55 protein-coding genes (2 of these 55 cut by a window edge) are annotated in these 54,944 nt (G+C 73.5%); 41 read left to right on the top strand and 14 right to left on the bottom strand.

Going from position 1 to position 54,944, the window contains the following annotated elements:
* The 5 genes in view from ACYVKZ_RS16385 to ACYVKZ_RS16365 are tightly spaced (at most 48 nt apart) and all read left to right on the top strand, a layout consistent with a single transcriptional unit that may run on beyond the window.
* A protein-coding gene (locus tag ACYVKZ_RS16385; RefSeq protein ID WP_460993325.1) for a M50 family metallopeptidase crosses the window boundary here: on the top strand, window positions 1–1,091 show its 3' portion. It extends 244 nt beyond the left edge of the window; 1,091 of the gene's 1,335 nt are visible here — the last part of the coding sequence; the start codon falls outside the window, past its left edge; its stop codon occupies window positions 1,089–1,091.
* A 40-nt stretch (window positions 1,092–1,131) separates the two neighbouring features.
* Complete coding sequence (locus ACYVKZ_RS16380; protein ID WP_460993323.1) at window positions 1,132–1,434, top strand: YciI family protein; 303 nt, start codon at window positions 1,132–1,134, stop codon at window positions 1,432–1,434.
* A 48-nt stretch (window positions 1,435–1,482) separates the two neighbouring features.
* Window positions 1,483–2,649 carry a flavodoxin-dependent (E)-4-hydroxy-3-methylbut-2-enyl-diphosphate synthase gene (ispG, locus tag ACYVKZ_RS16375; protein ID WP_066497205.1) on the top strand — a complete coding sequence of 389 codons (1,167 nt, stop codon included), beginning with the start codon at window positions 1,483–1,485 and terminating at the stop codon, window positions 2,647–2,649.
* The gene (locus ACYVKZ_RS16370) at window positions 2,612–3,490 is read left to right on the top strand and encodes a GNAT family N-acetyltransferase (RefSeq protein ID WP_460993524.1); all 879 of its coding nucleotides are present in this window, start codon (window positions 2,612–2,614) and stop codon (window positions 3,488–3,490) included. The genes ispG and ACYVKZ_RS16370 overlap by 38 nt, the downstream gene beginning before the upstream one ends.
* 31 nt (window positions 3,491–3,521) lie before the next feature.
* On the top strand, window positions 3,522–4,277 hold the full coding sequence (locus tag ACYVKZ_RS16365) for a hypothetical protein (protein ID WP_460993321.1): 756 nt from the start codon (window positions 3,522–3,524) through the stop codon (window positions 4,275–4,277).
* Here ACYVKZ_RS16365 and ACYVKZ_RS16360 read toward each other — a convergent pair.
* The 4 genes from ACYVKZ_RS16360 to ACYVKZ_RS16345 form a co-directional block, all read right to left on the bottom strand.
* On the bottom strand, window positions 4,274–4,894 hold the full coding sequence (locus tag ACYVKZ_RS16360; RefSeq protein ID WP_460993319.1) for a TetR/AcrR family transcriptional regulator: 621 nt from the start codon (window positions 4,892–4,894) through the stop codon (window positions 4,274–4,276). The two genes, ACYVKZ_RS16365 and ACYVKZ_RS16360, sit on opposite strands and share 4 nt — an antisense overlap.
* On the bottom strand, window positions 4,891–5,646 hold the full coding sequence (locus ACYVKZ_RS16355; protein WP_460993317.1) for an ABC transporter permease: 756 nt from the start codon (window positions 5,644–5,646) through the stop codon (window positions 4,891–4,893). Before ACYVKZ_RS16355 ends, ACYVKZ_RS16360 begins: the two co-directional genes overlap by 4 nt.
* Window positions 5,643–6,431, bottom strand: a complete 789-nt coding sequence (locus ACYVKZ_RS16350) for an ABC transporter ATP-binding protein (protein WP_460993315.1) — start codon at window positions 6,429–6,431, stop codon at window positions 5,643–5,645. The genes ACYVKZ_RS16355 and ACYVKZ_RS16350 overlap by 4 nt, the downstream gene beginning before the upstream one ends.
* 85 nt (window positions 6,432–6,516) lie before the next feature.
* Window positions 6,517–6,822 carry a DUF2249 domain-containing protein gene (locus tag ACYVKZ_RS16345; protein ID WP_460993313.1) on the bottom strand — a complete coding sequence of 102 codons (306 nt, stop codon included), beginning with the start codon at window positions 6,820–6,822 and terminating at the stop codon, window positions 6,517–6,519.
* Between the two features lie 53 nt (window positions 6,823–6,875).
* Here ACYVKZ_RS16345 and ACYVKZ_RS16340 point away from each other — a divergent pair, with 53 nt between their 5' ends.
* The 6 genes from ACYVKZ_RS16340 to ACYVKZ_RS16315 all read left to right on the top strand — a co-directional run bounded on the left by ACYVKZ_RS16340 (window position 6,876) and on the right by ACYVKZ_RS16315 (window position 15,904).
* Window positions 6,876–7,586 (top strand): helix-turn-helix domain-containing protein, encoded by a 711-nt coding sequence (locus ACYVKZ_RS16340; RefSeq protein ID WP_460993311.1) that lies wholly within the window; start codon window positions 6,876–6,878, stop codon window positions 7,584–7,586.
* Window positions 7,583–8,830: a hypothetical protein gene (locus tag ACYVKZ_RS16335; RefSeq protein ID WP_460993309.1), complete on the top strand. Its 1,248-nt coding sequence runs from the start codon at window positions 7,583–7,585 to the stop codon at window positions 8,828–8,830. The genes ACYVKZ_RS16340 and ACYVKZ_RS16335 overlap by 4 nt, the downstream gene beginning before the upstream one ends.
* A complete protein-coding gene (locus ACYVKZ_RS16330) occupies window positions 8,827–11,538 on the top strand; it encodes a multicopper oxidase domain-containing protein (RefSeq protein ID WP_460993307.1) in 2,712 nt (903 codons plus the stop codon). Before ACYVKZ_RS16335 ends, ACYVKZ_RS16330 begins: the two co-directional genes overlap by 4 nt.
* A gap of 308 nt (window positions 11,539–11,846) precedes the next feature.
* Window positions 11,847–13,649: a proline--tRNA ligase gene (locus ACYVKZ_RS16325; protein WP_460993305.1), complete on the top strand. Its 1,803-nt coding sequence runs from the start codon at window positions 11,847–11,849 to the stop codon at window positions 13,647–13,649.
* 10 nt (window positions 13,650–13,659) lie between these two features.
* On the top strand, window positions 13,660–14,454 hold the full coding sequence (locus tag ACYVKZ_RS16320) for a sulfite exporter TauE/SafE family protein (protein WP_460993303.1): 795 nt from the start codon (window positions 13,660–13,662) through the stop codon (window positions 14,452–14,454).
* A gap of 52 nt (window positions 14,455–14,506) precedes the next feature.
* The gene (locus ACYVKZ_RS16315; RefSeq protein WP_460993301.1) at window positions 14,507–15,904 is read left to right on the top strand and encodes a pyridoxal phosphate-dependent decarboxylase family protein; all 1,398 of its coding nucleotides are present in this window, start codon (window positions 14,507–14,509) and stop codon (window positions 15,902–15,904) included.
* A 1-nt stretch (window position 15,905) separates the two neighbouring features.
* On the opposite strand, the gene ACYVKZ_RS16310 is transcribed toward ACYVKZ_RS16315, so the two are convergent.
* The 3 genes from ACYVKZ_RS16310 to ACYVKZ_RS16300 are packed head-to-tail and all read right to left on the bottom strand — an operon-like array spanning window position 15,906 to window position 18,953.
* Window positions 15,906–16,913, bottom strand: a complete 1,008-nt coding sequence (locus tag ACYVKZ_RS16310; RefSeq protein ID WP_460993299.1) for an aminoglycoside phosphotransferase family protein — start codon at window positions 16,911–16,913, stop codon at window positions 15,906–15,908.
* Window positions 16,910–17,629, bottom strand: a complete 720-nt coding sequence (locus tag ACYVKZ_RS16305) for a VIT1/CCC1 transporter family protein (RefSeq protein WP_460993298.1) — start codon at window positions 17,627–17,629, stop codon at window positions 16,910–16,912. The genes ACYVKZ_RS16310 and ACYVKZ_RS16305 overlap by 4 nt, the downstream gene beginning before the upstream one ends.
* A 52-nt stretch (window positions 17,630–17,681) precedes the next feature.
* Window positions 17,682–18,953, bottom strand: coding sequence for a DUF4439 domain-containing protein (locus tag ACYVKZ_RS16300; RefSeq protein WP_460993297.1), 1,272 nt, complete (start codon window positions 18,951–18,953; stop codon window positions 17,682–17,684).
* Window positions 18,954–19,048: 95 nt separating this feature from the next.
* Between ACYVKZ_RS16300 and ACYVKZ_RS16295 the strand changes: the two genes are divergently transcribed.
* From ACYVKZ_RS16295 to ACYVKZ_RS16240, 12 genes are all read left to right on the top strand, one after another.
* Window positions 19,049–19,678 carry a ribosome maturation factor RimP gene (locus ACYVKZ_RS16295; RefSeq protein WP_460993295.1) on the top strand — a complete coding sequence of 210 codons (630 nt, stop codon included), beginning with the start codon at window positions 19,049–19,051 and terminating at the stop codon, window positions 19,676–19,678.
* Window positions 19,678–20,646 (top strand): transcription termination factor NusA, encoded by a 969-nt coding sequence (gene nusA / locus ACYVKZ_RS16290; RefSeq protein WP_307005952.1) that lies wholly within the window; start codon window positions 19,678–19,680, stop codon window positions 20,644–20,646. The genes ACYVKZ_RS16295 and nusA overlap by 1 nt, the downstream gene beginning before the upstream one ends.
* Before the next feature lie 137 nt (window positions 20,647–20,783).
* Window positions 20,784–21,104 (top strand): YlxR family protein, encoded by a 321-nt coding sequence (locus ACYVKZ_RS16285; protein ID WP_460993292.1) that lies wholly within the window; start codon window positions 20,784–20,786, stop codon window positions 21,102–21,104.
* A 156-nt stretch (window positions 21,105–21,260) separates the two neighbouring features.
* Complete coding sequence (gene infB, locus ACYVKZ_RS16280) at window positions 21,261–24,104, top strand: translation initiation factor IF-2 (RefSeq protein ID WP_460993290.1); 2,844 nt, start codon at window positions 21,261–21,263, stop codon at window positions 24,102–24,104.
* Between the two features lie 120 nt (window positions 24,105–24,224).
* Complete coding sequence (gene rbfA / locus ACYVKZ_RS16275) at window positions 24,225–24,701, top strand: 30S ribosome-binding factor RbfA (RefSeq protein WP_307005949.1); 477 nt, start codon at window positions 24,225–24,227, stop codon at window positions 24,699–24,701.
* 126 nt (window positions 24,702–24,827) lie between these two features.
* Window positions 24,828–25,715 carry a tRNA pseudouridine(55) synthase TruB gene (gene truB, locus ACYVKZ_RS16270; protein WP_460993287.1) on the top strand — a complete coding sequence of 296 codons (888 nt, stop codon included), beginning with the start codon at window positions 24,828–24,830 and terminating at the stop codon, window positions 25,713–25,715.
* A gap of 1 nt (window position 25,716) precedes the next feature.
* A complete protein-coding gene (locus ACYVKZ_RS16265; protein WP_307005946.1) occupies window positions 25,717–26,085 on the top strand; it encodes a hypothetical protein in 369 nt (122 codons plus the stop codon).
* Window positions 26,082–26,561, top strand: coding sequence for a hypothetical protein (locus ACYVKZ_RS16260; RefSeq protein ID WP_460993285.1), 480 nt, complete (start codon window positions 26,082–26,084; stop codon window positions 26,559–26,561). The genes ACYVKZ_RS16265 and ACYVKZ_RS16260 overlap by 4 nt, the downstream gene beginning before the upstream one ends.
* Before the next feature lie 37 nt (window positions 26,562–26,598).
* On the top strand, window positions 26,599–27,639 hold the full coding sequence (locus ACYVKZ_RS16255; RefSeq protein ID WP_460993283.1) for a bifunctional riboflavin kinase/FAD synthetase: 1,041 nt from the start codon (window positions 26,599–26,601) through the stop codon (window positions 27,637–27,639).
* A 171-nt stretch (window positions 27,640–27,810) separates the two neighbouring features.
* The gene (rpsO, locus tag ACYVKZ_RS16250; RefSeq protein ID WP_066497233.1) at window positions 27,811–28,080 is read left to right on the top strand and encodes a 30S ribosomal protein S15; all 270 of its coding nucleotides are present in this window, start codon (window positions 27,811–27,813) and stop codon (window positions 28,078–28,080) included.
* A gap of 230 nt (window positions 28,081–28,310) precedes the next feature.
* Window positions 28,311–30,551 (top strand): polyribonucleotide nucleotidyltransferase, encoded by a 2,241-nt coding sequence (locus ACYVKZ_RS16245; RefSeq protein ID WP_460993281.1) that lies wholly within the window; start codon window positions 28,311–28,313, stop codon window positions 30,549–30,551.
* Window positions 30,552–30,555: 4 nt separating this feature from the next.
* Complete coding sequence (locus tag ACYVKZ_RS16240; protein ID WP_460993279.1) at window positions 30,556–31,917, top strand: M16 family metallopeptidase; 1,362 nt, start codon at window positions 30,556–30,558, stop codon at window positions 31,915–31,917.
* Between the two features lie 129 nt (window positions 31,918–32,046).
* Here ACYVKZ_RS16240 and ACYVKZ_RS16235 read toward each other — a convergent pair whose 3' ends face one another.
* The 5 genes from ACYVKZ_RS16235 to moaA form a co-directional block, all read right to left on the bottom strand.
* Window positions 32,047–32,913: an ABC transporter permease gene (locus ACYVKZ_RS16235; protein ID WP_460993277.1), complete on the bottom strand. Its 867-nt coding sequence runs from the start codon at window positions 32,911–32,913 to the stop codon at window positions 32,047–32,049.
* Entirely contained in the window at window positions 32,900–33,967 is a 1,068-nt protein-coding gene (locus ACYVKZ_RS16230) for an ABC transporter ATP-binding protein (RefSeq protein WP_460993275.1), read from the bottom strand. The genes ACYVKZ_RS16235 and ACYVKZ_RS16230 overlap by 14 nt, the downstream gene beginning before the upstream one ends.
* A complete protein-coding gene (locus tag ACYVKZ_RS16225) occupies window positions 33,964–35,034 on the bottom strand; it encodes a LolA family protein (RefSeq protein ID WP_460993273.1) in 1,071 nt (356 codons plus the stop codon). Before ACYVKZ_RS16225 ends, ACYVKZ_RS16230 begins: the two co-directional genes overlap by 4 nt.
* Window positions 35,035–35,124: 90 nt before the next feature.
* A complete protein-coding gene (locus ACYVKZ_RS16220) occupies window positions 35,125–35,397 on the bottom strand; it encodes a MoaD/ThiS family protein (RefSeq protein WP_460993523.1) in 273 nt (90 codons plus the stop codon).
* 38 nt (window positions 35,398–35,435) lie between these two features.
* The gene (gene moaA / locus ACYVKZ_RS16215) at window positions 35,436–36,539 is read right to left on the bottom strand and encodes a GTP 3',8-cyclase MoaA (RefSeq protein ID WP_460993271.1); all 1,104 of its coding nucleotides are present in this window, start codon (window positions 36,537–36,539) and stop codon (window positions 35,436–35,438) included.
* A 66-nt stretch (window positions 36,540–36,605) separates the two neighbouring features.
* Here moaA and ACYVKZ_RS16210 point away from each other — a divergent pair, with 66 nt between their 5' ends.
* The 7 genes from ACYVKZ_RS16210 to ACYVKZ_RS16180 all read left to right on the top strand — a co-directional run bounded on the left by ACYVKZ_RS16210 (window position 36,606) and on the right by ACYVKZ_RS16180 (window position 42,377).
* Entirely contained in the window at window positions 36,606–38,189 is a 1,584-nt protein-coding gene (locus tag ACYVKZ_RS16210) for a molybdopterin-dependent oxidoreductase (RefSeq protein ID WP_460993269.1), read from the top strand.
* Complete coding sequence (locus ACYVKZ_RS16205) at window positions 38,186–39,526, top strand: molybdopterin molybdotransferase MoeA (protein WP_460993267.1); 1,341 nt, start codon at window positions 38,186–38,188, stop codon at window positions 39,524–39,526. Before ACYVKZ_RS16210 ends, ACYVKZ_RS16205 begins: the two co-directional genes overlap by 4 nt.
* Window positions 39,514–40,035: a cyclic pyranopterin monophosphate synthase MoaC gene (gene moaC, locus ACYVKZ_RS16200; RefSeq protein ID WP_460993265.1), complete on the top strand. Its 522-nt coding sequence runs from the start codon at window positions 39,514–39,516 to the stop codon at window positions 40,033–40,035. The genes ACYVKZ_RS16205 and moaC overlap by 13 nt, the downstream gene beginning before the upstream one ends.
* On the top strand, window positions 40,032–40,556 hold the full coding sequence (locus ACYVKZ_RS16195) for a MogA/MoaB family molybdenum cofactor biosynthesis protein (RefSeq protein WP_460993263.1): 525 nt from the start codon (window positions 40,032–40,034) through the stop codon (window positions 40,554–40,556). Before moaC ends, ACYVKZ_RS16195 begins: the two co-directional genes overlap by 4 nt.
* On the top strand, window positions 40,543–41,022 hold the full coding sequence (locus ACYVKZ_RS16190; protein ID WP_460993261.1) for a molybdenum cofactor biosynthesis protein MoaE: 480 nt from the start codon (window positions 40,543–40,545) through the stop codon (window positions 41,020–41,022). Before ACYVKZ_RS16195 ends, ACYVKZ_RS16190 begins: the two co-directional genes overlap by 14 nt.
* A 60-nt stretch (window positions 41,023–41,082) precedes the next feature.
* Window positions 41,083–41,841 (top strand): 4-hydroxy-tetrahydrodipicolinate reductase, encoded by a 759-nt coding sequence (gene dapB, locus ACYVKZ_RS16185; RefSeq protein WP_460993259.1) that lies wholly within the window; start codon window positions 41,083–41,085, stop codon window positions 41,839–41,841.
* 89 nt (window positions 41,842–41,930) lie between these two features.
* Complete coding sequence (locus tag ACYVKZ_RS16180) at window positions 41,931–42,377, top strand: hypothetical protein (protein ID WP_307005926.1); 447 nt, start codon at window positions 41,931–41,933, stop codon at window positions 42,375–42,377.
* Window positions 42,378–42,426: 49 nt separating this feature from the next.
* Here the strand turns inward: ACYVKZ_RS16180 and ACYVKZ_RS16175 are convergent, their stop codons facing one another.
* The gene (locus ACYVKZ_RS16175; protein WP_460993257.1) at window positions 42,427–43,686 is read right to left on the bottom strand and encodes a heparan-alpha-glucosaminide N-acetyltransferase domain-containing protein; all 1,260 of its coding nucleotides are present in this window, start codon (window positions 43,684–43,686) and stop codon (window positions 42,427–42,429) included.
* 102 nt (window positions 43,687–43,788) lie between these two features.
* Between ACYVKZ_RS16175 and ACYVKZ_RS16170 the strand changes: the two genes are divergently transcribed.
* The 7 genes from ACYVKZ_RS16170 to ACYVKZ_RS16140 all read left to right on the top strand — a co-directional run bounded on the left by ACYVKZ_RS16170 (window position 43,789) and on the right by ACYVKZ_RS16140 (window position 51,886).
* Entirely contained in the window at window positions 43,789–44,544 is a 756-nt protein-coding gene (locus tag ACYVKZ_RS16170) for a carbon-nitrogen hydrolase family protein (RefSeq protein ID WP_460993255.1), read from the top strand.
* 42 nt (window positions 44,545–44,586) lie between these two features.
* Complete coding sequence (dapA, locus tag ACYVKZ_RS16165; protein ID WP_460993253.1) at window positions 44,587–45,495, top strand: 4-hydroxy-tetrahydrodipicolinate synthase; 909 nt, start codon at window positions 44,587–44,589, stop codon at window positions 45,493–45,495.
* Window positions 45,496–45,507: 12 nt separating this feature from the next.
* Window positions 45,508–47,199: a ribonuclease J gene (locus tag ACYVKZ_RS16160; protein WP_460993251.1), complete on the top strand. Its 1,692-nt coding sequence runs from the start codon at window positions 45,508–45,510 to the stop codon at window positions 47,197–47,199.
* Window positions 47,200–47,282: 83 nt separating this feature from the next.
* Entirely contained in the window at window positions 47,283–50,177 is a 2,895-nt protein-coding gene (locus tag ACYVKZ_RS16155) for an FtsK/SpoIIIE family DNA translocase (protein WP_460993249.1), read from the top strand.
* 9 nt (window positions 50,178–50,186) lie between these two features.
* A complete protein-coding gene (gene pgsA / locus ACYVKZ_RS16150) occupies window positions 50,187–50,780 on the top strand; it encodes a CDP-diacylglycerol--glycerol-3-phosphate 3-phosphatidyltransferase (protein ID WP_460993248.1) in 594 nt (197 codons plus the stop codon).
* Window positions 50,781–50,784: 4 nt separating this feature from the next.
* Window positions 50,785–51,312, top strand: a complete 528-nt coding sequence (locus ACYVKZ_RS16145; RefSeq protein ID WP_460993247.1) for a CinA family protein — start codon at window positions 50,785–50,787, stop codon at window positions 51,310–51,312.
* 148 nt (window positions 51,313–51,460) lie between these two features.
* A complete protein-coding gene (locus ACYVKZ_RS16140) occupies window positions 51,461–51,886 on the top strand; it encodes a helix-turn-helix domain-containing protein (RefSeq protein ID WP_066497267.1) in 426 nt (141 codons plus the stop codon).
* Between the two features lie 79 nt (window positions 51,887–51,965).
* Here the strand turns inward: ACYVKZ_RS16140 and ACYVKZ_RS16135 are convergent, their stop codons facing one another.
* Window positions 51,966–52,430, bottom strand: a complete 465-nt coding sequence (locus tag ACYVKZ_RS16135) for a MarR family winged helix-turn-helix transcriptional regulator (protein WP_460993246.1) — start codon at window positions 52,428–52,430, stop codon at window positions 51,966–51,968.
* 69 nt (window positions 52,431–52,499) lie between these two features.
* On the opposite strand from ACYVKZ_RS16135, the gene ACYVKZ_RS16130 reads away from it, so the two are divergent.
* The 4 genes from ACYVKZ_RS16130 to ACYVKZ_RS16115 all read left to right on the top strand — a co-directional run.
* On the top strand, window positions 52,500–52,721 hold the full coding sequence (locus ACYVKZ_RS16130) for a DUF3046 domain-containing protein (RefSeq protein WP_460993245.1): 222 nt from the start codon (window positions 52,500–52,502) through the stop codon (window positions 52,719–52,721).
* A 215-nt stretch (window positions 52,722–52,936) separates the two neighbouring features.
* Window positions 52,937–53,989: a recombinase RecA gene (recA, locus tag ACYVKZ_RS16125; RefSeq protein WP_066497272.1), complete on the top strand. Its 1,053-nt coding sequence runs from the start codon at window positions 52,937–52,939 to the stop codon at window positions 53,987–53,989.
* Between the two features lie 4 nt (window positions 53,990–53,993).
* Window positions 53,994–54,536, top strand: a complete 543-nt coding sequence (locus ACYVKZ_RS16120) for a regulatory protein RecX (protein WP_460993244.1) — start codon at window positions 53,994–53,996, stop codon at window positions 54,534–54,536.
* 138 nt (window positions 54,537–54,674) lie between these two features.
* Window positions 54,675–54,944, top strand: partial view of an aggregation-promoting factor C-terminal-like domain-containing protein gene (locus ACYVKZ_RS16115; protein WP_460993243.1) — the 5' end (the start) only. Its footprint extends 1,071 nt past the window's final position; 270 of the gene's 1,341 nt are visible here — the first part of the coding sequence; its start codon is at window positions 54,675–54,677; the stop codon falls past the right edge of the window.

The raw sequence follows: 54,944 nt of genomic DNA, 5'->3' as shown, positions 1-54,944 counted from the left end.
CGACGGACGGCTCGGTGCGGCAGTCGAGCACCGGCATGTTCCAGAGCCTCGCGGAGGCGGCCCGCGACCAGGCGCACGAGGAGGTCCGGCCCGAGGACCACGGGCGGCTGTTCTACCAGCTGCCCGTCTGGAAGAAGGCCGTGATCATGCTCGGCGGCCCCGCGATGAACATCATCCTCGGGATCCTGTGCACCGCGATCCTGCTCATGGGGTTCGGGACGCCGCAGCCCACCACCCAGATCGCCAGCGTCTCCGCGTGCATGGTCACCCCGGGCAGCGGGGGCCAGAACACGGATCCGGCCACGTGCACCAAGACGCCGGCCGCGGCGGCCGGGTTCCAGCCGGGGGACACCATCGTGGCGTTCGACGGCAGGCCCGTGACCGGCTGGGACCAGCTCACCGGGTGGATCCGGGCCTCCGCCGGACACGAGGTCCAGATGACGGTCAAGCGCGGCGACGCCGAGGTGACCACGAAGGTCACCCCGGTGCTGAGCCAGCGGCCGGTCCTCGCCGCCGACGGCCAGCCGGTGAAGAACGCGGACGGCACCTACCAGACCACCCAGGCAGGCTTCCTCGGCATCGGGCCGCGCCAGGGCCTCGTGCCCCAGCCCGCCTCGAGCGTCCTCCCCGCGGTGGGCGAGAACATCGCCCAGGTGACCGGCGTCGTCGTCAACCTGCCCGCCCGGGTCGTCGCGGTGGGGCAGGCGGCGTTCAGCAGCGCCCCCCGCGACCCGAACGGCCCCATCAGCGTCGTCGGCGTCGGCCGGGTCGCCGGAGAGGTCGCCTCGATGGAGGACGTCCCGGTCCAGGCGCGGATCGCGACGCTCGTGGGCATCCTCGCCGGCGTCAACCTCGCCCTCGCAGTCTTCAACCTCGTCCCGCTCCTGCCGCTCGACGGCGGGCACGTGGCCGGTGCGCTCTACGAGGGCGTCCGACGCCGCGTGGCGGCCTGGCGCCGGCGCCCGGACCCCGGTCCGTTCGACATCGCCAAGCTCCTGCCGCTGACCTACGTGGTGGCCAGCGTCCTGCTCGTCATGAGCGCGCTGCTGATCTATGCGGACATCGTCAAGCCCGTCAACCTCTTCGGATGACGTTCAGCGGCACCGGCCGCGAGGGGGATAGTCTGGACCCATGACTGTCTTCGCCGTCGAATACCGCTATGTGTCCGCGCCGGAGGGGGCTGCCCGCCTCGACGAGGTGCGCCCCGACCACCGCGCGTGGCTGCGCGAGCGGGCCGAGTCCGGCGACCTCCTCGCGAGCGGCCCCTACGAGGGCGGCGCGAAGGCCCTGCTCATCTTCCAGGCCGAGGACCGCGCCGCCCTGGACGCCGTGCTCGCCGACGACCCGTTCGCCCAGGCATCCCTCATCGCGGAAACGGTCGCCACGCCGTGGAACCCGATCATCGGCCGCCTCGCCGACGCCGCAACGGTCTGACCGGCCGCCGCCCCTGAAACCACCCAGCAGTACCCCAAAGGAGCACCAGTGACCTCGGTCAGCCTCGGAATGCCAGCAGCCCCGCCGCCAGTCCTCGCGCCCCGGCGCAAGACCCGGCAGATCAGGGTGGGCTCGGTCGGCGTCGGCTCCGACTCGCCGATCAGCGTCCAGTCGATGACCACCACTCCGACCACGGACATCAATGCCACGCTCCAGCAGATCGCGGAGCTCACGGCCGCCGGCTGCGACATCGTCCGCGTGGCGTGCCCGTCCGCGGACGATGCCGAGGCGCTGCCGATCATCGCGAAGAAGTCCCAGATCCCGGTGATCGCGGACATCCACTTCCAGCCCAAGTACGTCTTCGCCGCCATCGAGGCCGGGTGCGCCGCCGTCCGCGTGAACCCCGGCAACATCCGCAAGTTCGACGACCAGGTCAAGGAGATCGCCCAGGCGGCCAAGGACCACGGCACCTCGCTCCGGATCGGCGTCAACGCCGGCTCGCTGGATCCCCGCCTGCTGCAGAAGTACGGCAAGGCCACCCCGGAGGCCCTCGTGGAGAGCGCCCTGTGGGAGGCCAGCCTCTTCGAGGAGCACGACTTCCACGACTTCAAGATCTCCGTCAAGCACAACGACCCCGTGGTCATGGTCCGCGCGTACGAGCTGCTCGCCGAGCGCGGCGACTGGCCGCTGCACCTCGGCGTGACCGAGGCCGGCCCGGCGTTCCAAGGCACCATCAAGTCCGCCACCGCATTCGGGGCCCTGCTCTCCCAGGGCATCGGGGACACGATCCGCGTCTCCCTCTCGGCCCCGCCCGTGGAGGAGGTCAAAGTCGGGATCCAGATCCTGCAGTCGCTGAACCTGCGGCCCCGCAAGCTCGAGATCGTCTCCTGCCCCTCGTGCGGCCGCGCCCAGGTGGACGTGTACACGCTCGCCGAGGAGGTCACCGCCGGCCTGGAGGGCATGGAGGTCCCGCTCCGCGTCGCCGTCATGGGCTGCGTCGTGAACGGGCCCGGCGAGGCGCGCGAGGCGGACCTCGGCGTCGCCTCGGGGAACGGCAAGGGCCAGATCTTCGTCAAGGGCGAGGTCATCAAGACCGTCCCGGAGAGCCAGATCGTGGAGACTCTGATCGAAGAGGCGATGAAGATCGCCGAGGAGATGGGGGAGGCCGGTGGCGAAGATGCTGTCGAAGGCGGCCCCGTGGTCACCGTCTCGTAGCCGCCCCTCCGCGAGGGCGGTGCGCCGGCTCACGGACGAGGACACGCCGGCGCTCGCCGCGCTCGCGGCCGTGGACCCGGTCGCGAACGTATTCGTCGCCGCGCACCTCGCGGCGTACGGCACGGCGGCCGAGACGGGCACCGGCGCGGAGATCGTCGGGACGTTCGACGGCGACGGGCGGCTCGCCAGCGCGTGCTGGCTCGGCGCCAACATCGTCCCCGTCCAGGTCCCGGCCGAGCATGCGAGGGGCTACGCCGACGTGATCCGGCACTCCCGCCGCCGGTTCGCCTCCATCTTCGGCCCCGCCGAGGCCACCCTCGCCATCTTCGCCGAGCTGTCCGGGCCCCCGGCCCGGGACGTGCGCCGGGCCCAGCCCCTCCTGGCCATCGACGGCGCGCCCGCCGTGCCGGCCGACCCGCTCGTCCGGGTCACGACCCTCGAGGACTTCGACGCCCTTGCGCCCGCCTGCGTGTCCATGTTCGAGGAGGAGGTGGGCTACTCGCCGGTGGCCGGCGGCAGCGACAACTACTACCGCCGGGTGCGCCAGCTCATCGCGGAGGGCCACTCGTTCGCCCGCTTCGGGGCGGACGGGGAGGTCGAGTTCAAGGCCGAGCTCGGCTCCGTCTCGCCGGCGGCCTCGCAGGTCCAGGGAGTCTGGGTCGCGCCCGCGCACCGCGGCGAGGGGCTCAGCCCCGGGGGCATGGCCGCGGTCGTCGAGCATGCCCGGCGCGCCGCCCCGATCGTGAGCCTCTACGTCAACGACTACAACCACCGCGCCCGGGCCAGCTACCGCCGGGTCGGCTTCGAGCAGGTCGGCACGTTCGCGACCGTCCTGTTCTGACCACGCACTGCAACGGACATTGGGGGAAGACGTGCGTCCACTGTCAGCGCCGTGGCAGCGCAGCGCGCTCGCGGCAGTCTCCGCGGTGCTCGCCGTCGGCGCCCTGGCGGGCTGCCGCGCCGGCGTGCAGGTCCCGCCCTCCTCGGGACAGGGCGGCCCCGGACTCAACGCCTCCGGCGAGCAGCGCAGCTTCACGGGGGACGAACTCGTCGGGACGGCCGCAGCGGCCAAGACGGCGCTCAGGCTCGGCGGCTCGGTCCTGGACGCCCCGCAGCTCACGGCCCAGAAGGAGGCCGCCGTCCCCGGGCTGCTCGCGGACGCTGCCCCGGCAGCGTGCGCAGCCCTCACCGCTCCGTCCACGCCCGCGGGCCTCGACCGCGCCACCGCCGCGCTCGTGGTCGCCCCCTCGGACAGCCACGCCCAGCACACCGCAGTGGGGCTGAAGAGCCGGGCGACGCCCGAGGATGCCGCGGCAGAAGTCGCCGCCCTGAAGAAGGCCGCCGCAGCGTGCGGGCGCTTCCAGGCGTCGCTGGGGGGCCGGCGGGTGCCCGTCGCGGCGGCCGCGGCGGACCCGGGCGCCGACGCCCAGGACGCGGTCATGGTCACGTCCACGGCGCAGGTCCCGGACAGCGGCGGCGGCACGCCCCAGGAGCGCAGGGTCGTCCGGGCGCTCGCGGCCAAGGGGACCGTGGTCGTGGAGGTCCTCCTCGTCGACGCGCAGGCGGACGACGCCGCGGCCACCGTCCGCGGCTACACCGACATGGCGCTGGCCCGGCTGCCGCTCTAGGCCGAGGCCCAGCCCCCGGGCGCGGACAGCGGGCCGGTGAGGTGGCGCTCGAGCGCCGGGGCGAGGAGTTCCTCCGCACGCTCGGCGGGCAGCGAGGCGATCGGCTCGAGCTCGACGATGTACCGGGCGAGGAGGAACCCGACCACCTGGGTCGCGGCCAGCGACGCGCGCAGCGACCGCTCGGCCTCGTCATACGGCAGGCCCTCGGCGACCCGGACGAGGATCCTGCGGCGCACGACCTCGCGGAGCAGCCGCGTCCGCGCCGCCGAGCCGATCGTCGCGCGGAAGAACGCCGCGAGCACGCGGCGCTGCGGGCCCTCCCACAGCGTCAGGACGGCATGCGCCACGTACCGTCCGCGCCCCTCGGACGTGGAGGCGGACAGCCCCGCGAGGAGGTCTCCGGGGTCTGCCGGCAGCGCCACCGCGGCCGAGAAGAGCGCCTCCTTCCCGTCGAAGTAGTGGTGCACGAGCGCGGGGTCGACCCTGGCCTCCCGGGCGATCTGGCGCAGGCTCACGGCATCGAACCCCTGCTCGGCGAAGAGCCGTCCGGCCGCGGCGACGATCCGCGCGCGGCGGTCGCCGCCGTCGTCCGGGCGGCCGCGGCGCTGCGTGCTCACGAGCTCTTCCGGGGCAGGGTGGACGAGGCCAGGACGAGCAGTCCGACCACGATGGCGGCCATGATGCCGAAGTCGCGCCACATGGTCCGGGTGGGCTCGGTGTTCTTGGCGATCTCCTGGAGCGCATTGACCGAGTAGGTCAGCGGCATCCAGTCCGAGACGGCCTCGAACACGTCGTTCATGCGGTCGCCCGGCACGAAGAGTCCGCACAGGAGGATCTGGGGGATCACCACGACCGGCATGAACTGGACGGCCTGGAACTCCGTGCGGGCGAAGGCGCTGCAGAACAGGCCGAGGGCCACCCCGAGGACCGCGTTGACCACGGCGACGAGCACCACGAAGCCGCCGTTGCCCCTGATGTCCAGGTGGAACACCCAGTAGGCCACGGCCGTGGCGATCGCCGACTGGAGGGCGGCCATGAGCGAGAACGCGATCCCGTAGCCGAAGAGGAGGTCGCCCGTGTGGATCGGCGTGGTCATGAGCCGCTCGAGCGTGCCGGTGGTGCGCTCCCGCAGCATCGTGATCGAGGTGATGAGGAACATCACGATGAACGGGAAGATCGCGAGCATGATCAGTCCCACGCGGTCGAAAGTGCGGGGCGCCCCGGGAGGGAGGACCTCGTTCTCGTAGAGCCAGTACACGATCGCGAGCAGTGCCGACGGCACGACGACGATCATGGCGAGGCTGCGGTGGTCGTGCCCCAGCTGCTTGAGCACGCGCGCGGTGGTGGCCCACAGCATCCGCGGGTTCATGCCGCATGCTCCCTGGCCGGGAGCGGCAGGCCCGCGGCCTGCCGGTCGAGGTCGGCACGGATGATGCCGAGGAACGCCTGCTCGAGGTCGCTGCTCCCGCCGCGCTCGCGGAGGGCATCCGGGGTGAGCTGGCCGAGGAGGCGCCCTTCCCGCAGCAGGAGGAGCGAGTCGCAGCGCGCCGCCTCCTCCATGACGTGGCTGGAGACCAGCAGGGTCGCGCCGCTGTGGGCGAGCGCCCTGAACCTGTCCCACAGGTCCACGCGCAGCACGGGGTCGAGTCCCACTGTGGGCTCGTCGAGGACGAGGAGCTGGGGCTCCCCGACGAGGGCGCACGCGAGCGAGACCCTGCTGAACTGGCCGCCGGAGAGGTCCGCCGCGCGCCGCCGGGCGAGGTCTGCGAGGCCGACGGCGGTGACTGCCGCCCGGGCCTCCGCGGCGGACTTGCCGTGGAGGGCTCCGAAGTACTTGACGTTGTCGAGCACCGTGAGGTCCCGGTAGACGCTGGGCTCCTGCGTCATGTAGCCGATCGCGTGGCGCAGGGGCGCCGAGCCGGCTGGCCTGCCGAGGACGGTCAGGGATCCCCTCCAGAGCTTCTGGACTCCCACGATGGACCGCATGAGCGTGCTCTTGCCGCTTCCGGACGGGCCGAGCAGCCCGGTGACCCGGCCGGCCGGGACCGTGAAGCCCAGCTCGTGGAGGATGGGTCGGCGCCGGATGCGGACGGACAGGGCGTCCGCCTCGATGGCCGGGGCGGTCGCGGCGGCATGGGCTGGGGTGTGCGGCATGGGATGCTCCAGGGCTGGGATGCCAATTCATCACGTGGTGAATCGGAGGCTAGGCCCGCCCCGGCGCGCCGTCAAGAGGATGCGCTCACGCCTCCCGGCGGAACTGGACCTTCCATTCCACCGGACCCTCGGAGAGGTAGGAGACGTCGAAGGCGCCCTCGCGGTAGCGCTGCTCAACCTGGGCGAGGAGCGGCAGCGGCGCGTGGTTGGCGATGATCACGAGACCGGCGCCCACGGCGAGCGAGTCCAGGGCGCCGAAGATCGTCGCGTGGCGGATGGCGTGGGGGATGACCCGCACGTCGAGCTCGGGGAACCCCTCGCCGTCGTGCTCCCCGCAGGCGCACGAGGCCTTCTGGGTCAGGGTGAGGGGGTTCTCTGCGGTGTATTCCACGGCACGTCCTTCCGATCGGGTCTGCTGGCCGAAACTTTACTACAATAAATTCCGTGGAAAATAGTCCGCTCGGTCCCCAGCCCGCCGCCCCCGGTCCCGCCATGCCGCTCTCGGGCGCCCGCGCAGCAGTGCTCGACCTCGTCAGGGCACGGCGCACCCCGTGCACCGTCGACGAGCTCGCCGGCGAGACGGGGCAGCACCCCAACACGGTCCGCGAGCACCTCGAGGCCCTCGCGGCGGCGGGGCTCCTCGAGGCCGCCGCGGGTGCCTCCACACGGGAGGGCCGGCGCGGGCGGCCGGCGAAGCGGTACCGTCCCGCCGAGCTGGCTCCCCAGGCCCCTGGCTACGCCGCCCTCGCCGGGGTGCTCGCGGCGGAGGTGGCCCGGCTCGCCCCCGACCCTGCGGCGGCGGGCGCCGAGGCGGGCCGGAGCTGGGCGCGGCGCGCCCTCGCGCCGGCCGCCGGCCCGGTCTCGGCCGAGGACGCCCGACGCCGCGTGCTCACCGAGCTCGACGAGCTCGGCTTCGCGATCGCCCCGGCACCCGCGGCTGGGGCCCCGGCGGATGCCGAGGACGCCGGGGAGCGCGTCCGACTCGTGGCGTGCCCGCTCCTAGCCGCCGCGAGGGACGAACCACGGGTCGTCTGCTCGGTCCATGCGGGCCTCGTCGACGAGTCCCTGCTGCTGCTCGGCCAGCCCGGCCTGCGCGCCCGGCTCGAGCCCTTCGCCGAGCCGGGCGCTTGCCTGCTCACGATCGGCCCGGCATGAGCCGGGATGCCGGCGCCCGGGACGCCGGACCGCGCACGGCCGGTCCCCGCAGCCCGGCCGCCGCGCGCCGCCCCCGCCCCGGAACGGTGGTCTGGCACCGTGTGCTGCTCCTCGCCGTGGGCGGTGCCTCGCTCCTCGCGGGACTCGATGCGGCCCTGGTGCTGCTCGGGCTTCCGGCGCCGGTGGGCGGCCACGCGGCGCCCCTGCTGCCGGCAGACCATGGGACCCTCATGGTGCTCGGCTTCGTGGGCACGCTCATCGCGCTCGAACGGGCGGTCGCGCTCCGCCGGGCCTGGGGCTACGCGGCCCCCGCCCTGCTCGGCGGCGGCGCGCTCGCCGAGCTCGCGCCCTGGGGCCCCGCGTGGCCTGCACGCCTCGCGCTGCTGGCGGGCGCGATCGCCTTCGCCCTCGTGTACGTGCCGCTGTGGCGCCGGCAGCGGGACCCGGCGGTGCTCGTCCAGGCGCTCGGGGCCGTGGCGGCCGCCGGGGCCGCCGGGCTCCTGGCCGCCGGGGTGGCCGTGCCCACCGTCGTGCCCTGGCTCGCCGCGTTCCTCCTCGCCACCATCGCCGGGGAGCGGCTCGAGCTGGCCCGCCTGCGGATCCGAGGCCGTTGGGCCGAGCCGCTCCTCGTCGCGGCGAACGCCGCGCTCGTGGCGCTGTGCCCCGCCGCGATGCTGTGGCCGGGCGCCGGGTATCCGCTCTTCGGCCTCGCCGTGCTCGCGCTCGCCGCGTGGCTCGTGCGGTACGACGTCGCCCGCGCCACAGTGCGCTCGTCCGGCCTGCCGCGGTACGTCGCTGCGTGCCTCCTCGCGGGCTACGCGTGGCTCGCGGTGGCCGCCGGCGTGTGCCTCCTCGTCCCGGGCGCTCCCTCGGGAGCGGCGTACGACGCGCTCCTGCACGCGGTCTTCCTCGGGTTCGTCATGTCCATGGTCATGGCCCACGCGCCCGTGATCCTCCCGGCCGTGCTGCGCCGCCCGCTCCCGTACCGGCCGGCCATGTGGGTCCCGGCGGTGCTCCTGCACGCGACGCTGCTGCTGCGGCTCGGCCTCGGGGACGCGCGGGGAGACACGGTGGCCTGGCAGTGGGGCGGGGCCGGGAACGTCCTCGCCGTCCTGGCGTTCGTGGTGCTCGCCGCCTGGTCGGCGGCCCGCCCGGGCCAACCCAGAAGCACCAATGGGCCCAGAACCTCCAACGAACCCAGAACGGCCAGCGGGCCCAGAACCGCAGGGGAGCCCCGCCCATGATGCCCACCGTCCCTCCCACGGCCGCCGATCCGGCGGCCCCCGGCCGCCAGGCACGCACCGGGCGGGCCCAGTGGCACCGCTGGGCCAACGTCCCCACGCTTGTGTGGCTGCTCGCCATCGCGGTCCTCTCGGGGATCCACCGCGGCATCCCGGCCTCGGGGTGGCTGCTGGTGCACCTCGCGCTCCTGGGCGCGGTGACGAACGCCATCCTCGTCTACTCGTGGCACTTCGCCGAGGCGCTGCTGCGGCTGCCGATGCCGTCGCGGCGGGCGCTCGCGGTGCGGCTCGTGCTCCTCAACGTGGGTGCCGCCGCCGCGATGGCGGGAGTCGTGGCCGGGGTGTGGCCGCTGGCGGTGTCCGGCGCCGCCGCCGTGGGCGCGGCGGCTGGATGGCACGGGGCCGCGCTGCTGGTCAGGCTCCGACGGGCGCTGCCCTCGCGCTTCCGGTCCACCCTGCGCTACTACCTCGCCGCGTGCGCGCTCCTGCCCTTCGGCGCCGCGGCGGGGGCACTGCTCGCGCTCCCGGGGACCGACGACGGCGGCGACCTGCACGCCCGGCTCCTGCTCGCGCACGAGTCCCTCAACCTCCTCGGGTGGGTCGGCCTGAGCGTCCTCGGCACGCTCGTGACCCTCCTTCCGACGATGCTGCGCACACGGGCCGACGACTCCGCCGAGCCCGTCGCCCGCCGGGCCCTCTGGGTCCTCCTCGCGGGGGTCGGCCTCACCGCGGGAGGCGCCCTGGCGGGGGTGCGCGCGGCGGCGGGGGCCGGCGTCGTGCTCTTCCTCGCCGGGGTGCTCGTCTCCGCGGTCCCGCTCGCCCGGTCGGTGCGTCGCAAGGCGCCGGTGGCGTTCGCCCCGCTGTCGGCCGTCGCCTCGCTCGTCTGGCTCCTGGGCGCGCTGGCCCGCCTCGCGTGGCTGTGCCTGACGGCTCCCGACTGGGAGGCGCTCCACGTGGCCCTCGGCGGCCTCACGCCGGCGCTCGCCGCCGGCTTCGCCGCCCAGGTGCTCGCGGGCGCACTGTCCTACCTGCTGCCCGTGGTGCTCGGCGGCGGCCCCGCGGAGGTCCGCCGGCGCACCGAGACGCTCGACGCCGGCGCCTGGCTCCGCGTGGCACTCGCCAACGGCGCACTCGCCCTCTACCTCCTGCCCGTGCCCAGCACCGTCCGCGTCGCGGCGGCGGTGGCGGGTCTCGGGGCCCTCGTGGGATTCGTGTGGCTCGCCGGGCGCGCCTTCCTGCGCCGCCCCCGGCGCGACCCCGGCGACCGGGAGGAGCGGGCGCGCCGCCCCGGCGGCTCCGGGCCGGTCGAGGCGGGCGCCTCGGTGCGCAGCCGCCTCGGCTCCGGCGCGGTGGGACTCGCGGTGCTGCTCGCGGCGGTGGTCGCCGGCGTGGCCGCCGACCCGTCCGTCCTCCCCGTCCCCGGAGGCGGGAGCCCCGCGGCCGCCGCGGCCGGAGGGGCCGCGGTCGCACCGACCGGGCGCACCACGACGGTGGACGTCGCGATGTCCGGGATGCGCTTCGTGCCCGACACGGTCAGCGTCCCGGCCGGAGACCGCCTCGTGATCCGCCTGACGAACAGGGACCAGACCGCCCACGACCTCGTCCTCGCCACCGGCCAGGACTCCTCCCGGATCTACCCCGGCAGGAGCGGAGAGCTCGACGCCGGTGTCATGGCGCAGTCCGTGGACGGCTGGTGCTCCGTGGTGGGCCACCGGCAGATGGGCATGGTGTTCCGGGTTACCGTGACCGGCGCCCCGCAGCCCTCCGCGGCGGCCGTCCCCGCCCCGGGGAGCATGGACATGCCGGGCATGCAGCACGCCTCCTCGGGCGCCCCGGCCGCCCCGCACACCCCCTACCCGCCGGACCTTCCCGCGGTGCCCGCGGGCACGGTGCACCGCGTGACGCTGACGGTGCGCGACACGGTGGCCGAGGTCGCCCCCGGCGTCACCCAGACCCTGTGGACGTACAACGGCACGGCGCCCGGGCCCGTGCTGCACGGCAGGGTGGGGGACACGTTCGAGGTGACGCTCGTCAACGACGCCTCCGCCGGGCACTCGATCGACTTCCACGCCGGCGCGCTCGCCCCCGACGGGCCGATGCGGACCATCGACCCGGGCCAGCGGCTCACGTACACGTTCAGGGCCACCCAGCCGGGGATCTGGATGTACCACTGCTCCACCATGCCGATGTCCCTGCACATCGCGAACGGGATGTTCGGCGCGGTGGTGGTCGACCCGCCGGATGCGCCCCCGGTGGACCACGAGTTCGTGCTCGTCCAGAGCGAGCAGTACCGCGGCGCGGCGTCGAACGGCGCGCCGGGGATCGCGGACCCGGCGAAGATCGCCGCGGGCACCCCGGACGCCGTGGTGTTCAACGGGTACCCGAACCAGTACGACGCCGCGCCGCTCGCCGTGCGCGCCGGCGAGCGGGTGCGCGTGTGGGTGCTCGACGCCGGCCCCGGCCGCGCGACATCGTTCCATGTGGTGGGGGCCCAGTTCGCCGCGGTCTGGGCGGAGGGCGCGTACCGGCTTGCCCCGGGGCCGGGCGGGACACAGGCGGGCGCATCCCAGGCCCTCGACCTCGCACCCGCCCAGGGAGGCTTCGTGGACCTCACGTTCCCCGAAGCGGGGCACTACCCGTTCGTGAGCCACTACATGGTGGACGCGGAACGCGGCGCGCACGGAGTGTTCGACGTCGCTCCCGCGAAGTGAGCCGCCGCTCCTTCTGGCAGTCGCCTCCTGGGAGTCACCTTCTGAAGGTCAGGTCCTGGAGGTCAGGTGCTGCGGCTCGCCGCCGGTGAGGGGGGCGCCCGACGGCGCGTGGTCGCCGTCGGGCGCCGGAGCGGACCACCTCTCCGGGCCGCCGCCCGCAGGAGGCGACCCCAGAAGGTGACCCCCAGACGTGGGGGAGGGGGCGTGGGGGGCTGCGCCGCTGGGATACATTGGTAGCTGACTTTCCAGCCCTCTTCGCCCGCCCGGCCGCCTGCCCGACGGGCCCAGATACGAGAACGGATGCCCGCGTGGTCCTGCGACTCTCCACCCTGTTCCTGCGCACCCTGCGCGAGGATCCCGCCGACGCCGAGGTCGCGAGCCACAGGCTCCTCGTCCGCGCCGGCTACATCCGCCGCGCCGCGCCGGGCATCTACACGTGGCTCCCGCTCGGGCTGGCGGTCCTGCGGAAGGTAGAGCAGGTCATCCGCGAGGAGATGGCCGCGATCGGCGCGCAGGAGGTGCACTTCCCCGCGCTGCTGCCCAAGGAGCCCTACGAGGCCACGAACCGGTGGACCGAGTACGGCGAGGGGATCTTCCGGCTCAAGGACCGCAAGGACGCCGACTACCTCCTGGCCCCCACGCACGAGGAGATGTTCACCCTCCTCGTGAAGGACCTGTATTCCTCGTACAAGGACCTGCCGCTCTCGCTGTACCAGATCCAGAACAAGTACCGCGACGAGGCCCGCCCGCGGGCCGGCCTGCTGCGCGGGCGCGAGTTCATCATGAAGGACTCCTACTCGTTCGACGTCGACGACGCGGGCCTCGACGCGAGCTATGCGCGGCACCGCGAGGCGTACCTGAAGATCTTCGCCCGCCTCGGCCTCGAGGTGGTCCCGGTCAGGGCGACCGCCGGAGCCATGGGCGGCTCCCGGAGCGAGGAGTTCCTGCACCCGACCGAGATCGGCGAGGACACGTTCGTCCGCTCGCCGGGCGGCTACGCGGCCAACGTCGAGGCCGTCACCACCGTGGTGCCCGAGGCGGTCGACTACAGCGGCGCGCCCGCGGCGCAGGTGCTCGACACCCCGGACACCCCGACCATCGAGACGCTCGTCGCGGCGTCCCAGACGATCTTCCCCAACCCCGAGCGTCCCTGGACCGCGGCGGACACCCTGAAGAACGTGGTCCTCACCGTCACGCTCCCCACGGGCGAGAAGCAGCTCGTGGCCATCGGCGTGCCGGGAGACCGTGCGGTGGACCTCAAGCGCGTCGAAGCCAACATCGGCGCCTTCCTGCCGGTCGCCGGCGAGATCGGCCTTGACCCGGCGAGTGAAGAGGAGCTCCGCGCGAACACCGCCCTCGTCAAGGGCTACATCGGCCCGGGCCTCGCGCTGGACAAGCCGGTGCTGGGACTCGAGGGAGCGGCCAAGGTGCTCTACCTCGTCGATCCGCGGGTCGTGGCCGGCACGCGCTGGATCACGGGCGCGAACGAGCCCGGCAAGCACGTCTACGGCCTCGTGGCCGGGCGTGACTTCGGCTGGGACGGCGTCATCGAGTGCACCGAGGTGCGCGCCGGCGACCCTGCCCCCGACGGCTCGGGCCCGCTCGAGACCGCGCGCGGGATCGAGATGGGCCACATCTTCCAGCTGGGCCGCAAGTACGCCGAGGCGCTCGGGCTCAAGGTCCTCGACGCGAACGGCAAGCAGGTCACCGTCACGATGGGCTCGTACGGCGTGGGCGTCACCCGCGCGGTCGCCGCCCTCGCCGAGTCCAACCACGATGACCGCGGCCTCGTCTGGCCGCGCGCCGTGGCCCCGGCAGACGTCCACGTCGTGGCCGTCGGCCGCGGCGAGGAGATCTTCGCCGAGGCCGAGCGGATCACTGCCGAGCTCGAGGCCCGCGGCCTGACCGTCATGCTGGACGACCGGCCCAAGGTCTCGCCGGGCGTGAAGTTCGGCGACGCGGAGCTCATCGGCGTCCCGACGATCGTGGCCGTCGGCAAGGGCCTCCCCTCCGGCGTGCTCGAGGTCAAGGACCGCCGTTCCGGGACCGCAGAGGACGTGCCGGTCGGCGAGGTCGTCGACCACGTCGTCGCCGCCGTCCGCGGCGCCTGAGCGCGCCGGCGTGCTGAGCGGCTTCGAGGCCGTCGACCCCCTGACCGTGGCCCTCGTGGTCGTGGCCGGGTTCTGCGCGGGCTGGGTCGACGCCGTCGTGGGCGGCGGCGGCCTGATCCAGCTCCCGGCCCTCCTCGCCGTCCCCGGCATCACTCCGGTCCAGGCGCTCGCGACGAACAAGATGGGCTCGGTCTTCGGCACGACGACGAGCGCCGTCACCTATGCGCGGCGCGTGCGCCCCGACCTGCGCACCGCGGTCCCCATGGCGCTCGTCGCGCTCGGCGGCGCGTTCGGCGGCGCGGCCCTGGCCACCGCCCTGCCCGCGCGGGTCTTCAAACCGATCATCCTCGCGGCGATCATCGCCGTCGCCCTCTTCACGGTGCTCCGCCCGCAGATGGGCCAGTACACCCAGCTGCGGCTCAAGGGCGGCCGCCACCTCGCCGCGGCCTGCGGACTCGGCGCCGTGATCGGGTTCTACGACGGCCTCATCGGACCCGGCACAGGCTCGTTCCTCGTGATCGCGCTCGTTTCCGGGATGGGGTACGCCTTCCTGGAGGCGAGCGCGAAGGCCAAGATCGTCAACATGGCCACGAACATCGGCGCCCTGCTGCTCTTCGCACCCTCCGGCGTCCTGCTGTGGGGGCTCGGGCTCGTCCTCGGTGCCGCCAACATGCTCGGCGGGTACACCGGGGCCCGCATGGCCGTCTCCCGGGGCAACAGGTTCATCCGGTGGGTGTTCCTCGCCGTCGTCGCGGCCCTCGCGGTCAAGCTCGGCATCGACGTGTGGAACGAGAACTTCGCCTGAGGCCACCGGGCCGGCCCTGTCGGCCCGGCGCCGCGCGGCGTAGCATCACGCCATGCTCCGCCCCGAGGACTACTCCGAGGCGCTCGCCCGCGCCGACCACCATGCCCGGCGCTGGCTGGGCAGCGTCCCCTCCCGGCACGTCGGCCCGCGGGCAACGGCGGACGAGGCAGCCGAGGCGTTCGGCGGCGCCCTGCCCGAGGCCGGCCTCGATGCCGCCGAGACGGTGGACCTGCTGGCCGGGCTGGCCGAGCCCGGGCTCATGGCGATGGGCTCCGCCCGCTTCTACGGGTGGGTGATCGGGGGCACCCTGCCCGCCGGCCTCGCCGCCGACTGGCTCGTGTCGGCGTGGGACCAGAACGCCGGCCTGAGGTTCGCCACGCCCGCGGCGGCTGCGGCCGAGGAGGCCGCCGGGCGCTGGATCGTCGACCTGCTCGGGCTGCCCGCGGGCGCGGACGTCGGCTTCGCCACCGGCGCGAGCATGGCCAACTTCTGCGGGCTCGCCGCAGCGCGCTGGCGGGTCCTCGAACGCGCAGGCTGGGACGTCAACGAGCGGGGCCTCTCCGGCGCACCGGGGGTGCGCGTGCTCGTCGGCGCCGAGCGCCACGACACGGTGGACATGGCGCTGCGGCTGCTGCGCCCCGGCGCCCCAGAGGCCGTGGCAGTGGACGCCCAGGGCAGGATGCGGCCAGAAGCCCTCGGCCGTGCGCTCGAGGCCGGGACGGGCCCGGCCATCGTGGTGCTTCAGGCGGGCAACATCCACTCCGGCGCGTTCGACCCCTTCGCCGAGGCCATCGCCGCGGCCCGGGAGCACGGGGCGTGGGTCCACGTCGCCGGGGCCTTCGGGCTGTGGGCGGCCGCGGCCGGCGCGACGCGCCCGCTCGTGCGCGGCATGGACGCCGCGGACTCGTGGGGCACGGATGCGCACAAGAACCTCAACGTGCCGTACGACTGCGGGATCGTCGTCTGCCGCGACGTCCCGGCCCTGCGCACGGCCCTCGGCATGCATGCCGACTACCTCGTCCACGATCCGCACGGCGACCACGGCCCCGGCGACCCCCTCGAGAAGGTCCCGGAGCTCTCCCGCCGGGCCCGCGGGGTGCCGGTGTGGGCCGTGCTCCGCTCGCTCGGCCGCAGCGGCGTGGAGTCCCTCATCGGGGGCCTCGTGGACCACGCCCAGCAGCTCGCGCGCCGCATCGGGGAGCTCCCGGGCGCCGAGGTGCTCAACGACGTGGTGTTCAGCCAGGTGTGCCTGGCGTTCGGTTCCGACGCGCGGACCGAGGCCGTCGCGGCCTTCCTGGCGGAGGATGGGCGGGCGTGGATGAGCGGCTCACGCTGGCGCGGCCGGTCGGTGCTGCGCATCTCCGTGGCGAACTGGTCCTCCGGCCCCGAAGACGTGGAGGCCTCCGTGGGCGCCGTCCGCGACGCGCTCGCGGCCACCGAGGGCCTCTGAATCAGTCGAGGCGCTCGAGGTCCTCGAGCGCGGGGAGCCCGGGCAGCGGCCGCGAGCACAGCGCACTCGCGACCCAGAGGGAGCGCGCACGGTCGCCCTCGTGCCCGGGCCGCTCCGCGTACCAGAGCGCGTTCTCGACCTCGCGCAGCACCGCCCAGGCCCGCGCGGCCTCCGCGTCCAGCCCGCCCTCGCGGGCCAGCAGCGCGCAGCGCTCCAGGAGGGCGGCGGGCGCGTCCGGCCCGGCCAGCTCGGGGAGGCGGTTCCAGAGCATCGGGGCCACCGCGAACTCCGCCTCGCCGACCGACGCCTGCGGATCGATCGCCCGGAAGGAGGGGCCGCCGTCGTGCGCCGCGGTCCCCGGCGTCGCGAGCACGTTCATGCCGTGCAGGTCGGTGTGCACGAGGACGTCCCGCCCGCCCCGCCGGCCCACCGCGCCGCGGGTGGCCGCCGCGTCGAGGCCGGCCTCCAGCAGCCAGCGCGGGAACGGTCGGCCCAGGCGGTCCCAGCGTTCGGGCAGCTCGTCGCTCCAGCGCTCGGCCACGGCGTCGATGCGCTCGAACCGCCCCCAGCCGGGCCGCTCGTCCGGGGCGATCGAGAGCTCGCGCACGAGGGCGCCCCACACCCTCGCAGCCTCGGGGAACGGCACGTCCTGCAGGCGCCGGCCGGCGTCGAGCCGCTCGAGCAGCAGCGCGGAGGAGGCAGGGTGGTCCTCGAGCAGGCGCACCGCGCCGCGCCCGTCCCAGAGCCGCAGGGCGGGCGCCTCCGAGGCCGTCTCGGGGAACGGCCGGGAGAGCTTGAGGGCCAGGCGTTCGGCGCCGCGCCGGACAGGGACCACGAAGGCCCACATCCCGGCGTGCGCGGCACCTCCCGGGGGCAGGTCAGGAGTCAGATTCCATGCCGCGAGCCGGGCAGCGAGGAGGCCGGGCACGGCCTCAAGCCATGCCCGGCCTCCGGCGCTGCGCCGGCAGCGTGCGAGCAGCGCCTCCGGAATGATTCCGGAGGGCGTCATGCGATGCCGGTGGTCCCCAGCAGACTGCCGAGCCCGAAGGTGGCAGCGAGGGCGATCGCCCCGCCGATCACCACGCGGGTGGACGCGCGCGCCCGCGAGCCGCCGCCGATCCACGCGCCGACCCAGCCCGTGATCGCGAGGGCGACCAGGACGATCACGAACGTCAGCGGAACGCGCAGCGCAGGAGGCACCAGCAGCATGGTCAGCATCGGCAGCACGGCGCCGGCGAGGAAGGCGATGGCGGAGGCGAGGGCGGCGTGCCAGGGGCTGACGATCTCGTCCGGATCGATGCCGAGCTCGATGTCGAGGTGGGCGCGGAGGGCGTCCTTCGCCGTGAGCTCCCTGGCCACCGTCGTGGCCGTCTGCTCGGAGAGGCCCTTGTGCCGGTAGAGGGAGACGAGTTCGGCGAACTCCTCCTCCGGCTGCTCCCTCAGCTCGGCGGTCTCCTTGGCGATGAGGGACTTCTGGCTGTCGCTCTGGCTGCTGACCGAGACGTACTCGCCCAGCGCCATGGAAATGGCCCCGCCGACCACGGCGGCCATGCCGGCGGCGAGGATCGGGCCGTTCTCCGCGGTGACGCCGGCAACGCCGACGACGACGGCGGCGACGGAGACGATGCCGTCGTTCGCGCCGAGCACGCCGGCGCGGAGCCAGTTGAGCTTGGCCGCGAGGTCAGTGCCCTGGGGCTCGGGGTGGAGTTGGGTGTCGCTGCTCATGGCACCACTGTGACACCGGCGCCCCCGGCCTTCCAGCGAGAGAAGGCTTTCCTTACGGCGCGTCGCCCACCCGGGACCCGGAGGCGGCGGTCGGCGGCACCGGGGCCGCCGCGGCGGGGGAGGACGCGGCGGACTGGGCGGCGCGGTGTCCGGGGAAGGCGGCGGCGGCAGGGGAACCGAGCGCCCCGGCTGCGGCGGCGCCACGGGCCGCCCGTTCGAGGCCGCCGGCGGCCGCCGACCGGGTCCGGACCCCCACGACCCCGACGAGGTCCGACCATGCGGCGGTCGCCGAGGTTTCGAGGGCGGCCACCTGGGCCGGGCTGCCGGCATCGGCGGGGAGGGCGAAGCCGGCCTGCGCTGCCGGGAGGTCCACGCACGCTGCTGCGGCGGCCTCCTCGAGCGCGTCGAGCTGGGCGCGGTGCACTCCGACGGCCGCGAGGAGGCCCGGCCGCTCCGCGGCGCCGGCGCGGGCCGCGAGGACCGTGTAGGTCCAGACCGCTGCCTCCTCCGCGGACTGGACGGCATCAAGCCCCGCGGCAGGTCCGCGCGCCGGCGGTACCGTCGCGGCGGGGGGCCGGGAACCGCCGGACGCCGCCGTGGACGACGGCGTGGGGGCACCTCCTGCTGTGCCGGCGGCGGAGGAGCCGGACGCCGAAGGGCACGTGCTCGCGGCCGGGGACGCCGAGGAGGACGGGGCTGCAGCCGGGTCGGGAGAAGGCACGCCGGCGGCCGCGCCGAGGCGCTCGGACTCGAGCTGCTGGCCGGCCGCAACCGAGGCCAGGAGCGACGCCGTCGGCCCGTCGACCCCGGCCAGGTCCCCGCGCAGCGCAGCGGCGCTTCCCGAGAGCTGCGCGGTGAGGGCCGCAGGGGAGACCGCCGCGGAGCCCGGGGACGTCGGGGTCGGCGTTGCCGCGGCCGTTGCGCCCGATGTTCCCGCTGCCTCCGGCACCGACGCGCCCAGGACCCGGGCCTGGAGCTCGAGCACCTCTGCGATCGCCCCGGCGGCCTGCCGGACGGGAGCGGGGGCAGCGGCGGGCGGGGTGGGGGTGCCGGCCGCCGACGGGGTGCCGTCCTGCCCCCCGGACGCGAGCCGACGGGCTGCAGCAGCGAGGCGCGCGGCGCCGTCGTGCGCCCGCACCAGCGCAGCCTCGTTGGCGGAGGGCAGCCTTGCCGGCGGCCCCGGAGCGGCCAGCAGGGCGCCGCCCGCTCCGACGGCGAGGGCGAGGACCAGCACGGCGGCCCAGACCCATGGCGGCGCCGTCCGGCGGCTCCTGCGTCCCCGTCGGCGCGCGGACGGGCCCGGGGGCGCAGTGGTGGATTTCACGGTCTCGATGATGCCACGCGTCCGGCCCCGGTCACGCGGCCGGGCGCCGAGCAGATAGGCTAGGAGGACAACTGAGCAAAAGGAGGCGGACCCCCATGTCCGAGCCCGATCTGCCCTCGCGGGGCGCCCCGACCCCGGCAGGGCAGGATCCGCAGGCGGGCGGGGAGGAAGCCCGTCTCCACGCGCTGCTCGAGCCCATCGTGCAGGCCCGCCAGCTGGTCCTCGAGGGCGTCTCCGTCAAGGCCGCCGGGAAGCACCGGACGGTGGGCGTGGTCGTCGACCTGCAGGACGATGAGACCGGCGGGGTGGGCCTCGACGTCATCGCCGAGCTCTCCCGCGAGCTCTCCGACGCCCTCGACGCGGACCCCGCGGCGGACACCCGGCCCTACGACCTCGAGGTCTCCTCCCCGGGCGTCTCGCGCCCCCTCACCCAGCTGCGCCACTGGCGCCGGGCGGTCGGCCGGCTCGTCAGGGTCAACGTCATCGGCGAGGAGAACATCACGGGCCGCCTGCGCGAGGTGACCGAGGGCGGCATCGTCCTCGTCCCGGACCTGCCCGCCAAGAAGGGCGTCAAGCCGAAGCCGGGTGCCCCGCTCGAGCTGGCCTTCGACGCCATCCGCAGCGGCAAGGTCGAGGTCGAGTTCTCGCACCTCGAGGATGCCGACCTGGGCCCCGCCGCGGACGGGCCCGAGAACGACGACACCGACGAGACCGAGGAGGCCTAGTGGACATCGACATGAGCGCGCTCCGCCTGCTGGAGCGCGAGCGGGACATCCCCGTGGAGAAGCTCATCCCGACGATCGAGCAGGCCCTCCTGCTCGCCTACCACAAGTCGCCGGGCGCGATCGAGACGGCCCGGGCGGAGGTGGACCGCCGGAGCGGCCACGTGACCATCTGGGCCACCGAGCTCGACGACGAGGGCAACGCCGTCGGCGAGTTCGACGACACCCCGGAGGGCTTCGGCCGCATCGCCGCAACGACGGCCCGCCAGGTGATCCTCCAGCGGCTGCGCGACGTGGAGGACGACAACGTCCTGGGTGAGTTCAAGGGCCGCGAGGGCGAACTCATTGCGGGCCTCATCCAGCAGGGCCACAACCCGAACATGGTCCAGGTCAGCCTCGGCACCATCGAGGCCGTCCTGCCTCCCCCCGAGCAGGTGCCGGGGGAGAAGTACCTGCACGGCGCCCGCATCCGCGCCTACGTCGTGGACGTGCACCGCGGCCTCAAGGGCCCCTCGATCACGCTCTCCCGCTCCCACCCCGGACTGGTCAAGAAGCTGTTCGAGCTGGAGGTCCCCGAGATCGCGGACCGCAGCGTCGAGATCGTCGCGATCGCCCGCGAGGCAGGCCACCGCACCAAGATCGCCGTGCGCGCGCTCGTCCCCGGCGTCAACGCCAAGGGCGCCTGCATCGGCGAGATGGGCTCGCGGGTGCGCGCCGTCATGACGGAGCTGAACGACGAGAAGATCGACATCGTCGACTACAGCGACGACCCGGCGACGTTCATCGCGAACGCCCTCTCGCCCTCGAAGGTCACGAGCGTGTCGATCGTCGACGACGCCACGCGCTCGGCGCGGGTCCTCGTCCCCGACTACCAGCTCTCGCTCGCGATCGGCAAGGAGGGCCAGAACGCCCGCCTCGCCGCGAAGCTGACCGGCTGGCGGATCGACATCGGCTCGGACGCCCAGGCCTGAGGCCTCGGCTCCACGGCATTCCGGGATCCGGGCCCGAAGGGTCTAGAATAGTTAGGTCCGGGCCTGTGCCCGGCGGCAGGGCAGGGCACCGGGCAGGCAGCTCGGGTGCTCGGCCCCTTCGATGTGGGAGAGCAAGGATGGAACGGACAACCGCCCAGCCTCTGCGGACCTGCATCGGATGCCGCCGGACGGCAGCCCGGTCGGAACTGCTCCGGCTGGTGATGGACCGTGGAGACGCTCAGCGCGTCGTCGCGGACCCCAGCCGCCGGCTGCCCGGTCGCGGCGCGTGGCTGCATCCCGACCAGGCATGCCTGAAGCAAGCCGTCAGGCGGCGCGCGTTCCACCGAGCCTTCCGGGGTCCGGTGGACATCAGCGGCGTCGACGACTACTTCAGGTCCTCCGTCCCGGCTGCCGCCGGGCCGGACACCGTCCAAGCTGAAAGCGGGTCAGAAATCTGATGGACACCCGATGAGTCCCCGACCGATGAGTGCGTAGCAATGAACTTCTCGTTGCGCACCGCCGAGGGCTTCCTGATGCACACGAGTGCAGAGGGAGCCTGCAGCAAGCAGTAGACGGTCCGTGCCTGGCTCGGCGCGGACCGAGACAGGAGAAATGTGGCCAAGGTCCGCGTACACGAGCTCGCCAAGGAGCTCGGTATCACCTCCAAGGACGCCGTTGCCAAGCTCGCAGAGCTGGGCGAGTTCGTGCGTTCCGCGTCCTCGACGATCGAGGCGCCCGTCGTGAAGAAGCTTCGCGACGCCTACCCCGCCGACGGCGCGAAGGCGAAGGCCAGCGACAGGCCGGCCCGCCCCGCCGCCCGGCCGTCCGCCGGTGCCCCGACGCCGGGACCGTCGCGTCCGGCGCCGTCCCCGCGCCCGGCCGCTGCGCCGTCGCCCGCCCCTGCCGCCAAGGCCGAGGCACCCGCGGCGAGCCAGCGCCCGGCCCCCGAGGCCGAGCGTCCCGCTGCGGAGGCCCCCCGTCCCGCCGCCGAGGCCCCGCGTCCCGGCGCCCGTCCGGCGCCCCGTCCCGCGGCCGGCGGCCGCGGAGCGACCCCGGGCCCGCGTCCCAGCGGCCCGCGCCCCGGCAACAACCCGTTCTCGTCCTCCCAGGGCATGCAGCGTCCGGGCCGTGACGGCGACCGCGCGCCCCGTCCGGGCAACAACCCGTTCGCGTCCTCCCAGGGCATGCCCCGTCCCGGCGGCGGCCGCGACGGGGACCGCCCCGGCGGCCCGCGTCCGTCGGCGCCGCGCCCGGGCGGCACCTCCGGCATCCCGCGTCCGGGTGCTCCCCGCCCGGGTGGTGCCCCGCGTCCCGGCGCGCCCCGTCCGGGTGGTGCCCCGCGTCCCGGCGGCACCGGCGGACCCCGCCCGAACCCCGGCATGATGCCCCCGCGCACCGAGCGTCCCCAGCCGGGTGCCCGGCCTGCGGGCACCGGCGGCCGCGGTCCGGGCGGCCCTGGCCGTCCCGGCGGCGGCGGTCCTGCCGGCGGCGGCTTCGGCAAGGGCGGCCGCGGTCGCGGCGGCACCCAGGGCGCCTTCGGCAAGGGCGGCGCCGGACGCGGCAAGCAGCGCAAGTCGAAGCGTGCCAAGCGCCAGGAACTGGAGCAGATGAGCGCACCGTCGCTCGGCGGCGTCTCGGTGCCCCGTGGCGACGGCAGCACGATCGTGCGCCTGCGCCGCGGCGCGTCCATCACGGACTTCGCCGAGAAGATCGATGCGAACCCCGCCTCGCTCGTCACGGTGCTGTTCCACCTCGGTGAGATGGCCACCGCGACCCAGTCCTTGGACGAGGAGACCTTCTCCCTCCTCGGCGAGGAGCTCGGCTACAAGATCCAGGTCGTCTCGCCGGAGGACGAGGAGCGCGAGCTGCTCGAGTCCTTCGACATCGACCTCGAGGCAGAGCTCGAGGCGGAGACCGACGAGGAGCTCGAGGCCCGCCCGGCCGTCGTGACCGTCATGGGCCACGTCGACCACGGCAAGACCCGCCTCCTCGACGCGATCCGCAACACCAACGTGGTGGAGGGCGAGCACGGCGGCATCACGCAGCACATCGGTGCCTACCAGATCGCATTCGAGCACGATGGGCGCGAGCGCAAGCTGACGTTCATCGACACCCCGGGCCACGAGGCGTTCACCGCCATGCGTGCCCGTGGTGCCCAGGTGACCGACATCGCGGTGCTCGTCGTGGCCGCGGACGACGGCGTGATGCCGCAGACCGTCGAGGCGCTCAACCACGCCCAGGCGGCCGGTGTGCCGATCGTGGTCGCGGTGAACAAGATCGACAAGGAGGGCGCCAACCCGGAGAAGATCCGCGGCCAGCTCACCGAGTACGGTCTCGTCCCCGAGGAGTACGGCGGCGACACCATGTTCGTGGACGTCTCGGCGCGCCAGAACCTGAACATCGACGACCTGCTCTCGGCGGTCCTGCTCACGGCAGACGCCGCGCTGGACCTGCGGGCCAACCCGAACAAGGACGCCCGCGGCGTGGCCATCGAGGCCAACCTCGACAAGGGCCGCGGCGCCGTCGCGACCGTCCTCGTGCAGTCCGGAACGCTCCACGTCGGCGACACCATCGTCGCGGGCACCGCCCACGGCCGCGTCCGGGCCATGTTCGACGAGGACGGCGATGCGGTCGAGGCCGCGCTGCCGTCCCGGCCGGTCCAGGTGCTGGGCCTGTCCTCGGTGCCGCGCGCCGGCGACACGTTCCTTGTGACCGAGGACGAGCGCACCGCGCGGCAGATCGCCGAGAAGCGCGAGGCCGCCGATCGCAACGCCCAGCTGGCCAAGCGCCGCAAGCGGATCAGCCTCGAGGACTTCGACCAGGCTGTGGCCGAGGGCAAGATCGACACCCTCAACCTCATCCTCAAGGGCGACGTGTCCGGTGCCGTCGAGGCGCTCGAGGACTCGCTGCTCAAGATCGATGTGGGCGAGGGGGTCCAGCTCCGCGTCATCCACCGCGGCGTCGGCGCGATCACCCAGAACGATGTCAACCTCGCCACGGTCGACAACGCGATCATCATCGGCTTCAACGTCAAGCCGGCGGAGCGCGTTGCCGAGCTCGCGGACCGGGAGGGCGTGGACATGCGCTTCTACTCGGTCATCTACGCGGCGATCGAGGACATCGAGCTCGCGCTCAAGGGCATGCTCAAGCCGGAGTACGAGGAGGTCCAGCTCGGCACCGCCGAGGTCCGGGAGATCTTCAAGTCCTCCAAGTTCGGCAACATCGCCGGCTCGATCGTCCGCAGCGGCATCATCCGCCGCAACGCGAAGGCCCGCGTGCTCCGCAAGGGCGTCGTGGTGGGCGACCGCCTCAGCATCGAGTCGCTCAAGCGGTTCAAGGACGACGCGACCGAGGTCCGCGAGGGCTACGAGTGCGGTATCGGGCTCGGGTCGTTCAACGACCTCCAGCTCGAGGACGTCATCGAGACCTTCGAGATGCGCGAGAAGCCGCGCGTCTGACGCGCATGATGGGCGGGGCCCCGGGTTGCCGGGGCCCCGTTCGCACGTCGGCAGGCAGCGGTCCGCCCGCGGGCCGCTGCCTGCCGAGACGAACAAGCACCCCAGACGATAGGAGGGACCATGGCCGATCCGGCCCGCGCCGCGCGGCTCGCGCAGCGCATCAAGGTGGTCGTGGCAGAGGCCCTGCGCAGGGCCGTGAAGGACGAGCGCGCCGAGGCGATCACGATCACCGACGCCCGCGTCACGAACGACCTCCAGCACGCCACGGTGTACTACACGGTCCTGGGGGACGCCGCCGCCACGGCAGGCGCGCGCGAGATCCTCGAGACCAAGAAGGGCGTGCTCCGGCGCGAAGTGGGGCGCAACCTCACCATCCGCCTCACGCCGACCCTCGAGTTCGTGGCGGACGAGGTCCCTGTGAACGCCTCGCACGTCGAGGACCTGCTCCGGCAGGCCCGCGAGCGCGACGCCGAGGTGGCCCGCCTGGCCGAGGGCGCGCGCCCCGCCGGGGACGCCGATCCGTACCGCAAGGCGGACGAGGCCGGCGACGACTCGTACGACGACGGGTTCGACGACGTCGAGCCGCGCGAGGACTGACGCTCGCGAGGACTGACGCTTCAGGCCAGCCGTGCGCCGACGGGGCGAGGACTCCACAATGTGGAGTCCCCGCCCCGTCGGCGCATGCGGGCAGGAGCGCCCCCGGCGCTCCATATACTGGGAGGCGTGCTTTCTGGACTGGTGATCGTGGACAAGCCACGCGGGTGGACGAGCCATGACGTGGTGGGCAAGGTCCGCCGGCTCGCAGGGACCCGCAAGGTCGGCCATGCGGGGACCCTCGATCCCATGGCCACGGGAGTGCTCGTCGTCGGGATCAACAAGGCGACCCGCCTGCTCTCCCACATCGTCGGCACCGAGAAGACCTACAGCGCCACCATCCGGCTCGGCCAGCGCACGGTGACGGACGACGCCGAGGGCGAGATCCTCGAGGAGCGCATCGCCGCGGCCGTCACCGAGCAGCAGATCCGGGATGCGGCAGCGAAGCTCACCGGGGACATCCTGCAGGTCCCCAGCAGCGTCAGCGCCATCAAGGTCGCCGGCGAGCGGTCGTACGCCCGCGTCCGCGCCGGCAAGGAGGTCGTGCTCGAGGCCCGGCCCGTGACCATCCACTCCTTCGACATCCACGGCGTCCGCCGGGAACGCGGGGGCAGGCTCCAGGACGTCGACGTCACGGTGCGCTGCTCCTCCGGCACGTACATCCGGGCCCTCGCCCGCGACCTCGGCGCCGACCTCGGCGTGGGCGGGCACCTCACCGCGCTCCGCCGCACCCAGGTGGGCCCCTACCGGATCGAGCAGGCGCACACGCTCGAGGAGCTCGCCGGCTCCCTCACCGTCCTGCCGCTCGCCGACGCCGCCCGGACGCTCCTGCCGGTCCGCGAGCTCAGCGACGGCGAGACGGTCGAGCTCTCCTACGGGCGCCGCATCCCCGCGACGGGATCGGCGGAGCTCACCGCGGCGTTCGCGCCCGACGGCGAGCTGGTCGCCCTCCTGAAGGACGTGGGCGGGCAGGCCAAGCCCGAGCTCGTGTTCGCCGCGCACGGCGAGGGCGCCTGACGTGGACCCGTTCTTCGTCGTCGGCGCGGTCCTGTGCGCGCTCTCGCTGATCCTGTGCGTGGCCGCCGTCGTCACCAAGACCTATCCGGGGGACGCGGCGATCGTGTCCGTGGCCGTCGTCGAGCTCTTCCTCGTCGTCTTCGGCATCGGCGCAGGCATCCGGCAGGCCGGGGGAGAGGCCGTGCGGGGGGAGCCGTGGGAGTTCTGGGGATACCTCGCGACGGCGCTGATCGTGCCGATCGCGGCGTTCTGGTGGGCGATCGCGGACCGCACCCGTTGGAGCAACGCAGTGCTGGCCGCCGTGCCGGTGACGATCTTTGTGATGCTGTTCCGCATGGAGCAGATCTGGAATGGAGCACCCTTCTCATGACCTCTCCCGAGCCGTCCCCGACCCCCACGGGCCCGACCGGGCCCGAGCACTCTCCCCGCACCCGCAACGTGGGCCTGGGCCGCATCCTCGTGGCCGTGTACGGCGTCTTCGCGCTGTCGGCGACGGCGCGCGCCGGGTACCAGATCGCCACGAAGTTCTCCGAGGCACCGCTGGCCTACCTGCTCAGCGCCGTCGCGGCCGTCGTCTACATCGTCGCGACCGTCTCGCTCGCCCGCCGTGGCGTCACGAGCTGGTACGTGACCCTCGGGGCCATCCTGCTCGAGCTCGTCGGCATCCTGGCCGTCGGGACGGCCAGCGTAGTGGACGCCTCGGCCTTCCCCCACGACACCGTCTGGAGCGGGTTCGGCCGGGGCTACGGGTACGTCCCGCTCGTGCTGCCCTTCCTCGGCCTCGCGTGGCTGCTCTACCACCGCCCCCGGACGGCCGCTGCCGTGGACGCCGGCGGCGGCCGGTAGTCTTGTCAGGCACACACAGGGCGACGAGGCGAGGACGATGGTCTTGATCTGGCACGGAGCGGACGAGATTCCCGGGGATTTCGGCCCGACGGCGGTCACCATCGGTAACTTCGACGGTGTCCACCGCGGCCACCAGCAGGTCCTCGCGCGCCTGCTGGCCACGGCGAGGGAGAGCGGCAGCCGCGCCGTCGCCGTGACGTTCGATCCCCACCCCGCCCAAGTCCACCGGCCCGACACCGCCCCGCACCTCATCATGGGGATCGAGGACCGGCTCGCCGCGCTGTCGGGCTACGGGCTCGACGCGATCCTGGTCCTGCACTACACCCTCGAATTCGCGCAGCAGAGCGCCGAGGACTTCGTCCGCGGCATCTTCGTCGACGCCCTCCACGCCTCGCACGTGGTCGTGGGCCACGACGTCCGCTTCGGGCGCGGGAACGCCGGAGACCTCGCCGCGATGCAGCAGCTGGGGGAGCGGTTCGGCTTCGGCGTCGTCGTCGTGGACGAGTTCACCGAGCAGGCCCCCCGGCACCGTGCCGCAGAGCCTCAGCCCGCCGCCGCGGCCGAGGACGACGACGCCGAAGAGCGCCGCTGCTCCTCGACCTGGGTGCGCGAGGCCCTGGAGTCCGGCGACGTGCGGACCGCGGCGGAGATCCTCGGCCGGCCCCACGCGATGCACGGCACCGTGGTCCACGGCGCCTCCCGCGGGCGGGCCCTCGGGTTCCCGACCGCGAACCTCTCCCATGACGCCGCCGGCCACGTGCCCGCCGACGGGATCTACGCCGGCTGGCTCCTCGACCAGGCCGGGACCCGCTGGCCGGCGGCGATCTCCGTGGGCTCGAACCCGACGTTCGAGGGTGTGGCCCGCCAGGTCGAGGCCCACGTCATCGACCGGCCGGACGAGGCCCCCGAGGACTTCGACCTCTACGGCCAGAACGTCGTCGTCGAGTTCGTCGACCGGCTGCGCGGCATGGTCGCCTACCGCGGGCCCGAGGCGCTGGTGGAGCAGATGAAGCTCGACGTCGATGCCGCGCGGGACGTGCTGGCCGCCTCCGGGCAGGGCGGTGCCTCCCCCCGCTGAAGCAGCCGCGTTTCGACACGGTGAGGCCTGAACCGATAGAATCCTCGGTGGCCCTCGCTGCAGTCCGTGGCGGCCTGGGCCGCACCGGCCCCGCCACCGCGGGAGACCATGCCGGTGTTCCCCGGGGACGCAGCGTCCAGCGGGCCGCACGGCACGAAACGAGGAGCTCCAATGGCTTTGGATCCCGCCGTCAAGCAGGAGATCATCAAGGAATACGCGACGAAGGAAGGCGACACCGGGTCTCCCGAGGTCCAGATCGCCGTCCTGACCAAGCGCATCAAGGACTTGACTGAGCACATGAAGCAGCACAAGCACGACTTCCACACCCAGCGCGGCCTGCTCGCGCTCGTGGGTCGCCGCAAGCGCATGCTCGCCTACCTGCACGACACCGACATCGCGCGCTACCGCTCGCTCATCGAGCGTCTCGGCCTGCGCCGGTAGTCTGGGAGCAGTCCGCCCGTCCGCGTCCAGGCGCGGGCGGGCGGCCAGCTTCCCCCACGCCCCGCCGTCGGCGGGGCACGACAACTGAACCACCATCAGGAGGCACCGGCTGCCTGCGGTCCTCGGTAGTGGCTCTTGAGGGCGTCCGGGACACGGACGCGCCAAGGGCCTCGATCGAAGACCGGGTTCCGGACAGCCTCCGCCACACAAGGAAACGGAGGTGCTCTCCTATGGAGGGTCCCGAGATCCAGTTCTCTGAGGCCGTCATCGACAACGGCCGCCACGGCCAGCGCGTCGTCCGCTTCGAGACCGGCCGCCTCGCCAAGCAGGCCGCCGGCGCGGCGATGGCCTACATCGACGATGACACCGCCCTGCTCTCCGCCACCACGGCGGGCAAGACCCCTCGCGAGGGCTTCGACTTCTTCCCGCTCACGGTGGACGTCGAGGAGCGCATGTACGCCGCGGGCCGCATCCCCGGCTCGTTCTTCCGCCGCGAGGGCCGCCCCTCGACGGACGCCATCCTCGCGTGCCGCCTCATGGACCGCCCGCTGCGCCCGGCCTTCGTCAAGGGTCTGCGCAACGAGGTCCAGGTCGTGGTGACGGTCCTGGCGATCAACCCGGACGAGCTCTACGACGTCGTCGCGATCAACGCCGCCTCGATGTCCACCCAGCTCGCCGGCCTGCCCTTCTCCGGCCCCATCGGCGGCGTGCGCGTGGCCCTCGTCCACGACGAGCAGGGCGCCCAGTGGGTCGCGTTCCCGAAGCACTCGCAGCTGCAGAAGGCGACCTTCGACATGGTCGTCGCCGGGCGCATCGCCGGCGACGACGTGGCGATCATGATGGTCGAGGCCGAGGCCACCGACCACTCCTGGAGCCTCATCAAGGACGAGGGCGCCACGGCCCCGACCGAGGAGATCGTCGCCGAGGGCCTCGAGGCCGCCAAGCCGTTCATCCGCGCGCTCTGCGAGGCCCAGCAGGACCTGGCCGACCGTGCCGCCAAGCCCACCGCCGAGTTCCCCGTCTTCCTCGACTATGAGGCCGACGCGTACGACGCCGTCGAGGCCGCCGCCGCCGCCAAGCTCGCCGAGGTCTTCCAGATCGCCGACAAGCAGGAGCGCGAGGCTGCGTCCGACGCGCTCAAGGCCGAGGTGCTCGCCCAGCTGGCGGCCCAGTTCGAGGGCCGCGAGAAGGAGCTCTCCGCGGCGTTCCGCTCAGTGACCAAGAAGGTCGTCCGCCAGCGCATCCTCACCGAGCAGGTCCGCATCGACGGCCGCGGCCTGACGGACATCCGCCAGCTCACGGCCGAGGTCGAGGTCCTCCCGCGGGTCCACGGCTCGGCGATCTTCGAGCGCGGCGAGACCCAGATCATGGGCGTCACGACGCTGAACATGCTCAAGATGGAGCAGCAGATCGACTCGCTCTCGCCCGAGACGCACAAGCGGTACATGCACAACTACAACTTCCCGCCGTACTCCACCGGCGAGACCGGCCGCGTCGGCTCCCCGAAGCGCCGCGAGATCGGCCACGGTGCCCTGGCCGAGCGCGCGCTCGTGCCCGTGCTGCCGTCCCGCGAGGAATTCCCGTACGCGATCCGCCAGGTGTCCGAGGCCCTCGGCTCCAACGGCTCGACGTCGATGGGCTCCGTGTGCGCCTCGACCCTGTCGCTGCTCAACGCCGGCGTGCCGCTCAAGGCCCCGGTCGCTGGCATCGCCATGGGCCTGGTCTCCGACGAGGTCGACGGCCAGACCCGCTACGCGGCCCTCACCGACATCCTCGGTGCCGAGGACGCCTTCGGCGACATGGACTTCAAGGTCGCCGGCACCGCCGAGTTCGTCACGGCGATCCAGCTCGACACCAAGCTCGACGGCATCCCCGCCTCGGTCCTGGCCGCCGCCCTCAAGCAGGCCCGCGAGGCGCGCCTGCACATCCTCTCGGTGATCAACGCCGCGATCGACCGCCCGGACGAGCTCTCCGAGTTCGCCCCGCGGATCATCGCGATCAAGATCCCCGTGGACAAGATCGGCGAGGTCATCGGCCCCAAGGGCAAGATGATCAACCAGATCCAGGAGGACACGGGCGCCGACATCTCGATCGAGGACGACGGCACCGTGCTCATCGGTGCGACCGATGGCTCCTCGGCCGAGGCCGCCCGTGCCGCGGTGAACGCGATCGCGAACCCGCAGATGCCCGAGGTCGGCGAGCGCTACCTCGGCACCGTCGTCAAGACGACCACGTTCGGCGCGTTCGTCTCGCTCACGCCGGGCAAGGACGGCCTGCTGCACATCTCCGAGCTGCGCAAGCTCGCCGGCGGCAAGCGGGTGGACAACGTCGAGGACGTCGTCTCCGTGGGCCAGAAGGTCCAGGTCGAGATCACCAAGATCGACGACCGCGGCAAGCTCTCGCTCGCGCCCGTCGTGGCCGACGCCGACGCCGCGGACCAGGGCGAGGCCTCGGCGGAGGTCGAAGCGTAGCCGCATGGCAACAGTCGAACTGCCGCTGACCTCGGGCCAGCTCGTGGACGGCGCTCCGGCGTCGACCACGATCTTCGGGAAGGATGGCGGCGCCGTCGTGCGCCGGTCCATCCTTCCCGGGGGCGTACGTGTCCTCACGGAGGCGATGCCGGGCCAGAGGTCGGCGTCGATCGGCTTCTGGGTGGGCGTGGGCTCCCGTGACGAGGCTTCGGGCCAGCACGGGGCCACGCACTTCCTCGAGCACCTGCTGTTCAAGGGCACCGGCCGCCGCACCGCCCTCGAGATCGCCTCGGCGTTCGACGAGGTGGGCGGCGAGTCCAACGCCGCGACGGCCAAGGAGAGCACGTGCTACTACGCGCGGGTGCTCGACACCGACCTCCCCATGGCCATCGACGTCATCGCGGACATGATCACCTCGGCGGTCCTCGACCCCGACGAGCTCGAGCAGGAGCGGGACGTCATCCTCGAGGAGATCGCCATGGACGGCGACGACCCGACGGACGTGGCGCACGAGCACTTCGTCGCCGCCGTGCTGGGCGGCCACCCCCTCGGCCGTCCGATCGGCGGCACCCCGGAGGCCATCCGGGCGGTGCCGCGGGACTCCGTGTGGGAGCACTACCGCCGCTACTACCGTCCCGAGGAGCTCGTGATCACCGCGGCGGGCGGCCTCGAGCACGACGCCGTGTGCTCGCTCGTGCTCGACGCGCTCCAGGGCGCCGGCTGGGACCTCGGGTCCGCGGCCGCCCCGGTGGGCCGCCGCTCCGCGGCGCCCGCGGCCATCACCGGCCAGCCGGGCCTGTCCGTGGTCAAGCGGCAGGTCGAGCAGGCGAACGTCATCATGGGCTGCCCCTCGATCACCGCCACGGACCCGCGCCGGTACGTCATGAGCGTGCTCAACGCGGTGCTCGGCGGCGGCATGTCCTCGCGCCTGTTCCAGGAGATCCGGGAGAAGCGCGGGCTCGTCTACTCGACCTACTCGTTCGCCTCCGCCTACGCGGACGCCGGGTACTTCGGCATCTACGGCGGCTGCGCGCCGGCCAAGGTCCCGCAGGTCCTGGCGCTCATGGCGGCCGAGCTCGAGAAGCTCGCCGAGCACGGCATCACGGACGAGGAGCTGCGCAAGGCCGTGGGCCAGCTCTCGGGCGGGATCGTCCTCGCGCTCGAGGATACCGGCTCGCGCATGTCCCGGCTGGGCCGTGCCGAGCTCGTCTCGGGGGAGTTCCAGGACATCGAGGAGACCCTCGCGCAGATCGGCGCGGTCACCGCGGCGGAGGTCCAGGACCTCGCCCGCGTGCTCGCGACCGCCCCGCGCACCACCACCGTGGTGGGCCCGTTCGAGGAGAGCGAGACCTTCGGCCTCGCCTGAGGCGAAGCAGACCACAGGGACATGACCCCTCATCGAGAGCTCTCGATGAGAGGTCATTTCCCTGCTTTGAGGGGTCATGTCCCTGCGTTGCGGGGTCATGTCCCTACGTTGCGGGGTCATGTCCCGGGCTCAGGCGAGGATGTCCTTGGTGGTGAACCGGCCGTAGGCGAGGGCGCCGAAGAGCGCGATGTAGCCGGCCTGCAGCCACGCGTTCGCGGCGAACGAGTCCCACGAGACCGGATCGCGCAGGAAGTCCGCGAGGCCCAGCCAGTGGTCCGTGAAGAGCCACGGGTGCAGCCAGTCGAGCTGGTCGAGCGCGTCGAGGATCTGGGAGACGACCGCGAGCACCGCCGTCGCGGCCATCGCCCCGACCGGCACCCCGGTCAGGGTCGAGGCGAACAGCCCGATCGCGGCGAGCCCGAGCAGCGACACCGTCGCGTACGCGGCCATGAGCAGCAGCCGCCCGAAGGACTCGGCCGGCCCGATCTGCGTGCCGGACAGGAGCGTCGCCTGGCCGAGCGGGAACAGGGCCAGCCCCACCGCCGTTCCCCCGAGGACGACGGCGATCCCCGCCGCCGCGCAGAAGACGGCAGAGCTGAGGTACTTCACCGCGAGCAGCCGCGAGCGCCCCGCGGGGGCGAGGAGCAGGTAGCGCAGCGTCCCCAGGCTCGCCTCGCCGGCAATCGCATCCCCAGCCACGACGCTGATGGTCAGCGGCAGGAACAGCGGCGTGCAGACCACGAGCCCCACGACCCCGGCGAAGAGCCCGTTGTCGGTGATCTGGTCGAGGAAGGCGGGCCCGCGGCCGCTCGGCGGCCGGCCGGGGGAGAACTTCACAGCGAGCCCGATGAGCACGGGCACCGCCGCGAGGGCCGCGAGCATGGCCCACGTCCGCCACCGCCCGAACAGGACCCGCAGCTCCGAGGCGAGGAGCTTGGCCGTGTGGCTGGCCCCGCGGGCGTCCACCGCGGGGCGGGACAACTCAGCCTGCGACATCGAAGCCCTCCCCGGTCAGCTCCACGAAGCGCTCCTCGAGCGTGGCGCCCTCGGCGCTGAACCCGCGCACCCGCACACCGGCCGCCACGAGCGCCGCCACCAGGTCCTCCGCCGGCGGAGAACCCGCCCCGGCAGCAGGCGCAGGCGCGCCGGCCGCGGGCGGCGGGTCCCCGGCGTCGTGCGCGGGTCCGGCACCGCCGCCGTCGGCGGACCCGGCGGCCGCGGCGGCGACGACTGTGCCCGGCCCGGCAGGCTCGACGTGCAGGCCGAGGCGCCGCAGGACGTCGGCCGCCGCGGCGGCGTCGGGAGTGCGCACCTCGATCCGCGGACTCGCCCCCGCGCGCAGCTCGTCGAGGGTCCCCTGGGCCACGAGGCGCCCGGTGCGCAGCACGGCGGCATGCGTGCAGATCTGCTCGACCTCTGCCAGCAGGTGGCTCGAGACGAAGACCGTGGTGCCGTCCTCGGCGAGCGAGCGGATCAGGCCCCTGACCTCGCGCGTGCCCTGCGGGTCGAGGCCGTTGGTGGGCTCGTCGAGGACGAGGAGGTCGCGCGGGGCGAGCAGTGCCGCGGCCAGCCCGAGGCGCTGCTTCATGCCCAGCGAGTAGGCGTGCACCTTCTTGCCCGCGGCGTGCGAGAGCCCCACCCGCTCGAGGGCCGTCCCGACGCGCGCGCGACGGGTGGCCCGGGCGGTGAGGGGATCGGCGGCGTCGAACCGTGCCAGGTTGGCGGCCCCGGTGAGGAAGGGGTAGAACGCGGGCCCCTCCACGAGGGCCCCGACGCGCGGCAGCACGCTGCGCGCCGCCCGCGGCATCGGCTCGCCGAGCACCTCGGCGTGCCCCGACGTTGGGGCCACGAGCCCCAGCAGCATCCGGATGGTGGTCGTCTTCCCGGAGCCGTTGGGGCCGAGGAACCCGAACACGGCGCCGCGCGGCACCTCGAGGGCGAGGGAGTCGACGGCGGCGTGCGCGCCGAAGCGCTTCGTGAGGGCGTGGGTACGGAGGGCGGTGCCCCCGGCGCCGGGGCGGGTCCGCGCAGCGTCCGGCCCCGCCGTCACCTGGCGGCCGCTGCCTCGAGGGCCGCCGCGGGGACGGCCCCCGCCAGCACGCGGCCGTCGTCCAGGAGCAGCACGGTGAACAGCGAGGTGCTGATCACCCGGCCGCCCGCGGCCGGCGCGGCAAGCTGCTTCATGAGCGGCTGGTCCTTCAGGCCCGCAGGCACCTTGTCCGCCGGGATGATGGTGATGGCGTCCCAGCCCCCCGGCGCGGCCGAGGCCGGGGCGTGCTGGGCCTTCGCCGGCCGGTGCTGCGCGGGGGCGGGGAGCTGCTGCTGTGTGACCTTCGCGCCGGCGGGCGGGGTGAAGGCGAAGACGGAGGTATCCGGTGCCGCCAGGGTCAGCTGGGTGAAGGCGGCGTGGAAGGCTGCGGCGTCCTGCCCCTTCGCGTACACATCCACGGCGAGCGGCAGCCCAGTCTGCGCCTCGACCGCGATCCGGACGGAGGCAACGAGGGTGCCGGCGGCCTTCGGGGTCAGCACGAGCGTGTAGGCGCTGTGGCCTGCGACCGTGGCGGGCTGGGCGAGGGAGACTGCGGTGCTCGGCCCGGCGGCGGCCAGCAGCCGCTGCGCGAGCTGGTCAGGGGACACGGCGGCCGCGCTGGGCACCGCGGCCGCACCTGCCGAGGGCAGGGCGGCGTGGGTGACCGCGTGGGCCCGGGAATCGTAGGTCCACAGGTCGCTGCCGTTGCGGACGGCGTCGCGCTCGGCGAGCTGGTCGAGGACCTGCACCCGCTCGCGCGTGGGACCGTCGGCGTAGACCTTCGCGGTGTGCGCGCTCGTGAGCAGCTCCAGCATCGCCGCCTCGGAGCCGAAGGAGGTGCTGCCCTTCGCGGCGCCGAGCGCCTGGCCCGGGATCGAGGGCAGCCCGAGGTCGGAGCTCTGCTCGACCGTGCCGGAGAACTGCCGGGCAGTGTGGCCGGCTGCCAAGGCGAGGACCTGCTCGGGGGTCGCGGGCGGGGGCGGGGATCCGGCCGTCGCCCCGGAGGCGAACAGGCCCACGGCCACGACGGCAGGGACCGCCGCGGCCGGGATCCAGCGGAGCCAGCGGCGCTGGGTGTCGGCGTTCATCGAGACCTCCGGGGAAGGAACCTTTGCCTCAACGCTACGCCGGTCCCGGGCGCCTGTCGTCATCCCTGGGGCGGATCCCGGTTCGGGGGCTCAGCCGCCCGCGAACGGGGGCAGCACATCCACCACGTCGCCGTCCGCGAGCACGCGCGCACGGTCCCGCACGGCCACCTCGTTCACCAGGAACGAGCACCGGCGCAGCACCTCGGCCAGCGGCGGGGCGCCCGTGTCGGAGGAGGCGGGGACGCGGACGACGGCGAGCGCCGCCTCGAGCGCCTCGGCGAGGCTCGCGCCGTCGGGCGCCGACAGCGACTCCTCGGCCCTGCCGGCGGCGGCCTGGGCCGCGGCGTAGTACCGCAGCGTGATCTGCAAGGGCTCTCCTAGGGTCGCTCGGAGGCTGCGGGTCAGCCGCCGATGGCGGACATCGAGCGGTCCGGCTGCACGAAGCCGTCCGCGCCGAGGCCCGTGTGGTCCATGCCGTGGGCGCGCGGCTTGAGCCACATCGCCTCCTGCCACCGCCGCGTCACCTGCTCGTCGGAGGCCCCCGAACGCAGGAGCCCGCGGAGGTCCACCTCCTCGTGGGAGAAGAGGCAGCTCATGACCTTCCCCTCGGCCGTGATGCGGGTGCGCTTGCAGTCCGCGCAGAACGGCTCGGTCACCGAGGCGATGATGCCGACGGTACCGAGCAGCGCGCCGCCGTCCTTCGCCCGCACCTCGAACCGCTCGGCGGGCGCACCGTCGCGGTCCCGGGGATCGGGGGAGAGGCCGAAGCGCTCCGAGAGCAGCCCGCGGACCTCGCCGGCGGCGACCATGCCGTCTCGGGTCCACCCGTGGTCGGCGTCGAGGGGCATCTGCTCGATGAACCGCAGCTCGTAGCCGCGCTCGAGGCACCACGCGAGCAGGTCGGGACCGTCGGCGTCGTTGATCCCGCGCATGAGTACGGAGTTGATCTTGATCGGCCCGAGCCCGGCCGCGTCCGCGGCCTCGATCCCGGCGAGGACCCGGTCGAAGAAGGGGCGGCGGGCCAGCTGGGCGAACGTCTCCGGGTGCAGGGTGTCGAGCGAGACGTTGATGCGCGTCAGTCCGGCGGCCTTGAGCGCGGCGGCCTTGGCATCCAGGCCCACGGCGTTGGTGGTGAGGGCGATCGGCAGGTCGGGGTGCGCCGCGCGGAGAGCCGCGACGATGTCCACCAGGTCCGCGCGCACGAGCGGCTCGCCGCCCGTGAGCCGCAGCTCCCGCACGCCGAGCACGCGGACGCCGATCCCCACGAGGCGCACGATCTCCGCGGCGGACAGGAGCGCGTCCTTCGCGAGCCACGGCAGGCCCTCGGCCGGCATGCAGTAGGAGCAGCGGAGGTTGCACTTGTCCGTGAGCGAGAGGCGCATGTCCGTCGCCACGCGGCCGTACCGGTCCTGGAGGCCCGGCAGACCCGCGGGCCGGTCCGCCGCCAGCGCCCCCACCGAGGGCTCCGAGGCACGCACCTGCGGCATCCCGAGCTCAACACCCATGCATCTACAGTACGCGAGTGGCGCCCGCCACGGGCCGGCCGGGCGCAGGGGACCTATTCTGGTGCCATGAGCGCAGGACCTGAGCCCCTCGCCGCGCCGGCGGGGCAGCGGCGCGCCAGCCGGGTCCGGGGCGCGGCCGCCGCCGGGGCGGGCGTCGTCGCGGCCGCGGCCGGGGTGCTCTCCGGGGAACTCGCCGCCGGCCTGCTCAGCCCGTCCCTGAGCCCGGTGTCCGCCGTGGGCAGCGCCGTCACCGATCTCGCCCCGCCCGCGGCCAAGGACTGGGCCATCCAGACCTTCGGCACCGGGGACAAGGCGTTCCTCGTCACCGCCATCGGCGTCGTCCTCGCGCTCCTCGGCGCCGCCGCCGGCCTCCTCGAACTCCGCCGGCCCGGGGCCGGGGCCGCGCTCGCCGGCGCCGTGGGCCTCGCGGGGCTCGCGGCCGTGGCCACCCGCTCGCTCGGTGCGCCGGCCGCGTGGACCTGCGCGCTCCTGGCAGGCGCCGTGGCCGTGTCCCTGCTCCGCTGGCTCGTGGGCCGCCTCCGGCGGGAGGCCGGCGCGCCGGGGCAGCTGCCGGCCGGGCTGCCCCGCCGGGGCTTCCTGCGGGCCCTGACCGGCACGGCGGCCGCGGTCGCCCTCGGAGGGGTGCTGACCGGCGTCGTGCGCAGCGCCTCGCTCGCGGCGGACGCGGCCCGCGCCGCCCTCCGGCTCCCCACCCCCGCCCAGCCCGCCCCGCCGCTTCCCGCCGCGGCCGAGGTCGGCGTTCCGGGCGTGAGCGCCCTCGTCACCCCTAGCACCGAGTTCTACCGGATCGACACCGCGTTCGTCGTCCCCTCCGTCGACCCTGGCAGCTGGCGCCTCGCGGTCACCGGGCTCGTCGGCCAGCCGGTGACCCTCACCTGGGCCGACCTCCTCGCCCAGCCGCTCGTGGAGCGGTACATCACCCTCACCTGCGTCTCCAACGAGGTGGGCGGGGACCTCGTGGGCAATGCCCGCTGGCTCGGCTGGCCCGTGCGGGAGCTGCTCGCCCGCGCGCGCCCCGCGGCCGGGGCGGACATGGTCCTCTCGCGCAGCGTCGACGGGTTCACCGCGGGCACCCCACTCGAGGCCCTCACCGATCCCGGCCGGGACGCGCTCCTCGCGATCGGCATGAACGGGGCGCCCCTCCCGCCCGAGCACGGGTTCCCCGTGCGGCTCGTGGTCCCGGGCCTGTACGGCTACGTCTCCGCGACCAAGTGGGTCACCGAGCTCAAGGTCACCACGTTCGCCGCCGACCAGGCCTACTGGAGCACCCGCGGCTGGAGCGAGAAGGGCCCGGTCAAGACCGCCTCGCGGATTGACGTGCCCCGCCGCGGCAGCCGGGTCGCTGCCGGGCAGGTCGTGGTGGCGGGCGTCGCATGGGCCCAGCACCGCGGCATCTCGCGCGTGGAGGTCAGCGTGGACGACGGCGCGTGGCAGCAGGCGCGGCTCGGCACCGGCATCTCGCGCGACACCTGGTACCAGTGGGCCGCGCCGGTGCGCCTGGCCGCAGGACGGCACCGCATCGCCGTCCGCGCGACCGACGGCGACGGGCAGGTCCAGACAGCAGCGATCGCCGCGCCCGCGCCCGACGGGGCCACGGGGTACGACATCATCGAGGTGGAGGCCACATGACGCATTCCGACTCCGGCGCGGCGCCCGCGGCGCCGGCCGAGGCCCGTCCGCACGACCGACGCCCAGGGCACGGGCCAGCGCACGATCACCGCCACCGGCACCGCAGCGTCGAGGAGCACCGGGAGCTGATGGCCCGGCTCCTCGCCCCGCTCGCCGACAGGGCCGCGCAGGACCGCTCGCTCGAGGCGGCCCTCGGCACTGCCCTCGCCTCCGACCTCGTGGCCCCGGCCAGCCTCCCGCCGTTCGACAACTCCCAGATGGACGGCTTCGCCGTGTGCTCGTCGGACCCCGGCTCGCGCGACGGGGACGGCTCCCGGGGCGGGGCCGGGTCGGGCCTGCGCCGGTTCACGGTGGCAGCGCCGATCCCAGCGGGCGCCCCCGCGCCGCCGCTGCGCCCCGGCCACGCGGCGCCGATCATGACCGGGGCCATGCTCCCCGCCGGCGCCGACGCCGTGGTGCGGGTCGAGCTGGCCGTCCCGTCCGGCTACCCGCCCGAGGGCGGCACCGTGGACCTTCCAGTGGTCGAGGCCGGGACCTACGTGCGGCGGGCCGGGAGCGACGTGGCGGCGGGCGCCGTCGTGCTTCCCGCCGGCACAGCACTCGGCCCGGCCCAGCTCGGGCTCGCCGCCGGGCTCGGACTGTCGCTGCTGCGGGTGCGGCCGCCGCTGCGCGCCGTGCTCGTCAGCACCGGGGCGGAGCTCGCGGCCCCCGGACGGCCGCTGGGCCCCGGCCAGATCCACGACGCGAACGGGGCGCTCCTGCGCGCCGCGCTGCGGGAGGGCGGGGTGGAGGCGCGCGCGGTCGCGGTGCGCAGCGACGAGCCGGCCGAGCTGCGCGGCACCCTCGAGCGGCTCGCCCGCGGACCCGAGCGGCCCGACCTCCTCATCACCACCGGCGGCGTCTCGAAGGGCGCCTTCGAGGCGACCAAGCTCGCCCTGGACGGGCACGACGTCGAATTCGCCCACCTCGCGCTGCAGCCCGGCGGCCCCCAGGGGATGGGCACGTTCGCGGGGCTGCCGCTCATCGCGTTTCCCGGCAACCCCGTCAGCTGCTGGATCTCCTGGGAGGTCCTCCTCAGGCCCGTGCTCGCGGCGCTCCTCGGTGCGCCCCGCGCCCGCCGCCGGGTCCGCGTCCCCCTCGCCGAGCCGCTCGAATCGCCCGCCCGCACCCTCCAGGTCCGCCGCGCCCGGCTGCGGCCCGACGGCGCGGTCGGAATCGTGGGCGGCCCCGGCTCCCACCTCCTCGGCGCCCTCGCCGCCTCGGACGCCCTCGTCATGGTGCCCGAGGACGTCACCGCGCTCGCCGCCGGGGCCGACGTGGAAGTATGGCTCACGTGACTGAGACCCCCCACCCCGCACCCGGCCCGGGCCTGACCCACGTCCGCGCCGACGGCAGCGCGCACATGGTCGACGTGAGCGCCAAGCCCGAGTCCACCCGGGAGGCGACGGCCCAGGCGGTCCTGAACACCACCCGGGAGGTCATCGCCCTCCTGGCGGAAGGCGGCCTGCCCAAGGGCGATGCGCTCGCCGTGGCCCGGGTGGCCGGCATCATGGCTGCGAAGAAGACCCCGGAGCTCATCCCGCTGTGCCACCCGCTCCCCATCGCCAAGGTCACGGTCGACTTCGAGCTCGGCCCCGCGGCCGTCACCGTGTTCGCCACCGTGAAGACCCGCGGCGTGACCGGGGTGGAGATGGAGGCCCTCACCGCGGCGTCCGTCGCCGCCCTGGGCGTGTACGACATGGTCAAGGCCGTGGACAAGCACGCCGTCATCACCGATGTGAGGGTGCTCGCCAAGTCCGGCGGCAAGAGCGGGGACTGGGATGCCCGCACTGGAGGCGGGGCATGAGCGGGCACGACGCCGCGCACGCCCCCGACGGCGGGCGCCGGGCGGGCATCGTGATCGCCTCCACCCGTGCGGCCACCGGCGTGTACGAGGACCGCACGGGCCCCGTGGTCGCGGACTGGCTCTCCGACCACGGCTTCGAGGTCATCCCGCCCGCGGTGGTCCCGGACGGCCCCAGCGTCGGGGCGGCCCTGCGCGCCCTCCTCGCGCTCGGGCCGGACGCGATCATCACGAGCGGCGGCACCGGCCTGAGCCCCGACGATGTGACCCCTGAGGAGACCCGCCCCCTGCTCGACCGCGACGTGCCGGGCATCATGGAGGCCCTGCGCGCGGCCGGCACCGCCAAGACCCCGCTGGCGGCGCTCTCGCGGGGGCATGCCGGCCTCTCCGGGCGGACCTTCATCGTCAACCTGCCCGGCTCGCCGTCCGGCGTCATGGACGGCCTGGCCGTCCTCGACCCGATCATCGGCCACATCTGCGATCAGGCCGCCGGCCGGGGAGGAGCCAGCCATGACCACCACTGAGCCCGTCGAGGTCCTGCACGCGGCCGTGACCACCGACCCGCTCGACGAGGCCGCCGCCCGGGCCGCCGTCGACGCCCCGGACGCGGGCGCCGTCGTGCTCTTCTCCGGCGTGGTCCGCGACCACGACGACGGCCGCGGCGTCGCCCGTCTCTCCTACAGCGCGCATCCGAGCGCCGAGGCGACCCTGCGCTCCGTCGTCGCGGCGACCATCGGCGACGTGCTGGCGGCGGCCGACGGCGGGACGGCCGGCGCGCCGGAACGTCCCCTGCGGGTGTGGATCGCGCACCGCGTCGGCGAGCTCGCGGTCGGCGACGCGGCGTTCGTCTGCGCGGTCTCCGCGGCCCACCGCGGCGAGGCCTTCCGGCTGTGCTCCGAGCTCGTGGACCGGGTCAAGGCGGAGGTTCCCATCTGGAAGGAGCAGTTCTTCGCCGACGGCGGGAGCGAGTGGGTCGCGGCGCTCGGCTGAGGGCGGCCTCCCGGCGCCACGATTCTGACCACCGCGGCCCGCGCCAGTAGGCTGGGCCGCATGGCAGAACGACTTCCCGTGGCAGTGCTGGGCGCGAACGGGCGCATGGGTTCCGAGGCCGTCAGGGCAGTCGGCGCGGCCGAGGACATGGACCTCGTCGCAGCGCTCGGCCGGGGCGACTCCCTCGAGGGCCTCCTCGACGCCGGCGCCCGGTACGTCGTCGACCTCACCGTCCCCGACGCCACCGAGGCCAACGTCCGGTTCGCCGTCGAGCACGGCCTCCACGCCGTCGTGGGGACCACCGGGTGGAACGAGGAGCGGCTCGGGTCGCTGCGCGACCTGCTCGCCGCCCATCCCGGGACCGGCGTCCTCATCGCGCCGAACTTCGCCCTCGGGTCCGTGCTCGCCTCGGCCTTCGCCGCCAAGGCCGCCCGCTACTTCGAATCGGTCGAGATCGTCGAGCTGCACCATCCCGACAAGGTCGACGCCCCCTCCGGCACGGCCGTGCGGACGGCCCAGCTCATCTCCGCTGCCCGCAGCGAGGCCGGACTCGGCCGGTCCCCGGACGCGACGACCAAGCAGCTCGACGGCGCACGGGGCGCCGACGTCGACGGCGTCCGCGTCCACGCCGTGCGCCTCCGCGGCCTCGTCGCCCACCAGGAGGTCCTCCTGGGCGGACCGGGGGAGCAGCTGACCCTCCGCCACGACTCGTTCGACCGCGCATCCTTCATGCCCGGGGTGCTCGTGGGGCTGCGCGAGGTCGCCGCGCACCCGGGCCTCACCGTCGGCCTCGACGGCTACCTGGACCTCGGGCTGTGAGCGCCATGGACCCCGCGGATCGCCAGAACCGGAACAACTCCCAGGACCCGCAGCGTTCGCCGCGGTCGGGCGGCGCGTGGGCCTGGTTGATGGCGAACAAGACCAAGATCGGCGTCGTCGCCATCACCGTGCTGCTGGTGTTCTACCTCATCCTCACCTTCGACCGCGCCCGGATCCTCCTGCTCGACCCGGCTCCGGTCGCCAAGGCAATCGGCGCCGGCTACCTCCTGCTCCCGGTCGTGGGGGTGTGGGCGCTCCTGCGCGAGCTCGCCTTCGGCACGCGGCTCGAGCGCATGGGCAGGGAACTCGAGGCCGAGGGCGGCCTGCCGGAAGACACGCTCCCGCGCACGGCCGGCGGAAGGATCGTGCGGTCGGCCGCCGACGCCGAGTTCGCGCAGTACCGCCACGAGGCGGAGGCGGCGCCCGAGGACTGGCGGTCGTGGTACCGCCTCGGGCTCGCCTACGACGCCGCGGGCGACCGCAAGCAGGCACGCTCCGCCATGCGGCAGGCGATCGCCCTCCACCGGGCCCGCTGAAACAGGCCAGCCGGCCGGGCTGCAGGGGGCAGCGCTGCCGGCGGCAGCCCTACCGGTGCGAGGACGCGCTGCGGCGCGCCGGGCCGCGGGCGCCGGTCCTGCCGGCGACGCCGAGCTGGGCCGCAGCATGCGCCACGGCCTCCAGCGGCCCCCGCCAGCCGTTGGCCCGGACGAAGAGGCCGAGCGCGAGGGCGGCAACGACGTGGACGGCCAGCAGCGCCTCACGGGTGAGGTGCGCCCAGTCCGCGAGCGGGAGCGTGAGCGCCGCGACGTGGGCCGAGTAGAGGGTCAGCGTCATGGCCCCGGCGCCCGCGAGCGGTGCGAGCAGCCCCGTCCGCGCCAGCGGCGCGATCCGGGCGAGGAGGAGGAAGGCTCCGATGGCGGCGGCCGAGGTCCCGGCCGTGTGCAGGAGATCGAGCGACGTGCCGGCGTGCGGGGCGGCAGAAGTCAGCCACCACCACGTGCCGGTCTGGTCGACCCCCGTGAGGTTCCCCTCGAGCATGGCGCGCAGCGGCCACACCTTCGCCTGAGGGGTGGACAGGAGGACGTTGAGGCCCCCGAGCGGGCCGAGGAAGGCCCAGGCGCAGGCCTTCGCGAGCACGGCCGCCGCGGCACCCGCAAGGACGAGCCACACCTGCGTCGCGGTCCGGGTGAGGTCCGCGCGGCCGATCCACAGGCCGACCAGGAGGTAGGCGAACCACTGGAGGGCCGGGTAGTAGCCGGTGACGGCGAGGTCCGCGACGAGGCGAACCGGATCGGAAAGGTCCGGCCAGGACGGGCTGTGGCCCAGCCGGAGCGGGGGCACGGACGCGAGCAGGAGCGGCCGGAGCAGGTACGCCGCGACGGGGGCGAGGAGGATCCAGACGACGGCCAGCAGCCCGAGGGTCTGGCGGCGGAGCCGGAGCACGCCGAGCGCGCACCAGAACAGCACCGCGTAGTCCACGAGGATCACCGCGACGCCCACGCGCGCGAGGCCGAGGGTGAGCCCGACGGCGGCGATCACCGCCGCGCGCAGCGCGAGCCCGAGCCGGTTCCGCTCCGCGGGGACCCGTCCCAGGGTGAGCGAGACGCCGGCGAGCACGGCGAACAGGGCCGCCGCCCGGCCCGAGAGCACTGATCCGACCCACGTGGCGGCGAAGGCACCCGTGTCCGGATCCTGCGCCACCGTCGGCAGGATGTGCGTGGCCATCATGGCCAGCAGGGCCGTCCCGCGTGCCATGTCGAGCCCCGCGAGCCTGGCCGGCCCGCCCCCGCGCGCCCGGCCCGCCGACGAGCCCCGGGTGCCCGCCACCCCCGATTGTCCGCCCATGCTCCCGATGCTCTCACGGCGTGCCGGCGCCCCGCGGCCGGGGCCCGCGGCGGGAGGTGCCGCGCGCCGGGGCCGTGTATCCGGGTGGCCTAGGATGGGCCTATGTCCGCCGAGCTGACCGTCTCTGCCGTGCAGTCCGTGGCGCTCCCGGGCGGGCTGGCCGCGAACATCGACGAGCACGTGCGCCTCCTCGAGGACGCGGACGCCCATGGGGCCAGGCTCGCGGTCTTCCCCGAGCTCTCGCTCACGGGCTACGACCTCGACCTCTTCTCCGACGAGTCCGCCTGGCTCACCCGTCCCTCGGCCCAGCTCTCCGAACTCCAGGCGGCCTGCGAGGACATGGGCATCTCCGCCGTCGTGGGGGCGGCCGTCCGCGAGCCGGACCGCACGCCGCACCTCGCCTCCGTCCTTGTGCGCCCCGGGGCGCCGGCCGTGATCGCGCCCAAGATGCACCTGCACGGCAGGGAGCGGGAGATCTTCGAGCCCGGGTCCCGCCTCACCGTCGTCGACGTCGACGGCTGGAATGTGGCCCTCGCCGTCTGCTTCGACGTCGCGCAGCCCGGCCACGCCGCGGAGGCCGCGGCCGCCGGAACCGACCTGTACGCGGCGTCGGCCGTCTATGTGGCGGGGGAGGAGCGCCGGCTGGACCTCCACTTCGGGGCCCGCGCCATGGACAGCCGCTTCTTCGCCCTGCTCGCCAACGCCGGCGGAACCAGCGCCCTGGGCCACTCGTGCGGACAAAGCGGGGTGTGGGGGCCGGACGGGCACCGGATGGCGTCCGCGGCCGGGACCGGGACCGAGGTCGTCACGGCGGTCCTGTTCCGTTCGGCGCTCGAGCGCTACGCCCGCCCGTCCTGACGCGTTGCCCAAAGCGGCGGCGTCCACGGTAACGTTCTGTATATGGCAGACGAGAACCGCACGCGCACTTTCGGCACGCTCCTCACGGCGATGGTGACCCCGTTCACCGCCGACGGCGACGTCGACTACGATGCGGCGGCGTCCCTGGCGGCCAAGCTCGTCGACGACGGCTGCGACGGGCTCGTCGTCACCGGCACCACGGGGGAGACGTCCACCCTGACGGACGAGGAGAACCTCGGCATGTTCAAGGCCGTCCTCGAGGCCGTGGGCGGCCGGGCCAAGGTCATCGCCGGGACGGGCACGAACGACACCCGCCACTCGGTGAGCCTCTCGCGCCGCGCCGAGGCCCTCGGCGTCGACGGTCTCCTCCTCGTCACGCCCTACTACAACAAGCCCAGCCAGGCCGGCGTCCAGGCCCACTTCGAGACGGTCGCCTCGGCCACCGAGCTGCCCGTCATGCTCTACGACATCCCGGGCCGGTCGGGCATCCCGATCGCCCCTGAGACGATCCTCCGGCTCGCCGAGCACCCCCGCATCGTCGGCCTCAAGGACGCCAAGGCCGACTTCGCCTCGGTGACGCGCGTGCTCGCCAAGACCGACCTCGCCGTCTACTCGGGCGACGACGGCCTGACCCTCCCGTGGATGGCCGCCGGAGCGCTCGGCGTCGTCTCCGTCACCGCGCACGTCGCCACGAAGCAGTTCCGCGCGCTCGTCGACGCGGCGCTCGCGGGCGACTTCGCGGCCGCGCGCCAGGTCCACTTCGACCTCGACCCGGTGATCCGCGGGATCATGACCCGGGTCCAGGGCGCGGTCGCCGCCAAGCAGGTTCTCAAGTGGCAGGGTGTCCTGCCCAACTCCGTGGTCCGGCTCCCGCTTGTGGAGCCCGGCGACGCGGAGCTCGCCCTCATCCGCAACGATCTCGCCGAAGCCGGAATGGACTTCGGCGCCTAGGAGCAGCCCAGCATGACCCAACGAGCCCTGTCCATCCTCACCACTCCGCCCCCGCTCCCGACGGGGACCCTGCGGATCGTCCCGCTCGGCGGGCTCGGTGAGGTCGGACGGAACATGGCCGTCTTCGAGATCGAGGGCAAGCTCCTCGTCGTCGACTGCGGCGTCCTCTTCCCCGAAGAGACCCAGCCGGGCGTGGACCTGATCCTGCCCGACTTCTCCTACCTCGAAGGCCGCATCCAGGACATCCTCGCCGTCGTGCTCACGCACGGCCACGAGGACCACATCGGTGCCGTCCCGTACCTCCTCCGCCACCGCCGGGACATCCCCCTCGTGGGCTCGCAGCTGACGCTGGCCCTCGTGGAGGCCAAGCTCGCCGAGCACCGCATCACGCCGGTGCTGCGGGTCGTGGAGGAGGGCCAGGTGCTGGACTTCGGTCCGTTCCAGACCGAGTTCGTGGCCGTCAACCACTCGATCCCGGATGCCCTGGCCGTCTTCATCCGCACCGCCGGGGGCACGGTCCTCCACACGGGCGACTTCAAGATGGACCAGCTCCCGCTCGACGGCCGCATCACCGACCTCCGCCACTTCGCCCGGCTGGGCGAGGAAGGCGTGGACCTGTTCATGGCAGACTCCACCAATGCGGACGTCCCCGGGTTCACCACCGCGGAGAAGGAGATCGGCCCCACGCTCGACAGGCTCTTCGGGCAGGCACGCAAGCGGATCATCGTGGCCAGCTTCTCCTCGCACGTCCACCGCGTGCAGCAGGTGCTCGACGCTGCCCACCAGCACGGCCGCAAGGTCGCCTTCGTGGGCCGTTCTATGGTGCGCAACATGGGGATCGCGGCCAAGCTGGGCTACCTCGACGTGCCGCCGGGCATCCTCGTGGACATGAAGGCCATCGACAGCATCCCGGACCACCGCCTCGTGCTGATGTCCACCGGATCCCAGGGCGAGCCCATGGCCGCGCTCTCGCGCATGGCGAACGGCGACCACCGCGTGCAGGTCGGCGACGGCGACACGGTGATCCTCGCGTCCTCCCTCATCCCCGGCAACGAGAACGCCGTCTTCCGCGTCATCAACGGCCTGCTCAAGCTCGGCGCGAATGTGATCCACAAGGGCATGGCGAAGGTCCACGTCTCCGGCCACGCGGCCGCCGGCGAGCTCCTCTACTGCTACAACATCGTCGAGCCGCTCAACGCGATGCCGGTGCACGGCGAGACCCGCCACCTCATCGCCAACGGCAACCTCGCCCTCGAGACGGGCATGGAGCCGGACAGTGTCATCCTCGGCGACAACGGAACCGTGGTCGACCTCAAGGACGGCGTGGCGAAGATCGTCGGGCAGATCGAGGTCGGCTTCGTCTACGTCGACGGCAGCAGCGTCGGCGAGATCACCGACGTCGACCTCAAGGACCGCCGGATCCTCGGGGAAGAGGGGTTCATCTCCGTCATCACCGTCGTGAACCGCTCGACCGGCAAGGTCGTCAGCGGGCCGGAGATCCACGCCCGCGGTGTCGCCGAGGACGACGCCGTGTTCGACGACATCATCCCCAAGATCAATGCCGCGCTCGAGGAGGCGATCCTCGCCAAGCCCGACCACACCGCCTACCAGCTCCAGCAGGTGATCCGGCGGGTCATCGGCAACTGGGTGAGCCGGAAGCTGCGCCGCAAGCCCATGATCATCCCCGTGGTCCTGGAGGCCTGACGCCCCGGCCCTTCCGCCGCCCAAGGCCGCCGCTCCCGTGGAAATCCGCGGGGGCGGCGGCCTTTCGCGGTACCGTGGCGAATATGGCGACTCGTACCTCTTCCACGCCAAAGGCCGGCACGTCCAAGACCAGACCCACCCGGACCTCCGCACCCGCGGCCCGGGGCCGGTCGGGCGCGGGCGCGTCCCGGGCCAAGGCATCCGGCAAGGGGACCACCGCGCCACGGGGCGTGACCGCGACCGACGCCGGCCAGCCATGGCCCGCGCGCCTCATCGGCGGGACCTGGGGTGCCCTCGCCCACACCGTCGGCGGAGGGGTCCGCCGCGTCGGCACCGACGTGAGCGGCATCGACCCCGAGGAGCGCCGCGACGGCGCCGCGCTGTTCAACCTGGTCCTGGCCGTCTTCATCGCGACCTTTGCCTGGTGGGGCTGGAAGGGCTGGTTCCCGGACGCGGTCTACGCGGTCGTCAACGGCACGTTCGGCTGGGTCTCGCTCCTGCTGCCCCTCATGCTCGGCGTCTGCGCATTCCGCCTCTTCCGCAAGCCCGCGGACCACCGCGGCAACAACCGGGTGGGCATCGGCTTCCTCGTCATGACGTTCGCCGCGACCGGGCTCGCCGATGTCCTCGGGGGGCTGCCCTCCGCCGCCGCGGGCTTCGACGGGCTCCGCGCCGCCGGGGGCATGCTCGGCTTCCTCGCCGCCTCCCTCCTCGCAGCGGTGCACCCGGCCATCCCGGTCATCGTCTACTCCGCGCTCGCGTTCATCTCCGTCCTCATCGTCACGGCCACACCGTTCGCCGCCATCCCGCGCCGGATCCGCGCCGGCTGGGAACACCTCATGGGCCTCGACCTGACCCCCGAGGAGCAGGAGGCCCACGACCGCAGCTACCTGTACGACTCGGAGCGGCGCGCCCAGGAGGCGGCGCGCCAGCGCCGGACCAAGAAGCGGCGCCTGTTCGGCAAGGATGCCGGGGAGGCCCCCGAGCCCGGGGACGGCTTTGCCGGAGACGAGCCCTACGAGCGCGCTGTCGTGGACGACCCCGAGGCGACGGCGGCCATGGCCGCACCGGCGCCCGGCCGGTCCCAGGCGGAGGCGGCGATCCAGAAGATCCGCGCCGCCCAGGGCCGGGGGAGTGAGCAGGGCGCCGACGCCAAGCCCGTGGAGGGCGCCACCGAGGCCATCCCGACGGTCGGCCTTCCTGCCCCGTCCGCGGCCCCGGCCGTCCACGTCCCCTCCACCCCGGTGGCGCCCGCGCCGCCGCCCACGCCCATTCCCCAGCGCACCGAGCAGCTCCAGCTCTCGGGCGACGTGGCCTATACGCTGCCGTCCTCGGACTTCCTCGTCCAGGGCTCCGCTCCGAAGGAGCGGACGGAGGCCAACGACGCCGTCGTCGCGGCGCTGACCAGCACGCTCACCCAGTTCAACGTGGACGCCGAGGTCACGGGCTTCTCCCGCGGCCCCACGGTGACCCGCTACGAGATCGAGCTTGCCCCGGGGACCAAGGTCGAGAAGGTCACGGCCCTGTCGAAGAACATCGCCTACGCGGTGGCGAGCTCGGACGTGCGCATCCTGAGCCCGATCCCCGGCAAGAGCGCCATCGGCATCGAGATCCCGAACACCGACCGCGAGACGGTCTCGCTCGGCGACGTCCTGCGGAGCCAGAACGCGCGCCGCACCGACCACCCGATGGTCATGGGCGTGGGCAAGGACGTCGAGGGCGGATTCGTCGTCGCGAACCTGGCCAAGATGCCCCACCTGCTCGTCGCGGGAGCGACGGGCGCGGGCAAGTCCTCGTTCGTGAACTCGATGATCACCTCGATCCTCATGCGCTCGACCCCGGACGAGGTGCGCATGGTCATGGTCGACCCGAAACGCGTGGAGCTCACGGCCTACGAGGGGGTCCCGCACCTCATCACGCCGATCATCACGAACCCCAAGAAGGCCGCCGAGGCCCTCCAGTGGGTGGTCCGCGAGATGGACGCCCGCTACGACGACCTGGCCAACTACGGGTTCAAGCACATCGACGACTTCAACAAGGCGGTCCGGGCGGGCAAGGTCGTCCCGCCGGCGGGCTCCGAACGGAAGATCCGCGCCTACCCGTACCTCCTCGTCATCGTCGACGAGCTGGCCGACCTCATGATGGTCGCGCCGCGGGACGTCGAGGACTCGATCGTGCGCATCACCCAGCTCGCACGCGCCGCGGGCATCCACCTCGTCCTCGCGACCCAGCGGCCCTCGGTCGACGTCGTCACCGGCCTCATCAAGGCCAACGTGCCCTCCCGCATGGCGTTCGCGACCTCGTCGGTCACCGACTCCCGCGTGGTCCTCGACCAGCCGGGCGCCGAGAAGCTCATCGGCCAGGGCGATGCCCTGTTCCTGCCGATGGGCGCGTCGAAGCCCATGCGCGTCCAGGGAGCCTGGGTCTCCGAGTCGGAGATCCACAAGGTCGTCGAGCATGTGAAGGGCCAGCTCCAGGTCACCTACCGCAACGATGTCGCGGCGGAGCCCGAGAAGAAGCAGATCGACGAGGAGATCGGGGACGACCTCGAAGTGCTCCTGCAGGCCACCGAGCTGGTGGTCACGACCCAGTTCGGGTCCACGTCCATGCTCCAGCGGAAGCTGCGGGTCGGCTTCGCGAAGGCCGGCCGGCTCATGGACCTGCTCGAGAGCCGTGGGGTGGTCGGCCCCTCCGAGGGCTCCAAGGCCCGCGACGTGCTCGTCAAGCCGGACGACCTGCCGGCCGTCCTCGCTGCGCTCCGCGGGCAGGACTCGCCGTCCTCCGCGACTGCGGCCGCCGACGAGGCACTCGCCGACAACGCCAGCGCCAACCACCACGTGGGACAGTACGAGAACGACTCGCCGTACGCCGAGGACCTCGTCGCCAAGGACCTGGAGGGGCGTCCGCAGGCGGTCGACTACCACGACGGCGACGACGACGAGGGCGGCGAAGACGCATGGTCGCTGACCGGACGCTAGGCTGAGACGGTGACCACCCCGCCGTCGGCGTCCCCCTCCCAGCTCTGGAACCTCCCGAACATCCTCACGATGGTGCGGATCGTCCTCGTGCCGTTCTTCGTCTGGTCCCTGCTGGCCGACGGCACGGCGCACGGGCCGTTGCGCTGGGTCGCCTTCGTCCTGTTCGCCGTGGCGATCTACACCGACCAGCTCGACGGCTCGATCGCCCGCCGGCGCAACCTCATCACAGACTTCGGCAAGATCGCCGACCCGATCGCGGACAAGCTCCTGACCGGGGCCGCGCTCGTGCTGCTCTCGGTGCTGGCCGAGCTGCCCTGGTGGATCACGGTGCTCATCCTCGTGCGCGAATGGGGCATCACGGCGCTGCGCTTCGTCGTCATCCGCTACGGCGTCATGCCCGCCTCGCGCGGCGGCAAGCTCAAGACCGTGCTCCAGACGGTGGCGATCCTGCTGTACCTCTTCCCCCTCACCCCCGGTCTGGCCGTGCTCTCCGCCATCGCCTTCTGGGTGATGCTCCTGGCCCTCGCCGTGACCGTGGTCACCGGTGCCGACTACGTCCTCAAGGCCGCGCGGCTGCGCGCGTCCGCCCGGAAGGCGGACTGAGCCGATGCCCGAGGACCAGGGCCGGCCCGTGACAGCGCACGAGGTCGTGGAGGCCTTCATCGCCCGCGGGGCCACCGCCGCCACCGCCGAATCGCTCACCGCAGGGCTCGTCGCGGCCGCACTCGCGGACATCCCCGGCGCTTCAGGGATGCTCCGCGGGGGCGTCGTGAGCTATGCGGGCGCGGTGAAGGCGTCGGTGCTCGGGGTCTCACCGGAACTGCTCGCGCGGGCCGGCTCGGTCGACGCTGACGTGGCCCGGCAGATGGCCGACGGCGCCCGACGGGTCTGCGGGGCGGACTACGGCGTCGCGACCACCGGCGCCGCCGGTCCAGAGCCGCACGACGGCAAGCCGGTCGGGACCGTGTTCGTCGCCGTCTCGGGCCCGGCGGGCTCGGCCGTGCACGCCTACGCGTTCGACGGCGACCGGGCCGCGATCCGCCGCGCCGCCACGGAGGCGGCACTCGCCGCCCTGCTCGAGGCGCTCCGGGACGCCGCCCCTGTGCCGGGTGCGGAAACTGGGAGCGAGCTGTGAATTGGTTCAGCGCGGTGCCCGGCGGGGAACAATGCAGCTGTCCGCAGAGTTGTGGATAGTGTCGTCAACCGAAGGCGGCGCCACTAGGATGAGTCACACGGAGCCCCGAAAGGTCGGGGAGCCCGAGCCAAGGAGCGCATCGATACACATGGTTAAGCAGCCCGTATCCGTCAACGGCGTAGTGCGCTGGCGTGATGTGGGATTGGCCGACATCGGTAAGCAGGAACAGAAGGAGCGCAAGATGGTTGTTCTGCGTCATGAGATTGGGGACGTCCTGCGCGACGTCCGCCAGCGCCAGGGCCGTACGCTCCGTGAAGTCTCGCACAACGCGCGTGTATCGCTCGGGTACCTGAGCGAGGTGGAGCGCGGCCAGAAGGAAGCGTCCTCCGAGCTGCTGTCGTCGATCTGCTCCGCACTGGACGTCCCCCTCTCGGTCATGCTGCGCGAGGTCAGCGACCGGGTCGCCGTCGCAGAGGGCATCACCATTCCGGACACGGTGCCCCAGGAGTTCGCCCAGCGGTACGGGCGGGACATGAACACGGATTTCGACGCAGAGCTGACCCAGGTCAGCTGACGTCGCCAGCAGGGAAGGGCCGGGCGCCGGGCGCCCGGCCCTTTGTCGTGTTGCGGGGCGCCGCCCGCGGCCGTGCCGGTCAGGGGCGGGGCGACAGGTCCTCGTTGAGCCGGTGCAGATAGCGGGCAAGCTCGGCCAGCTCACCCGTGTCCCACGACGCGAGGCGCGCGGCGAAGTACTCGTGCCTGCGGGCCCGCAGATCTTCGACATGGCTGCGCCCTGCCGGGGTCAGCGCCACGTGCTGGGCGCGACGATCGTGGGGGTCGGCCTCCTTGGCCACGAGCCCGATCTCCTCGAGGAGGGCGATCTGGCGGCTGACGGTGGGCTTGCCGACTCCGACCGTTGCGGCGAGGTCCGTCACCCGCCGGGGCCCCTCGCCGTGCAGGATCGTCAGCAGCCCGTAGGCGGCCGGGTCGAGGTCGGGGTGCAGGTCCTTCGACAGGCCGAGGGACGCGGCGCGCCCGCGGCGCCAGAACAGGCCGAGCTGCTGCTCGACGTCGACCAGGGCCGCGTCGAACCCGGCGGGGGCAGGCGGAAAAGGCATGCCACCATCTTAGGTGCGGCGGTGCCGGCCACGTGCGGCCCGCACTGCGGTGTGAAGGAGAATGGACGGGTGAGGAACAGCGATTTCTGGCGGCTCATGGAAGACGAATTCGGCAGCGGGTACGCCCACGTCCTCGCCTCGTCCGCCGTGCTCGCCGCCGTCGGGGGCCGCACGGCGGAGGAGGCGCTCAAGGCGGGCGTCCACCCCCGCACCGTATGGCTCGCCCTCTGCGACCTGCAGGATGTGCCCGCCGAGCGCCGGCTCGGGAAGGACCGCCCGCTGAAGGACTGACGGCGGACCCTGCGACACGCCGGAGAGGATTCGAAGATGTGTTCGGGAGAGGGGTAATCTCCTGCACAGAGGATTCCATACGCGGCAGCGCCCGAGATGTGCACATAGCGGGGTCGACGCGTTCGACTGTCGGTGGGCATCGGTAGCGTGAGCGGCATGGAGGAGCGGCGGGCAGGACAGGGCACCGCCGCGAACGACCAGACCCGGAGGTAGACATGGCAGCAGGAACGCCAGAGCGCCAGAAGGCACTCGAGGCAGCGCTCGCGCAGATCGACAAGCAGTTCGGCAAGGGGTCGATCATGCGCCTCGGGGACGACACGCGCGCCCCGATCGAGGTCATCCCGACGGGGTCGATCGCGCTCGACGTCGCCCTCGGAATCGGCGGCCTTCCGCGTGGACGCGTCGTCGAGATCTACGGCCCGGAGTCCTCGGGCAAGACCACGGTCGCGCTCCACGCCGTCGCCAACGCGCAGCGGAACGGCGGCATCGCGGCCTTCATCGACGCCGAGCATGCGCTCGACCCGGAGTACGCGGCCAAGCTCGGCGTCGACACCGACGCCCTGCTCGTCTCGCAGCCGGACACCGGCGAGCAGGCGCTGGAGATCATGGACATGCTCGTCGGATCGGGTTCGCTCGACATCATCGTCATCGACTCCGTCGCCGCCCTCGTGCCGCGCGCGGAAATCGAGGGCGAGATGGGCGACAGCCACGTCGGCCTCCAGGCCCGGCTCATGAGTCAGGCGCTGCGGAAGGTCACCGGCCGCCTCAACCAGACCAAGACCACGGCGATCTTCATCAACCAGCTCCGCGAGAAGATCGGCGTGTTCTTCGGGTCCCCGGAGACGACCACCGGTGGCAAGGCGCTCAAGTTCTACGCGTCCGTCCGCATCGATGTCCGCCGGATCCAGACGCTCAAGGAGGGCGCCGACTCCGTCGGCAACCGCACCAAGGCCAAGATCGTCAAGAACAAGATGGCCCCGCCCTTCAAGCAGGCCGAGTTCGACATCATCTACGGCCAGGGCATCTCCCGTGAGGGCGGCATCATCGACATGGGCGTGGAGCACGGCATCATCAAGAAGTCCGGCTCCTGGTTCACCTACGACGGCGACCAGCTCGGCCAGGGCATGGAGAACTCCCGCCGGTTCCTGCGCGACAACCCGGAACTCGCCGCGGAGCTCGAACGGCTCATCAAGGAGAAGCTCGGCGTGGGCGTCAAGCCGGAATCGGGTGAGGAGCAGCCGCGCCTGAAGGCTGTCGACGGGGAGTAGTCCCATGGCGGCCCGCAGTGGACGGCCCGTGCCGCCCCGGGCGGAGCAGGATCCAGAGCCCGACCCGGAGTCGGTGGCCCGGGCCATCCTGCTCCGCCAGCTGACCCTCGGCCCGCGCAGCAGGCTGCAGCTTGAGCGGAAGCTCCGCGAGCGCAACGTCCCGGCGGGCCTCGCGGAGAGGCTCCTGGACCGTTTCGAGGAAGTGGGCCTCGTCGACGACGCGGAGTTCGCCCGGCTCTGGGTACGCAGCCGCGGCGAGACGAAGTCCCTCGGCAGGGCGGCACTCCGGCGGGAGCTCGGTGAGAAGGGGATCACGGGTGATGCCGCCGAGGAGGCACTCGGAGAGCTCTCGTCCGACGCCGAGGAGGGGGCGGCCCGTCGGCTGCTCAGCCGCCGGGTCCGGCCTTTCGACCGCGACGATCCAGCCGCGCGGGACAAGGAACTGAGGCGGCTGGTGGCGATGCTCGCCCGCAAGGGCCACGCTCCCGGCACCGCCTTCCGGATCGCCGCCGAGGTCCTCGACGGAGCCGAGCAGGAGGCGGGCTGACGCTGCACGCATGGCAGCCGCGGAAGCCCGCACCACAGCCTGCTGCAGCGTACGGACCGCCCCACGGCGTGTCTGTGTGAATGCTGAGAATCCTGTGACTAGAGTGACAAACGGGATTCCTGCGGTATCGTCTGACGCGTGCGATCTGAACGAAGTGCCCTTGCAGGCGGCCGGGTCGGCGCCGCGCGTGCGGCGCTCGTCGTCGCCCTCTGCCTGGCGTCTCTCGTCCCGGCCGCGGCGCCGAGCGCGACCGCCGATGACAATACGCCGCCTTCGGGCTACCCGACGTGGGCCGACGTCCAGGCCGCCAAGGCCAACGTGGACTCCGCGAAGGCCGAGAGCGACCGGATCGCCTCCCTGCTGACCACTGTCGAGTCCAGCGCCGCCGATGCCTCGGCCAAGGCCGTG

The sequence above is a fragment of the Sinomonas soli genome, from assembly GCF_054782415.1.
Note: the sequence above shows the minus strand (reverse complement) of the source record. Positions and strands in the feature narration are given on the sequence as shown.

Excerpts from the sequence above, each read along its gene's own strand:
- ACYVKZ_RS16135 (WP_460993246.1), bottom strand. The coding sequence starts at position 52,430 with ATGCCTTTTCCGCCTGCCCCCGCCGGGTTCGACGCGGCCCTGGTCGAC.
- ACYVKZ_RS16255 (WP_460993283.1), top strand. The coding sequence starts at position 26,599 with ATGGTCTTGATCTGGCACGGAGCGGACGAGATTCCCGGGGATTTCGGC.
- ACYVKZ_RS16315 (WP_460993301.1), top strand. The coding sequence starts at position 14,507 with ATGCTCCGCCCCGAGGACTACTCCGAGGCGCTCGCCCGCGCCGACCAC.
- rpsO (WP_066497233.1), top strand. The coding sequence starts at position 27,811 with ATGGCTTTGGATCCCGCCGTCAAGCAGGAGATCATCAAGGAATACGCG.
- ACYVKZ_RS16180 (WP_307005926.1), top strand. The coding sequence starts at position 41,931 with ATGGCGAACAAGACCAAGATCGGCGTCGTCGCCATCACCGTGCTGCTG.
- ACYVKZ_RS16210 (WP_460993269.1), top strand. The coding sequence starts at position 36,606 with ATGAGCGCAGGACCTGAGCCCCTCGCCGCGCCGGCGGGGCAGCGGCGC.
- ACYVKZ_RS16310 (WP_460993299.1), bottom strand. The coding sequence starts at position 16,913 with ATGACGCCCTCCGGAATCATTCCGGAGGCGCTGCTCGCACGCTGCCGG.
- ACYVKZ_RS16160 (WP_460993251.1), top strand. The coding sequence starts at position 45,508 with ATGACCCAACGAGCCCTGTCCATCCTCACCACTCCGCCCCCGCTCCCG.
- ACYVKZ_RS16205 (WP_460993267.1), top strand. The coding sequence starts at position 38,186 with ATGACGCATTCCGACTCCGGCGCGGCGCCCGCGGCGCCGGCCGAGGCC.
- moaA (WP_460993271.1), bottom strand. The coding sequence starts at position 36,539 with ATGGGTGTTGAGCTCGGGATGCCGCAGGTGCGTGCCTCGGAGCCCTCG.
- ACYVKZ_RS16240 (WP_460993279.1), top strand. The coding sequence starts at position 30,556 with ATGGCAACAGTCGAACTGCCGCTGACCTCGGGCCAGCTCGTGGACGGC.
- ACYVKZ_RS16155 (WP_460993249.1), top strand. The coding sequence starts at position 47,283 with ATGGCGACTCGTACCTCTTCCACGCCAAAGGCCGGCACGTCCAAGACC.
- ACYVKZ_RS16195 (WP_460993263.1), top strand. The coding sequence starts at position 40,032 with ATGAGCGGGCACGACGCCGCGCACGCCCCCGACGGCGGGCGCCGGGCG.
- rbfA (WP_307005949.1), top strand. The coding sequence starts at position 24,225 with ATGGCCGATCCGGCCCGCGCCGCGCGGCTCGCGCAGCGCATCAAGGTG.
- ACYVKZ_RS16140 (WP_066497267.1), top strand. The coding sequence starts at position 51,461 with ATGGTTAAGCAGCCCGTATCCGTCAACGGCGTAGTGCGCTGGCGTGAT.
- ACYVKZ_RS16170 (WP_460993255.1), top strand. The coding sequence starts at position 43,789 with ATGTCCGCCGAGCTGACCGTCTCTGCCGTGCAGTCCGTGGCGCTCCCG.
- ACYVKZ_RS16335 (WP_460993309.1), top strand. The coding sequence starts at position 7,583 with ATGAGCCGGGATGCCGGCGCCCGGGACGCCGGACCGCGCACGGCCGGT.
- ACYVKZ_RS16245 (WP_460993281.1), top strand. The coding sequence starts at position 28,311 with ATGGAGGGTCCCGAGATCCAGTTCTCTGAGGCCGTCATCGACAACGGC.
- ACYVKZ_RS16305 (WP_460993298.1), bottom strand. The coding sequence starts at position 17,629 with ATGAGCAGCGACACCCAACTCCACCCCGAGCCCCAGGGCACTGACCTC.
- ACYVKZ_RS16235 (WP_460993277.1), bottom strand. The coding sequence starts at position 32,913 with ATGTCGCAGGCTGAGTTGTCCCGCCCCGCGGTGGACGCCCGCGGGGCC.
- ACYVKZ_RS16370 (WP_460993524.1), top strand. The coding sequence starts at position 2,612 with ATGCTGTCGAAGGCGGCCCCGTGGTCACCGTCTCGTAGCCGCCCCTCC.
- dapB (WP_460993259.1), top strand. The coding sequence starts at position 41,083 with ATGGCAGAACGACTTCCCGTGGCAGTGCTGGGCGCGAACGGGCGCATG.
- ACYVKZ_RS16285 (WP_460993292.1), top strand. The coding sequence starts at position 20,784 with ATGGAACGGACAACCGCCCAGCCTCTGCGGACCTGCATCGGATGCCGC.
- ACYVKZ_RS16380 (WP_460993323.1), top strand. The coding sequence starts at position 1,132 with ATGACTGTCTTCGCCGTCGAATACCGCTATGTGTCCGCGCCGGAGGGG.
- ACYVKZ_RS16295 (WP_460993295.1), top strand. The coding sequence starts at position 19,049 with ATGTCCGAGCCCGATCTGCCCTCGCGGGGCGCCCCGACCCCGGCAGGG.
- ACYVKZ_RS16175 (WP_460993257.1), bottom strand. The coding sequence starts at position 43,686 with ATGGGCGGACAATCGGGGGTGGCGGGCACCCGGGGCTCGTCGGCGGGC.
- ACYVKZ_RS16190 (WP_460993261.1), top strand. The coding sequence starts at position 40,543 with ATGACCACCACTGAGCCCGTCGAGGTCCTGCACGCGGCCGTGACCACC.
- ACYVKZ_RS16260 (WP_460993285.1), top strand. The coding sequence starts at position 26,082 with ATGACCTCTCCCGAGCCGTCCCCGACCCCCACGGGCCCGACCGGGCCC.
- recA (WP_066497272.1), top strand. The coding sequence starts at position 52,937 with ATGGCAGCAGGAACGCCAGAGCGCCAGAAGGCACTCGAGGCAGCGCTC.
- ACYVKZ_RS16225 (WP_460993273.1), bottom strand. The coding sequence starts at position 35,034 with ATGAACGCCGACACCCAGCGCCGCTGGCTCCGCTGGATCCCGGCCGCG.
- dapA (WP_460993253.1), top strand. The coding sequence starts at position 44,587 with ATGGCAGACGAGAACCGCACGCGCACTTTCGGCACGCTCCTCACGGCG.
- ACYVKZ_RS16350 (WP_460993315.1), bottom strand. The coding sequence starts at position 6,431 with ATGCCGCACACCCCAGCCCATGCCGCCGCGACCGCCCCGGCCATCGAG.
- ACYVKZ_RS16145 (WP_460993247.1), top strand. The coding sequence starts at position 50,785 with ATGCCCGAGGACCAGGGCCGGCCCGTGACAGCGCACGAGGTCGTGGAG.
- ACYVKZ_RS16330 (WP_460993307.1), top strand. The coding sequence starts at position 8,827 with ATGATGCCCACCGTCCCTCCCACGGCCGCCGATCCGGCGGCCCCCGGC.
- ACYVKZ_RS16120 (WP_460993244.1), top strand. The coding sequence starts at position 53,994 with ATGGCGGCCCGCAGTGGACGGCCCGTGCCGCCCCGGGCGGAGCAGGAT.
- ACYVKZ_RS16355 (WP_460993317.1), bottom strand. The coding sequence starts at position 5,646 with ATGAACCCGCGGATGCTGTGGGCCACCACCGCGCGCGTGCTCAAGCAG.
- moaC (WP_460993265.1), top strand. The coding sequence starts at position 39,514 with ATGGCTCACGTGACTGAGACCCCCCACCCCGCACCCGGCCCGGGCCTG.